55 protein-coding genes, 5 tRNA genes, 2 rRNA genes, 2 pseudogenes and 1 riboswitch (2 of these 65 cut by a window edge) are annotated in these 57,671 nt (G+C 32.1%); of the genes and pseudogenes, 49 read left to right on the forward strand and 15 right to left on the reverse strand.

All coding sequences use genetic code 11. The features are described 5' to 3' along the window. Both FBF06_RS02120 and rrf read left to right on the forward strand, forming a co-directional pair. A 23S ribosomal RNA gene (locus FBF06_RS02120) occupies positions 1-1,005 on the forward strand; it begins 1,902 nt to the left of the window's first position. Between the two features lie 235 nt (positions 1,006-1,240). Beyond that, positions 1,241-1,357: ribosomal RNA gene (rrf, locus tag FBF06_RS02125) — 5S ribosomal RNA — on the forward strand. A gap of 181 nt (positions 1,358-1,538) precedes the next feature. Here the strand turns inward: rrf and murD are convergent. Together murD and mraY are read right to left on the reverse strand one after the other, a co-directional pair. Beyond that, positions 1,539-2,747, reverse strand: a complete 1,209-nt coding sequence (gene murD, locus FBF06_RS02130) for a UDP-N-acetylmuramoyl-L-alanine--D-glutamate ligase (RefSeq protein WP_052795892.1) — start codon at positions 2,745-2,747, stop codon at positions 1,539-1,541. Then, positions 2,747-3,808: a phospho-N-acetylmuramoyl-pentapeptide-transferase gene (gene mraY / locus FBF06_RS02135; RefSeq protein ID WP_032581231.1), complete on the reverse strand. Its 1,062-nt coding sequence runs from the start codon at positions 3,806-3,808 to the stop codon at positions 2,747-2,749. The genes murD and mraY overlap by 1 nt, the downstream gene beginning before the upstream one ends. Before the next feature lie 79 nt (positions 3,809-3,887). Between mraY and gpmI the strand changes: the two genes are divergently transcribed. The 7 genes from gpmI to sdhE all read left to right on the forward strand — a co-directional run bounded on the left by gpmI (position 3,888) and on the right by sdhE (position 10,594). Further along, complete coding sequence (gene gpmI / locus FBF06_RS02140) at positions 3,888-5,366, forward strand: 2,3-bisphosphoglycerate-independent phosphoglycerate mutase (RefSeq protein WP_032581229.1); 1,479 nt, start codon at positions 3,888-3,890, stop codon at positions 5,364-5,366. Further along, the gene (locus FBF06_RS10085; RefSeq protein ID WP_002869268.1) at positions 5,350-5,448 is read left to right on the forward strand and encodes a hypothetical protein; all 99 of its coding nucleotides are present in this window, start codon (positions 5,350-5,352) and stop codon (positions 5,446-5,448) included. Before gpmI ends, FBF06_RS10085 begins: the two co-directional genes overlap by 17 nt. Further along, entirely contained in the window at positions 5,438-6,181 is a 744-nt protein-coding gene (fabG, locus tag FBF06_RS02145) for a 3-oxoacyl-ACP reductase FabG (protein ID WP_168977511.1), read from the forward strand. The genes FBF06_RS10085 and fabG overlap by 11 nt, the downstream gene beginning before the upstream one ends. Positions 6,182-6,187: 6 nt before the next feature. Then, a complete protein-coding gene (locus FBF06_RS02150; RefSeq protein WP_168977512.1) occupies positions 6,188-6,598 on the forward strand; it encodes a pyridoxamine 5'-phosphate oxidase family protein in 411 nt (136 codons plus the stop codon). A gap of 337 nt (positions 6,599-6,935) precedes the next feature. Then, complete coding sequence (gene sdhA, locus FBF06_RS02155) at positions 6,936-8,771, forward strand: 8-methylmenaquinol:fumarate reductase flavoprotein subunit (protein ID WP_168977513.1); 1,836 nt, start codon at positions 6,936-6,938, stop codon at positions 8,769-8,771. Further along, entirely contained in the window at positions 8,768-9,733 is a 966-nt protein-coding gene (gene sdhB, locus FBF06_RS02160; protein WP_002854950.1) for an 8-methylmenaquinol:fumarate reductase iron-sulfur subunit, read from the forward strand. Before sdhA ends, sdhB begins: the two co-directional genes overlap by 4 nt. 3 nt (positions 9,734-9,736) lie before the next feature. Further along, entirely contained in the window at positions 9,737-10,594 is an 858-nt protein-coding gene (gene sdhE / locus FBF06_RS02165) for an 8-methylmenaquinol:fumarate reductase membrane anchor subunit (RefSeq protein ID WP_002855106.1), read from the forward strand. Between the two features lie 23 nt (positions 10,595-10,617). Here the strand turns inward: sdhE and tenA are convergent, their stop codons facing one another. Then, the gene (gene tenA / locus FBF06_RS02170; RefSeq protein WP_002864183.1) at positions 10,618-11,286 is read right to left on the reverse strand and encodes a thiaminase II; all 669 of its coding nucleotides are present in this window, start codon (positions 11,284-11,286) and stop codon (positions 10,618-10,620) included. Between the two features lie 109 nt (positions 11,287-11,395). On the opposite strand from tenA, the gene acpP reads away from it, so the two are divergent. The 5 genes and pseudogenes from acpP to FBF06_RS02195 all read left to right on the forward strand — a co-directional run bounded on the left by acpP (position 11,396) and on the right by FBF06_RS02195 (position 16,694). Next, positions 11,396-11,629 (forward strand): acyl carrier protein, encoded by a 234-nt coding sequence (gene acpP, locus FBF06_RS02175; RefSeq protein WP_002854831.1) that lies wholly within the window; start codon positions 11,396-11,398, stop codon positions 11,627-11,629. A gap of 26 nt (positions 11,630-11,655) precedes the next feature. Then, positions 11,656-12,870, forward strand: coding sequence for a beta-ketoacyl-ACP synthase II (locus tag FBF06_RS02180; RefSeq protein WP_038816771.1), 1,215 nt, complete (start codon positions 11,656-11,658; stop codon positions 12,868-12,870). 1 nt (position 12,871) lies between these two features. After that, the gene (locus FBF06_RS02185; RefSeq protein ID WP_002859886.1) at positions 12,872-13,810 is read left to right on the forward strand and encodes an acetyl-CoA carboxylase carboxyltransferase subunit alpha; all 939 of its coding nucleotides are present in this window, start codon (positions 12,872-12,874) and stop codon (positions 13,808-13,810) included. 133 nt (positions 13,811-13,943) lie between these two features. Then, positions 13,944-16,015, forward strand: a pseudogene (locus FBF06_RS02190) (TonB-dependent receptor). An 82-nt stretch (positions 16,016-16,097) separates the two neighbouring features. Then, positions 16,098-16,694 (forward strand): NUDIX domain-containing protein, encoded by a 597-nt coding sequence (locus FBF06_RS02195; RefSeq protein ID WP_002855131.1) that lies wholly within the window; start codon positions 16,098-16,100, stop codon positions 16,692-16,694. Positions 16,695-16,725: 31 nt separating this feature from the next. Here FBF06_RS02195 and FBF06_RS02200 read toward each other — a convergent pair whose 3' ends face one another. The 3 genes from FBF06_RS02200 to rpmB all read right to left on the reverse strand — a co-directional run bounded on the left by FBF06_RS02200 (position 16,726) and on the right by rpmB (position 18,427). Next, entirely contained in the window at positions 16,726-17,823 is a 1,098-nt protein-coding gene (locus FBF06_RS02200; protein ID WP_002858516.1) for a methyl-accepting chemotaxis protein, read from the reverse strand. A gap of 9 nt (positions 17,824-17,832) precedes the next feature. Next, a complete protein-coding gene (locus FBF06_RS02205) occupies positions 17,833-18,048 on the reverse strand; it encodes a YdcH family protein (protein ID WP_002855201.1) in 216 nt (71 codons plus the stop codon). Between the two features lie 184 nt (positions 18,049-18,232). Then, the gene (gene rpmB / locus FBF06_RS02210) at positions 18,233-18,427 is read right to left on the reverse strand and encodes a 50S ribosomal protein L28 (RefSeq protein ID WP_002854974.1); all 195 of its coding nucleotides are present in this window, start codon (positions 18,425-18,427) and stop codon (positions 18,233-18,235) included. Positions 18,428-18,566: 139 nt separating this feature from the next. On the opposite strand from rpmB, the gene rpe reads away from it, so the two are divergent. The 3 genes from rpe to thiC all read left to right on the forward strand — a co-directional run bounded on the left by rpe (position 18,567) and on the right by thiC (position 21,448). Further along, on the forward strand, positions 18,567-19,214 hold the full coding sequence (gene rpe, locus FBF06_RS02215; RefSeq protein WP_002859889.1) for a ribulose-phosphate 3-epimerase: 648 nt from the start codon (positions 18,567-18,569) through the stop codon (positions 19,212-19,214). Further along, positions 19,211-19,981: a 3'-5' exonuclease gene (locus FBF06_RS02220; protein ID WP_002867619.1), complete on the forward strand. Its 771-nt coding sequence runs from the start codon at positions 19,211-19,213 to the stop codon at positions 19,979-19,981. Before rpe ends, FBF06_RS02220 begins: the two co-directional genes overlap by 4 nt. 13 nt (positions 19,982-19,994) lie before the next feature. Beyond that, positions 19,995-20,099, forward strand: a riboswitch (TPP riboswitch). 56 nt (positions 20,100-20,155) lie between these two features. Further along, positions 20,156-21,448 (forward strand): phosphomethylpyrimidine synthase ThiC, encoded by a 1,293-nt coding sequence (thiC, locus tag FBF06_RS02225; RefSeq protein ID WP_002867618.1) that lies wholly within the window; start codon positions 20,156-20,158, stop codon positions 21,446-21,448. Here thiC and FBF06_RS02230 read toward each other — a convergent pair. The 6 genes from FBF06_RS02230 to FBF06_RS02255 are packed head-to-tail and all read right to left on the reverse strand — an operon-like array spanning position 21,440 to position 25,586. Next, on the reverse strand, positions 21,440-21,958 hold the full coding sequence (locus FBF06_RS02230; protein WP_002868197.1) for a hypothetical protein: 519 nt from the start codon (positions 21,956-21,958) through the stop codon (positions 21,440-21,442). The two genes, thiC and FBF06_RS02230, sit on opposite strands and share 9 nt — an antisense overlap. Next, a complete protein-coding gene (locus FBF06_RS02235) occupies positions 21,948-22,475 on the reverse strand; it encodes a hypothetical protein (RefSeq protein ID WP_002858498.1) in 528 nt (175 codons plus the stop codon). Before FBF06_RS02235 ends, FBF06_RS02230 begins: the two co-directional genes overlap by 11 nt. After that, a complete protein-coding gene (locus FBF06_RS02240; protein WP_002868795.1) occupies positions 22,472-23,431 on the reverse strand; it encodes a hypothetical protein in 960 nt (319 codons plus the stop codon). Before FBF06_RS02240 ends, FBF06_RS02235 begins: the two co-directional genes overlap by 4 nt. Position 23,432: 1 nt before the next feature. After that, a complete protein-coding gene (locus FBF06_RS02245) occupies positions 23,433-24,062 on the reverse strand; it encodes a lysophospholipid acyltransferase family protein (protein WP_032582525.1) in 630 nt (209 codons plus the stop codon). After that, a complete protein-coding gene (gene miaB, locus FBF06_RS02250) occupies positions 24,046-25,347 on the reverse strand; it encodes a tRNA (N6-isopentenyl adenosine(37)-C2)-methylthiotransferase MiaB (protein WP_052795889.1) in 1,302 nt (433 codons plus the stop codon). Before miaB ends, FBF06_RS02245 begins: the two co-directional genes overlap by 17 nt. After that, positions 25,344-25,586 carry an HP0268 family nuclease gene (locus FBF06_RS02255; protein ID WP_002851103.1) on the reverse strand — a complete coding sequence of 81 codons (243 nt, stop codon included), beginning with the start codon at positions 25,584-25,586 and terminating at the stop codon, positions 25,344-25,346. The genes miaB and FBF06_RS02255 overlap by 4 nt, the downstream gene beginning before the upstream one ends. Positions 25,587-25,712: 126 nt before the next feature. On the opposite strand from FBF06_RS02255, the gene nusA reads away from it, so the two are divergent. After that, positions 25,713-26,801 carry a transcription termination factor NusA gene (gene nusA / locus FBF06_RS02260; protein ID WP_002859895.1) on the forward strand — a complete coding sequence of 363 codons (1,089 nt, stop codon included), beginning with the start codon at positions 25,713-25,715 and terminating at the stop codon, positions 26,799-26,801. A gap of 15 nt (positions 26,802-26,816) precedes the next feature. On the opposite strand, the gene FBF06_RS02265 is transcribed toward nusA, so the two are convergent. Further along, positions 26,817-28,004, reverse strand: a complete 1,188-nt coding sequence (locus FBF06_RS02265; protein ID WP_168977514.1) for an MFS transporter — start codon at positions 28,002-28,004, stop codon at positions 26,817-26,819. Between the two features lie 73 nt (positions 28,005-28,077). On the opposite strand from FBF06_RS02265, the gene FBF06_RS02270 reads away from it, so the two are divergent. The 3 genes from FBF06_RS02270 to recG are packed head-to-tail and all read left to right on the forward strand — an operon-like array spanning position 28,078 to position 32,157. Further along, positions 28,078-29,124 carry a dehypoxanthine futalosine cyclase gene (locus tag FBF06_RS02270; protein ID WP_002857333.1) on the forward strand — a complete coding sequence of 349 codons (1,047 nt, stop codon included), beginning with the start codon at positions 28,078-28,080 and terminating at the stop codon, positions 29,122-29,124. Beyond that, a complete protein-coding gene (locus FBF06_RS02275; protein ID WP_168977515.1) occupies positions 29,124-30,344 on the forward strand; it encodes a pitrilysin family protein in 1,221 nt (406 codons plus the stop codon). The genes FBF06_RS02270 and FBF06_RS02275 overlap by 1 nt, the downstream gene beginning before the upstream one ends. Next, positions 30,334-32,157: an ATP-dependent DNA helicase RecG gene (gene recG, locus FBF06_RS02280; RefSeq protein ID WP_002857483.1), complete on the forward strand. Its 1,824-nt coding sequence runs from the start codon at positions 30,334-30,336 to the stop codon at positions 32,155-32,157. The genes FBF06_RS02275 and recG overlap by 11 nt, the downstream gene beginning before the upstream one ends. On the opposite strand, the gene ctb is transcribed toward recG, so the two are convergent. After that, entirely contained in the window at positions 32,154-32,537 is a 384-nt protein-coding gene (ctb, locus tag FBF06_RS02285) for a truncated hemoglobin Ctb (protein ID WP_002857624.1), read from the reverse strand. The genes recG and ctb overlap by 4 nt on opposite strands. A gap of 95 nt (positions 32,538-32,632) precedes the next feature. Between ctb and nssR the strand changes: the two genes are divergently transcribed. From nssR to rpoC, 19 genes and pseudogenes are all read left to right on the forward strand, one after another. After that, positions 32,633-33,229: a nitrosative stress-sensitive transcriptional regulator NssR gene (gene nssR, locus FBF06_RS02290; RefSeq protein WP_052783272.1), complete on the forward strand. Its 597-nt coding sequence runs from the start codon at positions 32,633-32,635 to the stop codon at positions 33,227-33,229. Between the two features lie 14 nt (positions 33,230-33,243). After that, positions 33,244-33,945, forward strand: coding sequence for an amino acid ABC transporter permease (locus FBF06_RS02295; protein WP_002859900.1), 702 nt, complete (start codon positions 33,244-33,246; stop codon positions 33,943-33,945). Beyond that, positions 33,938-34,594, forward strand: coding sequence for an amino acid ABC transporter permease (locus tag FBF06_RS02300; protein WP_002857607.1), 657 nt, complete (start codon positions 33,938-33,940; stop codon positions 34,592-34,594). Before FBF06_RS02295 ends, FBF06_RS02300 begins: the two co-directional genes overlap by 8 nt. A 1-nt stretch (position 34,595) precedes the next feature. Continuing rightward, positions 34,596-35,356 (forward strand): annotated as a pseudogene (locus FBF06_RS02305) (amino acid ABC transporter ATP-binding protein). Between the two features lie 91 nt (positions 35,357-35,447). Then, positions 35,448-35,523: transfer RNA gene (locus FBF06_RS02310), tRNA-Thr, on the forward strand. 49 nt (positions 35,524-35,572) lie between these two features. Further along, positions 35,573-35,658, forward strand: a tRNA-Tyr gene (locus FBF06_RS02315). A gap of 6 nt (positions 35,659-35,664) precedes the next feature. Next, positions 35,665-35,741: transfer RNA gene (locus tag FBF06_RS02320), tRNA-Gly, on the forward strand. A gap of 104 nt (positions 35,742-35,845) precedes the next feature. After that, a tRNA-Thr gene (locus FBF06_RS02325) sits at positions 35,846-35,920 on the forward strand. A gap of 68 nt (positions 35,921-35,988) precedes the next feature. After that, on the forward strand, positions 35,989-37,188 hold the full coding sequence (tuf, locus tag FBF06_RS02330) for an elongation factor Tu (protein WP_002857603.1): 1,200 nt from the start codon (positions 35,989-35,991) through the stop codon (positions 37,186-37,188). A 52-nt stretch (positions 37,189-37,240) separates the two neighbouring features. Then, on the forward strand, positions 37,241-37,399 hold the full coding sequence (rpmG, locus tag FBF06_RS02335; protein WP_002793551.1) for a 50S ribosomal protein L33: 159 nt from the start codon (positions 37,241-37,243) through the stop codon (positions 37,397-37,399). 12 nt (positions 37,400-37,411) lie between these two features. After that, positions 37,412-37,487 (forward strand) — tRNA-Trp (locus tag FBF06_RS02340). An 18-nt stretch (positions 37,488-37,505) separates the two neighbouring features. Continuing rightward, entirely contained in the window at positions 37,506-37,685 is a 180-nt protein-coding gene (secE, locus tag FBF06_RS02345; protein WP_002869529.1) for a preprotein translocase subunit SecE, read from the forward strand. 9 nt (positions 37,686-37,694) lie between these two features. Then, entirely contained in the window at positions 37,695-38,228 is a 534-nt protein-coding gene (gene nusG, locus FBF06_RS02350; RefSeq protein ID WP_002851098.1) for a transcription termination/antitermination protein NusG, read from the forward strand. A 25-nt stretch (positions 38,229-38,253) separates the two neighbouring features. Further along, complete coding sequence (rplK, locus tag FBF06_RS02355; protein WP_002779452.1) at positions 38,254-38,679, forward strand: 50S ribosomal protein L11; 426 nt, start codon at positions 38,254-38,256, stop codon at positions 38,677-38,679. A gap of 54 nt (positions 38,680-38,733) precedes the next feature. Then, positions 38,734-39,435: a 50S ribosomal protein L1 gene (rplA, locus tag FBF06_RS02360; protein WP_002854928.1), complete on the forward strand. Its 702-nt coding sequence runs from the start codon at positions 38,734-38,736 to the stop codon at positions 39,433-39,435. A 151-nt stretch (positions 39,436-39,586) separates the two neighbouring features. Then, positions 39,587-40,066: a 50S ribosomal protein L10 gene (gene rplJ, locus FBF06_RS02365; RefSeq protein WP_002857585.1), complete on the forward strand. Its 480-nt coding sequence runs from the start codon at positions 39,587-39,589 to the stop codon at positions 40,064-40,066. 20 nt (positions 40,067-40,086) lie between these two features. Then, positions 40,087-40,464 carry a 50S ribosomal protein L7/L12 gene (rplL, locus tag FBF06_RS02370; protein WP_002859903.1) on the forward strand — a complete coding sequence of 126 codons (378 nt, stop codon included), beginning with the start codon at positions 40,087-40,089 and terminating at the stop codon, positions 40,462-40,464. Positions 40,465-40,572: 108 nt separating this feature from the next. After that, entirely contained in the window at positions 40,573-44,709 is a 4,137-nt protein-coding gene (gene rpoB, locus FBF06_RS02375) for a DNA-directed RNA polymerase subunit beta (RefSeq protein ID WP_002859036.1), read from the forward strand. Next, positions 44,702-49,255, forward strand: coding sequence for a DNA-directed RNA polymerase subunit beta' (rpoC, locus tag FBF06_RS02380; protein WP_052796999.1), 4,554 nt, complete (start codon positions 44,702-44,704; stop codon positions 49,253-49,255). The genes rpoB and rpoC overlap by 8 nt, the downstream gene beginning before the upstream one ends. A 30-nt stretch (positions 49,256-49,285) precedes the next feature. Here the strand turns inward: rpoC and FBF06_RS02385 are convergent, their stop codons facing one another. Continuing rightward, positions 49,286-50,047, reverse strand: a complete 762-nt coding sequence (locus FBF06_RS02385) for an IclR family transcriptional regulator (RefSeq protein ID WP_002793545.1) — start codon at positions 50,045-50,047, stop codon at positions 49,286-49,288. 229 nt (positions 50,048-50,276) lie between these two features. Here FBF06_RS02385 and FBF06_RS02390 point away from each other — a divergent pair, with 229 nt between their 5' ends. The 9 genes in view from FBF06_RS02390 to aldA are tightly spaced (at most 13 nt apart) and all read left to right on the forward strand, a layout consistent with a single transcriptional unit that may run on beyond the window. After that, a complete protein-coding gene (locus FBF06_RS02390) occupies positions 50,277-51,185 on the forward strand; it encodes a dihydrodipicolinate synthase family protein (protein WP_002793543.1) in 909 nt (302 codons plus the stop codon). Beyond that, a complete protein-coding gene (locus FBF06_RS02395) occupies positions 51,182-51,445 on the forward strand; it encodes a UxaA family hydrolase (protein ID WP_002779462.1) in 264 nt (87 codons plus the stop codon). The genes FBF06_RS02390 and FBF06_RS02395 overlap by 4 nt, the downstream gene beginning before the upstream one ends. 2 nt (positions 51,446-51,447) lie before the next feature. Beyond that, positions 51,448-52,614, forward strand: a complete 1,167-nt coding sequence (locus FBF06_RS02400; protein ID WP_002837600.1) for a UxaA family hydrolase — start codon at positions 51,448-51,450, stop codon at positions 52,612-52,614. Positions 52,615-52,625: 11 nt separating this feature from the next. Continuing rightward, on the forward strand, positions 52,626-53,912 hold the full coding sequence (locus tag FBF06_RS02405; protein WP_020836998.1) for an MFS transporter: 1,287 nt from the start codon (positions 52,626-52,628) through the stop codon (positions 53,910-53,912). Further along, positions 53,913-54,701, forward strand: a complete 789-nt coding sequence (locus FBF06_RS02410) for an SDR family oxidoreductase (protein WP_002825115.1) — start codon at positions 53,913-53,915, stop codon at positions 54,699-54,701. 10 nt (positions 54,702-54,711) lie between these two features. Further along, entirely contained in the window at positions 54,712-55,968 is a 1,257-nt protein-coding gene (fucP, locus tag FBF06_RS02415) for an L-fucose:H+ symporter permease (protein WP_002868189.1), read from the forward strand. After that, positions 55,952-56,722: an amidohydrolase gene (locus tag FBF06_RS02420; protein WP_079460367.1), complete on the forward strand. Its 771-nt coding sequence runs from the start codon at positions 55,952-55,954 to the stop codon at positions 56,720-56,722. The genes fucP and FBF06_RS02420 overlap by 17 nt, the downstream gene beginning before the upstream one ends. Next, positions 56,723-57,040 (forward strand): L-rhamnose mutarotase, encoded by a 318-nt coding sequence (locus FBF06_RS02425; RefSeq protein ID WP_002837607.1) that lies wholly within the window; start codon positions 56,723-56,725, stop codon positions 57,038-57,040. It begins immediately after the preceding gene. Between the two features lie 13 nt (positions 57,041-57,053). Further along, positions 57,054-57,671, forward strand: the beginning of a protein-coding gene (gene aldA / locus FBF06_RS02430) for an aldehyde dehydrogenase (protein ID WP_052795886.1). The gene runs 822 nt beyond the window's last position; only the first 618 of its 1,440 coding nucleotides appear in the window; its start codon is at positions 57,054-57,056; its stop codon lies off the right edge, out of view.

The raw sequence follows: 57,671 nt of genomic DNA on the forward strand, positions 1-57,671 counted from the left end.
TTGATCGAAGCCCGAGTAAACGGCGGCCGTAACTATAACGGTCCTAAGGTAGCGAAATTCCTTGTCGGTTAAATACCGACCTGCATGAATGGCGTAACGAGATGGGAGCTGTCTCAAAGAGGGATCCAGTGAAATTGTAGTGGAGGTGAAAATTCCTCCTACCCGCGGCAAGACGGAAAGACCCCGTGGACCTTTACTACAGCTTGACACTGCTACTTGGATAAGAATGTGCAGGATAGGTGGGAGGCTTTGAGTATATGACGCCAGTTGTATATGAGCCATTGTTGAGATACCACTCTTTCTTATTTGGGTAGCTAACCAGCTTGAGTTATCCTCAAGTGGGACAATGTCTGGTGGGTAGTTTGACTGGGGCGGTCGCCTCCCAAATAATAACGGAGGCTTACAAAGGTTGGCTCAGAACGGTTGGAAATCGTTCGTAGAGTATAAAGGTATAAGCCAGCTTAACTGCAAGACATACAAGTCAAGCAGAGACGAAAGTCGGTCTTAGTGATCCGGTGGTTCTGTGTGGAAGGGCCATCGCTCAAAGGATAAAAGGTACCCCGGGGATAACAGGCTGATCTCCCCCAAGAGCTCACATCGACGGGGAGGTTTGGCACCTCGATGTCGGCTCATCGCATCCTGGGGCTGGAGCAGGTCCCAAGGGTATGGCTGTTCGCCATTTAAAGCGGTACGCGAGCTGGGTTCAGAACGTCGTGAGACAGTTCGGTCCCTATCTGCCGTGGGCGTAAGAAGATTGAAGAGATTTGACCCTAGTACGAGAGGACCGGGTTGAACAAACCACTGGTGTAGCTGTTGTTCTGCCAAGAGCATCGCAGCGTAGCTAAGTTTGGAAAGGATAAACGCTGAAAGCATCTAAGCGTGAAGCCAACTCTAAGATGAATCTTCTCTAAGCTCTCTAGAAGACTACTAGTTTGATAGGCTGGGTGTGTAATGGATGAAAGTCCTTTAGCTGACCAGTACTAATAGAGCGTTTGGCTTATCTTTAATAAAGCATCACTTCCTTGTTAAGGTTTTTAAGAAGACTTTGAATATAGATAATATTTAGAGTTTAATAGAAATCTTTCAAGTAGAGTTTGTATTAGAACTTGCTCTTAACATTGTTTTTTAAGTATTCTATATAAAAACTTATCAAAGATAAAAGATAAGAAAAGAAGAAAGAGAATAAAAGATTAAGTTTTATTCTTAAATTCAATTTTTCAAAGAATATTTAAATAACAATGTCCGTGATTATACAGATGTGGAAACGCCTTGCTCCATCCCGAACCAAGAAGCTAAGCACATCGTGGGTGATGATACTACGCCTTACTGGCAGGGGGAAAGTAGCTCATTGCGGACTTGTTAAATGTCTTCATTACTTACTTTATATATAAATCCTATGTTTATTTTTATTGTTGTTTTAGATGGTGCTTAGAATCGTGTTTAAAAAAGAGTTTGTTGCTGATTAGGGTTTTTAGAGAGAATAGGGTGTTTTTAGGGGTTTGGAAAGTTTAATATATTTGTATGGATTGTAAAATAAATTAAATTTTATTCACACATTCTTTAAAGACTTTTCCACGCTCTGCGTAAGAGTTGAACTGATCTAAACTTGCACAAGCAGGACTTAAAAGAGCCACTTCATTGACTCTTAAGTGATTTGAAATTTCATTTACAGCCTTAGATAAAACTTCACATTTATAGGCTTTCAAATTCGCTTTTTTTGCATAATCAAGCATTTTTTCAGTACTAATACCTATAGCATAGAGTTCTATATCAAATCCTTTCATAAAATCAAATAAATTGCTAAGATCTACACCCTTATCATCTCCCCCTATGATAAGATGGATTTTTTTATCTTTATAGCGACTAAGTGCAGCCATTACAGCACTTTCATTTGTAGCTTTAGTGTCATTTACCCAAAGCCTATTTTGACTGTCTTTAAGCTCTTCGAGTTTATTTTTTTCCATTACAAAGCTATTTAAAAGCTCATAGCTTAAAGTATCAAGTAGAATTTTTTCTATAGCTAAAGCCATGATAGCATCGAGTAAAAAAGGACTTTTAAAGGAAATTTTTTCCGTATCAATGCCAAATTTAACAGCTAGATCTTTTTCATCTTCATAGCTTATTTTATGAGCTTTTGTTGGAGTATTTGCATAAATTTTAGGCAGTATTGTTACATCACATTCATTCATTCTTTTTAAAACGCTTAGCTTATCTTGAACATAATTATCAAAACTTCCATGCCAAGAAAGATGATCAGGACTTATAGGTAAAAGTGCATAAATTTCAGGTTTAGCTTTATGAGTGTAGTGTAGGGTAAAAGATGAAGTTTCAAGTATCCAAAGTTTTGCATAAGGATTAAGCTCTGCTAAAGGAGTTCCAACATTTCCACCCATAACAGCACCAATGTGTGATAATAAATGTGTAGCCATTTGTGTGGTGGTGGTTTTGCCATTGGTTCCGCTTATCCAAACGGATTTTGGCATGACATCGTAAAAAAAGTCATATTCGCTTTGTAAATTTTTTGCTTTTTGAATGAGTTTGTGCTTTGGTGGAAAACCTGGACTAGGAATTTCAATATCGCTTAAATTATCATCAAAATCATTAGGATTTAAAAGTAAATTTCCTAGTGTATCTTTTTTTGTTTCTGTAAAATGATCATCATAGATATCAAAAGGCCCAAATTTATCTACCAAATTTTCAGCAATAGCGCGTGTGGTTTTTCCGTATCCAAAAAGTGAAATTTTCATTATCTTAGCTTTATTGATGCAAGTGCAAGTAAATTTGAAAGTAAGGCTATCATCCAAAAACGCACTATAATTTTATTTTCTACCCAGCCAACTTTTTCAAAATGATGATGAATAGGTGCCATTTTAAATACTCTTTTATTAAAAATTTTAAAACTTCCAACTTGTAAAATTACAGAAACAGTTTCAAGAACAAAAACAAAACCTATGAGTAAAAGTAAAATTTCATTTTTGCTAATGATAGCTAAAAATCCTATGAATCCACCTAAAGCTAAACTCCCGCTATCCCCCATAAAAACCTGCGCAGGATAACAGTTGTACCATAAAAATCCCATTAAAGCACCGATTAATGCAGCACAAATAATCACTACTTCACCAAGTCCTTGAATTTTTGGCAAAAGTAGATATTCACTATAATTTAAATTTCCACTCAAATATAAGAATATCCCTAAAGTAGATAAAGAAAAAATGCTTGGAACTGTAGCTAAGCCATCAAGTCCATCGGTTAAATTTACAGCATTAGAGCTAGAAATTAAAACCAAAATCCAAAAAGCAATGGCAAAAATTTCCATATCAAAAAGAGGGTGTTTATAAAAAGGTATAAAAAGTTCCGTGCTAAGCTCTGAACTAAAATATAAAGGTAAGATGCAGATAAGTCCAGCGATGATTTGTGCTAAAAGCTTCATTCTTGGACTAAGTCCTGAATGATTATTTTTTTTTAGAACTTTGCCTAAATCATCTATGAGTCCTATCAAACAAAAAAGTATCAAACAAAGTAAAGCACTTATAGCAAAAATATTATCAAATTTGATACAAAATAAACTTGCGATTACTGCAGAACTAATGAAAATAAGCCCACCCATGGTTGGAGTATGGCATTTGGTTTTATGAGTTTCTGGGGCGTATTCGTAAATAGGTTGACTAGCATTTTTAGCTTTTGCCCAAGTAATAAATTTAGGCATTAAAAATAAAGACAAACATAAAGCGATAAAAAATGCAAATCCTGCACGCACACTAATATAAGTAAAAAAAGCATAATGACTTAAATCTGAAAGATAATACAAAACCTAGCCTTCTTTTTGGTTTTTAAAAGTTTAATTTTAGTAAAATCTAACCAAAAAAATTCTTATAAAAGAGAGAAAAATGAAGCAAAAATGCGTTTTAATTATTACAGATGGAATAGGGTATAATAAGAATAGTAAGTTTAATGCTTTTGAAGCAGCTAAAAAACCAAGTTATGAAAAGCTTTTTAAGGAAGTCCCAAATTCTTTACTAAAAACGAGTGGTTTAGCTGTAGGTTTGCCAGAAGGGCAGATGGGAAATAGTGAAGTAGGGCATATGTGTATAGGAGGTGGGCGTATTATTTATCAAAATTTAGTGCGTACTAATAAAGCCATTGAAAACAAAGAACTTGAAAAAAATGAGAATTTGCAAAAACTTTTAGCAAAATGTAAAAGAGTGCATATTATAGGGCTTTATAGTGATGGCGGGGTGCATTCTATGGATACGCATTTTAAAGCCATGCTTGAAATTTGTGCGAAAAATGGCAATGAAGTTTTTGCTCACGCAATCACTGATGGGCGTGATGCAAGTCCAAAAAGTGGCTTAAATTTCATAAAAGATTTAAAAGAATTTTGTGAAAACTTAGGCGTGCATTTTGCTACGCTTTGTGGGCGTTTTTATGCTATGGATAGAGATAAGCGTTGGGATAGGGTAAAAGAGTATTATGAGTGCTTGTTAGGTAAGGCTTATAAAGTGCCAAATTTATTAGAATACCTACAAAAATCTTACGATGAAAATGTTACTGATGAGTTTATTAAAGCAGCTCAAAATGAGAATTACAAGGGCATGAGAGAAGAAGATGGCATTATCTTTATCAATTTTAGAAATGATAGAATGAAACAACTTGTTGAAGTGTTAAATTCTAAGGATTTTAAAGAGTTTGAACGCGAAAAAATCTTTGAAAATTTACTTACTATGAGTGTTTATGATGATAAATTTAAACTCCCTGTGCTTTTTGAAAAAGAAAAAATTGAAAATACTTTAGCGCAAGTGATTTCTAAAGCAGGGCTTAGTCAGCTTCATACCGCAGAAACCGAAAAATACGCCCATGTAACTTTCTTTTTTAATGGCGGAAAAGAAGAGCTTTTAGAAAATGAAACAAGGGTTTTAATCCCAAGCCCCAAGGTAAAAACTTATGATGAAAAACCCCAAATGAGTGCTTTTGAAGTGTGTGATGCAGTGAAAAAAGGCATAGAAAAGGGTGAGGATTTTATAGTGGTAAATTTTGCAAATGGAGATATGGTTGGACATACAGGTAATTTTAATGCTGCTATAAAGGCTGTCGAAGCGGTGGATACTTGTTTAGGCGAGATTATAGAATGTGCAAAAAAGCATGATTATGCTTTTATCATTACAAGTGATCATGGAAATTGCGAGGCTATGCAAGATGAAAAAGGAAATTTGCTTACCAATCACACCACTTTTGATGTTTTTGTTTTTGTGCAAGCAAAGGGAGTTTCAAAGATTAAAGATAATATGGGGCTTAGTAATATCGCTGCAAGCGTGCTTAAAATTTTAGACTTAGAAATTCCAAAAGAAATGAATGAGGCTTTATTTTAGTTTGTTTGCCTTTTTTATAAGAAATTTGTTAAGATTGCAATTTTTAAAATTAAACTTATTAAGGATAGATAATGAAATTTAGTGGAAAAAATGCTTTAATTACTGGAGCAAGTAAGGGAATAGGTGCTTCTATCGCAAAAACTTTGGCGGGTTTTGGACTTAAAGTTTGGATTAATTATCGTTCAAAACCTGAACTTGCAGATGCTTTAAAAGATGCAATTATTGCAAGTGGTGGCGTTGCTGCTGTGATTAAATTTGATGCAAGCAAAGAAGATGAGTTTGAAAATGGTGTAAAAACCATAGTGGAGAGCGATGGAGAGTTAAGTTATCTTGTAAATAACGCAGGCGTTACAAATGATAAACTTGCTTTAAGAATGAAATTAGAGGACTTTAGTGGCGTTGTGGATACAAATTTAAGCTCAGCTTTTTTAGGTTGTAGAGAAGCTTTAAAAACCATGAGTAAAAAACGCTTTGGTGCTGTTGTGAATATCGCTTCTATTGTCGGAGAAATGGGTAATGCTGGACAAGTAAATTATTCTGCTAGTAAAGGTGGAATGATAGCTATGACTAAATCTTTTGCTAAAGAAGGAGCAAGTAGAAATTTACGCTTTAACTGCGTAACTCCAGGTTTCATAAAAAGCGATATGACTGAAGTTTTAAGCGATGAAATCAAACAAACCTATCAAGATAATATCCCTTTAAAACGCTTTGCAGAACCTGAAGAAGTGGCTAATTGTGTAGCATTTTTACTTAGTGATTATGCCTCTTATGTGACAGGCGATGTGCTTAAGATCAATGGTGGTTTATATATGTAAGGAAAAATGATGGATTTAAAAGAAATAGCACAATTTTTAGATGATAATGCACCGGCATTTTTAGCCACTTTAGGAACTTGTGGAAATCCTAGAGTGCGTCCTATACAAAGTCCATTGCTTATGGGAGATAAAATTTATTTTTGCACAGCAAATACAAAAGGACTTTTTAAGCATATAAAAAATTATAATGGTATTGAATTTTGTTCTTGTGCAAAAGATGGGACTTTTTTAAGACTTAGGGCTAATGCGGTTTTTGAACCAAATTTAGAAGTTAAAAAAATGATGTTTGAAAAATATCCTTATCTTGTAAATCTTTATGAAACTCCGCAAAATCCAAAATTTGAAGTTTTCTATCTTGATCATTTAAGTGCTAGAATGCAATTTATAAATGGAGAATTTAAGCTTTTTAAGGCTTAATGATTTGATAATTTTATTAACTATATATTAATTAAGATAAATATTATCTTAATTAATATTAACTTTTTGTTATTTTTTTAAGGTATAATCATTCCGTTTAATTTGCAAGGAATAGATTATGATATATTGCAAAATTTTTTTAATATTTATTTTATTATATTCATCTATCTTCTTTGATTACTTATCTTATGCTTTTTTATATTTACTAAATTATAAATTTGTTTTTAATCCATTTTATATTGAAAGGAGAGTTTGTTTTTGGATTTTTGGCATGCGGTTATGTAAGATTGACTTACATTAAAAATTATTATTAATTTTTTTAAATAAGGAGAATGATATGGGTGAATTTTCTAGAAGAGATTTTATAAAAACAGCCTGTATTAGTGTAGGAGCTTTAGTTGCAAGTTCAAGTGGAGTTTATGCTTTAGATGATTCATCTAAGATGGATAAAGATACAAATTTACCTTCTTGCGATGTTTTGGTAATTGGATCAGGTGGAGCAGGTTTGCGTGCTGCAGCCGCAGTGAGAAAAGAAAATCCAAAATTAAGCGTTGTAGTAGCTACAAAGATGATGCCATCGCGTAACGCAACTTGTATGGCAGAGGGTGGAATTAATGGAGTTACTGATTTTTCTAATGGAGATTCCTATAAATTACATGCTTATGATACTATTAAAGGCGGAGCTTATTTGGTAGATCAAGAGGCGGCTTTAAAATTTTGCGAATTAGCTGGAAAGGCTATTTTTAATATGGATTTTATAGGAACCTTGTTTTCAAGAAATGAGCAAGGTGGAGTAGCTCAGCGTTTAATGGGAGGAGCTTCCAAGAAACGCTGTAACTATTCTGCAGATAAAACAGGTCATATTTTAATGCATTCTTGTTTAGATGATGCTATTAGTAGTGGTGTGAAATTTTTAATGGATCATGAACTTTTGGATATAGGTGTTGTGGATGGAAAATGCGAGGGTGTCGTTTTAAGAGATATACAAAGCGGTGGAATTTATCCTGTGTTATGCAAAGCTTTGGTGATTGCTACAGGGGGATACACAAGGATATTTTATAATAGAACTTCAACTCCTTTTATTGCCACAGGAGATGGTGTGGCAGCTGCTCTTAGAGCAGGACTTGGTTTTGAAGATCCTGAGATGATACAATTTCACCCAACAGGAGTTGCAAATGGTGGAACTCTTATTACAGAAGCGGCGCGCGGTGAAGGGGGATATCTTTTAAATAATCGTGGTGAGCGTTTTATGAAAAATTACCATGAAAAAATGGAGCTTGCACCGCGAGATGTGGTTGCGCGTGCTATAGAAACAGAAATTCGTGAAGGTAGAGGTTATGGCGAGGGACTTGGAGCTTATGTTTTGTGCGATGTACGCCACTTAGGAAAAGAAAAAATTTTAAAAGATTTACCAAAAATTCGTCACACTGCAATGCTTTTTGAAAATATTGATTTAGTAGATACTCCTGTACCTATCCGTCCAACGGCACATTATTCTATGGGTGGAATTGAAGTGGCTAAATTTGAAGATATGAGTACTAAAATTGCTGGAATTTATGTAGGTGGAGAAGCTTCTTGCATTTCTATACATGGAGCTAATAGACTAGGGGGAAATTCTTTAGCCGATGCAGTTGTAACAGGGCATTTAGCAGGCATTGGTGCGACAAATTATGCTAAAGATGCAAGTTTTGAAAAAGGGGCAAAAACTCATGAACTTGCTCAAAAATGGCAGGTTAGATTTAAAGAAATTACAAATAATGGCGGAAATGGTCAAGAAATGTATGAATTGCGAGAAGAGCTAGGAAGTCAAAATTGGGATAATATGGGGATTTTTAGAACTCAAGAAAAACTCGATCTTCTAGCAAAAAAATTAGAAGATATACAAGCAAGATATGAAAAAATTCGTATTCCAAATCCTAATGAAGTGATGAATACTGCTTTTACAGATTATGTAGAGCTTGGTAATTTGATTTTACTTTCTCGCTGTGCTTGTTTAGCAGCTAGAAATAGACTTGAAAGCCGTGGGGCTCATACTAGAGAAGATTATCCAAAGCGAGATGATAAAAATTTCTTAAAACATAGCATTGTAAATTTAGAAAATGATGAATTAAAACTTAGTTATAAAGATGTCGTGGTAACTGAGTTTTCACTTGATGGAAGGAGAGTACAATGAAAATTATCATAGATCGTTTTAATGGCAAGGAAAAATATGAACAAAGTTATGATATTGATGATAAGGATATACAAGGAAAAACTCTGCTCTCTCTTTTGCTTTTTATCAAAAAAACAAAAGATATTACTTTAAATTTTACCGCCTCTTGTCAATCTGCAATTTGTGGGGCTTGTGCAGTTCGTGTGAATGGGCATTCTTATCTTGCTTGTGATACTAAAATGCAAGATTTATTAAAAGAATATGATAATCCTTCAAGTATACGCATTTCTCCGCTTGGAAATTTTAGAGTAATTTCTGATTTAATTGTGGATTGGGAGCCTTCTATAGAAAATTTAAGAAAAATTCGTCCTGCCATGGTGGCAAAAAATGAATTTTCAGCGGAAAAGGGCTGTAAACAAAGTCAAGAAGAATTTGATCGTATTAGCAAGCAATGGGATTGTATTTTATGTGGTAGCTGTGCCTCAGAGTGTAATAAATTAGAAGCAGATAGTAGCGATTATATGCAACCTTTTGTTTTTACTCATGCTTGGCGTGCAGCGGCAGACTCTCGAGGTAAGGATCCTATGTTGCATGTAAAACCCAGCGTAATGAATGGACTTTGGCTTTGTGTTCATTGTCAAGAGTGCGCTGATCGTTGTCCAAAGGGTATAAGTTCAGTAAGTGATATAGCAAATTTAAGAGTGATGGCGATTAAAAAAGGTTTAAATGAAGGCTTAGGGCCTGATCATGCTGAAGCTTTTTATAAAGATTTAGTTGAAGGTTCAGGACGCTTGAATGAAATTTATCTTGCTTTGCGTTCTGAGGGTGTTATAGGTTCTATGGGTAAAACAGATATAGCTTTTAAACTTATGCGTGCAGGAAAAATGAATCCTATGCATGTTTTTGGCGAGGATGAAATAGAAGGTCATAAAGATTTGGTTAAAATGATAAAGGCGGCACAAGAAGCTGCTGTTAAGGAGTAAAATATGCAAAAAGAATACGCTTTTTTTCCAGGTTGTGTTTTATCTCAAGCTGCAAAAGAATCTAAAATTTCACTTGAAGCTATTGCACCTATTTTGGGTTGGAAGTTGAATGAAATTAAGGGGTGGAGTTGTTGTGGGGCTTCTCAAGCGCAGTGTGTTGATCCTATTGCGACTTTGGTAGCTAATGCAAGAAATATTGCTTTAGCAGAAGAGATGAAAATGCCAATGCTTACAACTTGTAGTACTTGTATGCTAACTTTAACTAAAGCAAAAAATACTCTTGATAAGGGTGCAAAAGAACGCATCAATATTTTTTTAGCACAAGGTGGAATGAAATATCAAGGTTCAACGCCTATTACAAGTCTTTTGTGGGAGCTTTATGAGGATTTGGATAATTTAAAAAGCAAGGTGAAAAAGCCGCTTTCAAATTTAAAAGTAGCTTTATTTTATGGTTGCCATAGTTTAAGACCTGAAGATGCTTTCGGTAAAAAAGAAAGTTCAACCAATCCAAAAAGTTTTGAAAGTGTAGTAGAAGTTTTAGGGGCTAAAATAGTTCCTTTTGAAAAACGCCTTGATTGTTGTGGTTTTCATGCTTCTTATCCTGCAGAAAAATCTGTGAAAAAAATGTCTAGTCAAATTGTCAATAATGCAAGTGAAAATCAAGCTGATTGTGTTGTAACACCTTGTCCACTTTGTCAAATGCAGCTTGATATCTATCAAGAAAGATTTCAAGATTATACTAATTCTAAAGCAAGATTGCCTATTATTCATTTATCACAATTAGTAGGACTTGCATTAGGACTTTCTAAAGAAATGGTTGGTTTAGATTATAATATTATTGATGCAAGTAAAATTGCATAAAAACATGGGCAAAAAGCCCATGTTTAAAGATTTAATTCCATTCTTAAAGAATGCTCCCAAAAAGCCACTTCTAAGCGTGTTACAGTATGAAAAATTTCGCTGAGTTTTTGGAATTTTTGTGCACCAACACTTGAAGTATAAGAATTAACAAAATCTTCAAATTCTTTAGCTTCATTTTGAAAATTTTCACTTCCATAGGTCAAAATCCATTCCTTGTAAGGATGATCTTTTAAATTTTCATTTTTTAAACGATTTATAATTTCAGCACCTATTTTTGCATAGCCTATAGCGCAAGCACTAAGAGCAACTAACATATCTAAAAAATCTCCATTTTCACCTACGCTTAACATATAACGCGAATAGGCTATATTGACTAAACTTTCATCTTTTATATCGAGTTCATCTGCATTAATGCCAAGAGATAAAATTGCACGATGAAGTTCCATTTCTCCTTCAACTATATAATTTTGAAATTTCATAGCAAAACGAAGTTCTTTTGCAGTATTTGAGTTAAGTGCTAATCTTGCATAACATTTTGCGTAATTAAGCAAATAAATATAATCTTGCTTGAGATAAAAAAGAAAATTTTCTTGCTTTAGGCTTTTATCTTCCAATTTTTTAACAAAATCATGATGTAGATAAGCATTCCAAATTTTTTGATTTTCTTTGATTAAATTAGAGAAAAGCATCATTTTTCCTTTATGTTTTAATATTTTATTTTCAAGTATAATGAAAAACTATAAATATTTTAAGCTTTTTATAGTAAAATACGCTTTATTTTAATTTTTTGAAGGAGAACAAATGGCAACATTTGATGATGTAAAAGCAGTAGTAGTAGAGCAATTAAGTATTGATGCAGATGCAGTTAAAATGGAATCAAAAATTATTGAAGATTTAGGTGCTGATTCTTTAGATGTTGTAGAGCTTATTATGGCTTTAGAAGAAAAATTTGAAGTAGAAATTCCAGATAGTGATGCTGAAAAATTAATTAAAATTGAAGATGTTGTAAATTATATTGACAATCTAAAAAAATAATTTTTTTTCTTGCAAGGAGCTTATTCTTGAAAAGAGTTGTAGTTACAGGTATTGGTATGATCAATGCCCTTGGTTTAGATAAAGAAAGTTCATTTAAAGCAATTTGCAATGGAGAAAGCGGAGTAAATAAAATTACTCTTTTTGATGCTACGGACTTTCCTGTTCAAATTGCAGCTGAAGTTAAAAATTTTGATCCATTAGAGGTTGTTGATGGCAAAGAAGTAAAAAAAATTGACCGTTTCATACAACTTGGAATTAAAGCAGCAAGAGAAGCAATACAGGATGCTGGATTTAGTGAAGAATTAGATAAAGAAGAATTTGGCATTGTTTCGGCTTCTGGTATTGGAGGTTTGCCTAACATAGAAAAAAATTCCATTATTTGTTCCGAGCGAGGTCCGCGTAAAATTTCCCCTTTTTTCATACCTTCGGCACTTGTAAATATGTTAGGAGGTTTGATTTCTATAGAGCATGGACTTAAAGGGCCAAATATTTCTTGTGTTACAGCTTGTGCAGCAGGAACTCATGCTATAGGAGAAGCTTATAAAAGTATAGCTTTGGGAAATGCTAAAAAGATGTTAGTCGTAGGTGCAGAAGCTGCGATTTGTCCTGTGGGTATAGGTGGTTTTGCTTCAATGAAAGCTTTATCAACTAGAAATGAAGATCCACAGCATGCTTCAAGACCATTTGACAAAGAAAGAGATGGTTTTGTCATGGGAGAAGGTGCTGGAGCTTTAGTTTTTGAGGAATATGAAGAGGCTAAAAAACGCGGTGCTACGATTTATGCTGAATTAATTGGATTTGGAGAAAGTGCAGATGCGCATCATATTACTTCACCAACTTTAGATGGGCCTTTAAGAGCTATGAAAAAAGCTTTAAATATGGCAGGGAATCCAAAGGTAGATTATATCAATGCACATGGAACTTCAACCCCTGTAAATGACAAAAATGAAACAGCAGCAATTAAAGAGCTTTTTGGCAATAATATCCCGCTTATAAGTTCCACCAAAGGACAAACAGGTCATTGCTTGGGTGCTGCAGGTGCAATTGAAGCAGTTGTTAGTGTTATGGCTTTAAGAGATGGGGTAGTTCCACCTACAATCAATCAGCTTGTAAAAGATGATGAATGTGATCTTGATTATATTCCAAATATATCAAGAAAAGTAGATTTAAAAGTGGTGATGAGTAATTCTTTTGGTTTTGGTGGCACAAATGGCTGTGTTGTATTTAAAAAAGTAGATTAATATGGCTTCTTATTTAGATTTTGAAAAAAATATTCAGCAAATTGACGAGGACATTATCAATGCTCAGATTAAAGGAGATACTGAAGCTGTATCAATTTTAAAGAAAAATCTTGAGAAAGAAATTTCTAAAACTTATAAGAATTTAAGTGATTTTCAGCGTTTGCAATTAGCGCGTCATCCAGATCGCCCTTATGCTCTTGACTATATTGAACTTATTTTAAATGACGCTCACGAAATACATGGTGATCGTGCCTTTAGAGATGATCCTGCTATTGTTTGTTTTATGGGTTATTTAGGAGAGAAAAAAATAATTGTAATTGGTGAGCAAAAAGGACGTGGAACAAAAGATAAAATCGCTAGAAATTTTGGGATGCCACATCCTGAAGGATATCGCAAAGCCTTAAGAGTAGCAAGACTTGCAGAGAAATTTCAAATTCCTATTTTATTTTTGATAGATACTCCAGGTGCTTATCCTGGAATAGGTGCTGAAGAAAGAGGACAAAGTGAAGCTATCGCTAGAAATTTATATGAATTAAGTGATTTGAAAATACCGACCATTGCTATAGTTATCGGAGAAGGCGGTAGTGGCGGGGCGTTAGCTATAGGGGTTGCAGATAAACTTGCAATGATGAAAAATTCTGTTTTTTCAGTAATTTCTCCTGAAGGTTGTGCTGCAATACTTTGGAATGATCCTGCAAAAAGTGAAGCTGCAACCAAGGCTATGAAGGTAACGGCTGATGATTTAAAATCTCAAGGTTTAATTGATGATGTTATAGATGAGCCTACAAATGGTGCACATCGCAATAAAGAGGCTACAGCAGTAGCTATTGCTGATTATGTAAAAAAATCTCTAAATGAACTTGAAAATATTGATGTACGAGAACTTTCTGCAAATCGTATGCAGAAAATTTTAAAGCTTGGAGCCTATCAAGAGGCTTAGGCTTTTACTTCGCTTTTTTAAATAATTTTATTATTTATAATTGTTATCAAAATTAAGTTAATTAAAAGTATTCTTTTTTTATACTTCAAAAATGATTTTAAATATCAAAATAATTATTTTTAAAGGAATTAATTTGACTCAAATCAAAAATATAAAATTTAAAAAAAGTTTACTGTGTTTTTTAATTTTATCTGGAGCTTTGTTAAAAGCAGAAGAAAAATATCAACTTAATGATGTTGTGGTTAGTGCTAGTGGTTTTGAACAAGATTTGGTTGATGCGCCTGCTAGTATTTCTATCATTACAAAAGAAGAGCTTGAAAAAAAGCCAATTAAGGATATAGGAGAGGCTATAGGAGATATTCCAGGTGTAGATGTGACTATGAATAAAACAGGCACTTATGATTTTAGCATACGAGGTTTTGGTAGTTCTTATACTCTAGTTTTAATTGACGGAAAACGTCAAAGTGTTGCAAATGGGTTTTATGATAATGGTTTTAGCGGCAGTGAGTCAGGATATCTGCCACCTTTGTCTATGATAGAGCGTATTGAGGTTATACGTGGTCCAGCTTCTACACTTTATGGCAGTGATGCTGTAGGCGGTGTGGATAAATATTATCACTAAGAAAAATCCTGATAAAATCGAAGCAAATATAGAATTTAATACTCTTTTACAACAGCACTCTAATCACTATGGTAATGCTGAGGGATTTAATGCTTATGTAGCAACTCTTTTGATTGAAGATATATTATCAATTTCTGCAAGGTTGAAGTATTATGATAAGGCAGCTTCTGATTTAAAATGGCCTACACCGGTTTGGAATAATAACAATCAAAGACCTGATAATTATCAAATTGCTAGTCATAGTCCAGGTGCTTTTACTAGTTTAGGTTTTGGTTCTAGGCTTAATTGGACAGTAGATGATAAAAATAATATATATTTGATATAGAGCGATATATTAATGAAATTTCAGTGAATTCTACAAGTAGTAGGGCTATTAAAAGTGAAAGACAACTTTTTAAGGATAATATTGTTTTAAATCATGATGGTAACTATGATTTTGGTTCAACTAACTCATATTTACAATATGGTAGCACTAAGGATAAGGAGCTGCATAGCCAAATTTGGGTAGGAGAAGGTAAGGTTGTTTTACCTTGGAATTTAGGTCAATACGGTAATTTAGTAAATACCTTTGGTGCAAGGATTGATTATGAGATATTAAAAATGATCAAGCAAGCGCAGGTAGTCAAATAAGAGGTAAAAATCTTGATCAAACCGCGGTTGCGCTTTATGGGGAAAATGAGTATTTTATAACCGATGATTTGATTTTTACTACAGGTTTGCGTTATATTTATAGCGATTTGTTTGATTCTGAATTTACGCCTAGGGTTTATTTGGTTTATCACTTAAATGATAATATAGCCTTGAAAGGAGGTGTTTCAAAAGGCTATAAAACTCCTGCTGCCAAGCAGTTGACAAATGGATATTATAATTATGCTAATAATAATGCTTATTTTGGAAACCCTGACTTAAAACCAGAAGAAAGTATAAATTATGAATTGGGTGTTGATTTTATGGTATTTGATTTTGCACATTATTCTATTACAGGGTTTATTACTGATTTTACAAATCAAATCAGTAGTGAAGATTTAACAGGTATGCAAAATGATATTAATTGTAGCAATGGCATTGTTTGTAAGCGTCCTATTAATCTTGGAAAAACGCAGACTAAAGGTATAGAATTTGCATTTAATACCAAAACTTACAATGGCTTTAGCTTAAATTCAAGTTATACTTTTATGGATAATCGCTACAAAGATGGTCAAAAAAATTGGTTTGGTGGTGATAGAATAGAAAATTTACCAAGACATATAGCAATGTTAAAATTAAACTATGAGCGAGGTAAATTTAGTTCCTATATAAAAACACGAGCAAGACTTGATACTATAGCTAAAGCAAAAGGTGGCGGTAATGGTAGTCTGCCATGGCAAAAATATAAGCCTTTTTATATAGTAGATTTAGGGATAAATTATAAAATCAATAAGCAATCTAGCTTAAGTTTTGCAGTGCAAAATCTTTTTGATAAAAATTTCTTTGATCCGCAAGTTACAAGATGAGATGGGGCTAATCCTGCTGGATATGCAAATCGCTATCAAGATTATACAGAAGGAAGAAGTTTTTGGTTAAGTTATAAATATGATTTTTAATTTTTTAAGGCTTTAATCACCTTTATATTTTCAAAAAAGCAAAAATAAAGTACAATGTGAAAAATAAATAAAAGGTTTTATTATGGCGTTTAAAAATTTAAAAGAACTTTCTTTTGAAAAATCAAATTATATTAAGCCTAAGAGATTTGCTTATGAAAGTAATGGTAGGCTTTGCACTTGGGATTTTATAGAATCTAAAGATAGTGTTTCAGTGCTTTTGTATCATAAAGAATTAGAAAGTTTTATTTTTGTACGCCAATTTCGTATACCACTTTGGTATCATCAAATGCATGATAAAGATTATGTAAAAGATGATGATATGGGCTATACTATAGAGCTTTGTTCTGGGCTTGTGGATAAAAAATTATCTTTAGAGGAAATAGCAAAAGAAGAATGTATAGAAGAACTAGGATATGCTCCTAAAAATTTAGAAAAAATAGGAGATTTTTATACAGGGTTTGGTTCAGGTGTAAGCAAGCAAAGCTTTTATTTCGTAGAAGTTGATGAAAAAGATAAAATTTCTTCTGGAGGTGGAGTTGATGATGAAGAGATTGAAGCTGTTTATGTTAAGGTGCAGGATTTTGAAAAAAAATGTAAAAATATGATAAGAACGCCTTTGCTTGATTTTGCTTATATGTGGTTTTTAAAGGAAAAGTGGGGAAAATTAAAGATTATTTAGGTTAAACCTTAAAAAGGTTCAACCTAGGATTTTAATGATCTGACTCATCAAGCATTTCTTTAAATACATTGAAAAGATCAAGCGATGCATTTTCAGCAACTTCGCATTTATTAATTATGCTGTGTTGAGTAATATCTTTGCTAATATCTTCTGTATTTGCTATTGTTATAGCATTATTCATATTTTCATGAACTTTTTCATGTGGCTCGTTAATTTTTAAGAAGCTTTTATTTTGCCCAAATCTTTCTTTTCCTGTGCTAGCAAGCCATTTTCCTAAGCGACAAGATGTATGATCGGCTAATTGCTTTCCTGATTTGGAAAAAATTTCTTTATAACCATTTAATTTAAAAGCTATATGATCTAGTTTTGCTAAAGATACGAAAGCTTCTGAAGCGATACCAACTGCATTTGAATTAGTAGAATGCGCTTCATTTACTAAGTGAGTAAATTTTTCGGAAAAACTCATAATATGAGCATTAGAATCTATAGAAATTTTTTCAACTTGCTCACTTTGAGTATACATTTCATTTGCATTTTGCTTTAGAAGGTTGATATTCATTTCAACTTCTGTGGTTGCTTTTTGTGTTTTTTCAGCTAGTTTTCTTACTTCATCGGCAACAACAGCAAAACCACGCCCATGTTCACCTGCGCGTGCAGCTTCTATGGCAGCGTTAAGAGCTAAAAGATTGGTTTGATCGGAAACATCTTTAATTAGATTAATTACATTAGTAATTTCATCTACACTTCTATGCAATGTTCCTGCAACATCTCTTGTTTTATTGGCTGATTCTGTAATATTTCCCAAAGAGGCATTGATAGAATTAGCAATATGGTTAAGTTCATCCATTTCAGCAAGAGAAGTTTTAGAATAGCTAGAGATAACTTCTGCCTTATTTACATTTTCTAACATATCGCCTTGAATAATAGTAATATTTTTTAAAACCCCAGTTAATAAAACATTTAAAAGATCTGTTTTAAGTTTAGACTCTAAAGCCGCTTGTTCTAATGATGTAATTTTATTTTTTAATTCTAAATTTTCCGATTGAAATTTTTCAATTTTATGTGTAAGATTTTTATTTTCTTCTTCAAGTTTTTGAAGATCAGAATGGTTTATTTTACTTCCAAACATTGTTTTGCCTTATTTTTTATAATTTGCTAGATATTGGCTAAGTTCATCTTTTACATGAAGCTTTTCTTTTTTTAAAGTTGAAATTTCCATGCTGCTAAGAGAAGTTCTACCTTCTTCTGCATCTTTAATCATGTCATCAAGTTCATTATGACGATCAAATAGTTTATCAAAATGAGCATCTTTACCTTTTAGCTCTGACATTAATTCTCTATATTCATGTAGCATAAACTCTCCTTGTATTAGTGAAATTTAAAATTCATTTAACAAGGTATTTTACACTATTAAAAGATATTTTTAGCTTAAAAAATAATAAAATTAATAATAATTTTTAAATGTGTGTTATATAAGTGATTTATTAAAGTTTATTTTTAAATTGGAAATTTTAAAATTGAGGAATAAATCCTCAAAATTATTTAGAATTTTGTTTTTTTAGAGTTCTCAGAGTAGAAGCTGCGATTCTCATTTTTCTCGTGGTGCCATCTTCTAAAGTTACACGAACTGTTCTGAGATTAGGTAAAAAGCGTCTTTTTGTTTTATTGTTAGCATGGCTGACATTATTACCCACCATTGGACCCTTGCCTGTGATTTGACATACTCTTGCCATTTTCTTGTCCTTATGAAAATTTTTAAATGAAGATTCTATCAAAATTAAGCTTAAAATATTCCATAATTTATAGTTTTTTTAATATATAAGTCGATAAAATATTATTTATCACATTTATATATAGTTTAAGGTTTTGATCATGTATGTAGCTCCAAGTTTATTGTCTGCAAATTTTTTGAAATTAGAAGAAGAAGTTAAAGCTATTGAAGCTGCAGGTGCAGATCTTTTACATATTGATGTAATGGATGGACACTTTGTTCCAAATTTGACTTTCGGACCTTGCGTGATCGAAAAAATTTCAACTATTAGTAAGTTGCCATTAGATGTGCATTTGATGGTTAAAGATGTAAGTAAATTTATAGATCTTTTTATCCCTTTGAAACCAAAATTTATTTCTTTTCATATGGAAAGCGAAGTTCATCCTATAAGGCTTTGTGAATATATAAGAAGTCAAGGAATCCATCCTGCTATTGTTTTAAATCCACACACTCCTATTGATTCTATTAAACACATGCTAGAATTTGTAGATATGGTGCTTTTAATGAGTGTTAATCCTGGATTTGGTGGACAAAAATTTTTACCTTTGGTACATGAAAAAATCAAAGAATTACGCCAAATGATTGATAAAAAAAATGCTAAAGTTTTTATAGAGGTTGATGGTGGTGTTAATGGTTTAAATGCTAGCGATTTAGAGGAATCCGGAGCTGATATTTTGGTGGCTGGAAGTTATATTTTTTCTTCTAATGATTATAAAACTGCAATTTCATCTTTAAAGCTTGAATTTTGAGTTTACAGCAAATTGATCAGATTATTTCTATATTAAACAAGCAAAGCAAGCCTTATGATTGGGTGATGCAAGAGTTTGCCAAAGTTGAAGAATTAAAAAATTTTGATTTAGATTTGGAAACTTTTGAGCTTTTGGGTTTGGGCTTAACTTTGAATAAAGATAATATTTTTATCCTTAAAACACGCACAACAAAAATTAAAGATGAAATTTTTTGTATAGTAGATATAGAAAGTACTGGTGGTGTAAGTAAGGGGGAAATTTTAGAAATTGGAGCAGTAAAAATTCAAAATTCTAAAGAAATTGGACGCTTTCAAAGTTTTGTTAAAGTAAAAGAAATTCCAGAAAATATAACCGAACTTACGGGTATTACTTATGAGATGGTGGAAAATGCTCCAAGTTTAACAAAGGTTTTAAGTGATTTTAGGCTTTTTTTAAAAGACAGTATTTTTGTAGCACATAATGTGCGTTTTGATTATAGTTTTATTTCTAAGGCTTTAAATGAGTGTGGTTTTGGCATTTTACTTAATCGTCGTATTTGTACTATAGAATTTGCACAATGTTGTATAGAAAGTCCAAAATATAAACTAGAGGTTTTGAAAGAATTTCTGGGCGTGGAAAATACGCATCATAGGGCTTTAGATGATGCTTTGGCAGCTGCTGAAATTTTTAAATATTGCCTTGGAAAACTTCCCTATCATATAAAAACTACAGAAGAACTTATAAATTTTACAAAGACTGCCACGCATAAAGCAAAAATAAATATTTAAAGTGTATAATTAAGACATAAATGACGGGAGCTTGTGTAACAGGCTGAGAGTAAGCTAAAAGCTTAGACCGAACCGGATCTGGATAATGCCAGCGTCGGGAAGATTTATAAATTTCAATACTTTAAAAATTTATACTCACCCTTCATTTATCCAAATTTTTTAAAGGATAAATTTATGAAAACTCAAATGAATTATGCGAAAGAAGGTATTTTTACTAAAGAAATGCAGATTGTTGCACAAAAAGAAAATTTAAGTAAAGATTTTTTGCTTGAAAATATTGCTTGCGGTAAAATTATTATCCCTGCAAATATTAATCATAAAAGTCTTGATCCAAATGGTATAGGTTTTGGACTGCGTACTAAGGTTAATGTAAATTTAGGAGTTTCAAATGATTGCGTTGATTATAGCGAGGAAATGAAAAAAGTAGAGCTTGCTCATAAATTTGACATAGAAGCGATTATGGACTTAAGCAATTATGGCAAAACAAGTCGTTTTAGAGACGAGCTTGTTAATGTTTCAAAAGCTATGATAGGAACAGTTCCTGTATATGATGCGGTAGGATTTTTAGAAAAAGATTTAAAACAAATTGGTGCTAAAGACTTTTTAGATGTTGTATATCATCATGCTAAAAGTGGGGTTGATTTTATGACAATTCATGCAGGTATTAATTCTCGCGCAGCGCATATTTTTAAACAAAGTAAAAGACTTACAAATATAGTTTCAAGAGGAGGCTCTGTGCTTTATGCTTGGATGATGATGAAAGATGCTGAAAATCCTTTTTTTGAGTATTATGATGATTTGCTTGATATTTGTTTAAAATACGATGTAACTTTATCTTTGGGCGATGCTTTGCGTCCTGGCTCTACTCACGATGCAAGTGATGGGGCGCAAATTTCAGAGCTTATAGAATTGTCACTCCTTACTCAAAGAGCTTGGGATGTTGGGGTTCAAGTAATGATAGAAGGTCCAGGGCATATGGCTATTAATGAAATAGAGGCAAATATGCAATTAGAAAAGCGTTTATGCAAAGGAGCGCCTTTTTATGTCTTAGGACCTTTGGTAACAGATATTGGCGCAGGGTATGATCATATTAGTGGTGCTATTGGAGGAGCTGTGGCTGCAGCTAGCGGTGCTGATATGCTGTGTTATGTAACACCTGCTGAACACTTAAGACTTCCAAATTTAGAAGATGTTAGAGAGGGTATAGTTGCGACTAAAATTGCAGCTCATGCGGGAGATATAGCTAAACTTCCAAAAGAAAGAGCAAGAGATGATGAGATGAGTAAGGCTAGACAAGAGATAGATTGGGAGAAAATGTTTAAACTTGCTATTGATGGAGAAAAGGCTAAAAAAATGTTTAATGAGCGTCGCCCTGATGATTTAAACTCATGTTCCATGTGTGGAAAAATGTGTGCAATGAATACTATGAATCAAATTTTAAAAGGCGAAGATGTGAGTTTAGCTTGAATAAACTTTGAGAGTAAGATCTATAGAGATACCTTGCTCTCCTGCTTTAAGATTAAGTGGATAATCAAGCTTGATTAAGTTATTATAGTTTTTTAGAGCATCAATAAAATCATAAAGTCTTCTAGGATTGTTCATTGTCGCTTTAATAGCTAAGCGGTTTTTTAGATATTTTTCTTGTTTTTCGGGCTTAGTTTCTTGAATTTTTACATTTTGAAAATATTTTTGTAAAAAAATATCAAAATTTCCTATATTAAAATTTTGCTCAAATTGCTCTAAACTTTTGTTGTTTTCGCTTCTTAGAGTTGATATTTTATCTTCACTAAAGTCAAATTTTGATTTAGCGGCTTTTAAGATAGCAAGTTGTGAATTTTCTCTAAGATTTGCTTGTTTGTAATTTTTTAATGTCGGTAAAAGTAAAAATAAGATCAAGGCTGTGCAAACGCTTATAAAACTTAACGCGCAAATGATAAGCTTTAATAAATCAATTTCTTCTAGACTTTTATCTTTCATCTGCAACTCCTGGAATTTGTTTACTAATACTAACAAAACGATACCACCCATTATCTAAGCGATAATAGGTTGTATAGCTTTGATCAAAGATGCTTTTTAAAGGGGTTTCTAAAAGTAGAGTAAACATTTCTCTTGTAGGAGTGACTCCGATAAGTTTTAAGGAATATTCGTCTTGTTCAACACTTTCAAGAGTAATATTATCAGTTTTTACAATAATATCAAATAGATTTCTTAAGCTTTCTTTAACAATTTGATTTTGAGTGTTAAAATTTTTCGCTATTTGGCTTTGATCAAATAAAATTTCATAAAGCATTTCATTTTGCTTAGTTTGATTTTGAAGCACTATAACTTGTTGTTTTTCATCATCGATAGAGCTATTGATTAATGCAATTTTTATTGTATATGTAAAATATACTAGCAAGATAAATAATATACTAAAACCAAAAAGTCCTAGCCAAATTTTATCAAAGAGTGTGAAAATAGGTTTTTTTCTTGGCTGTATGAAGCTATAAGTCATTTAAGCTCCTTTTGCATCAATTCTATCATAAGATCTAAGGTGTTGATTTGTTTCGTTTTTATCTCTAAAAAAGTTTCACTTTCTAAAAAATCAATAGCACTTATGTTAATATCTGATTCGCTATATAATAAAATACCATTGATAAATACCCCAGCATATTTATCATCATTATAAAATTTTTCAATGCTCGTAATAATATAACGGCAAAGTTCCATATCATTGCTAAATTGATTTAATTCATCAAGATTAAAATTATCATTATTATCCAAAGTTTCAAGATTATTTTCTTGATCAAGTAGATCAAATTTATTATTTAAGGCTTCATTGAAGTTATCTAAGGTAACTTCGGTATCATCGTTGTTGTTTTCAATTTCTTGATTATCTTCTGATGGAAGTTCAAGCTCTAAACCTAATTCTTGCTCAAATATTTTAAAATCACCGTATAAGATAGTATTGCCTTTAGCAACAATAATTGCCAAAAGATGTCCTTGCTTAAATCCATAAAGTAAAATTTGATCATCAGGCTGTTTTTCTTTTTGCATATTGTAGTAAAGAAGAGCAAAAGGGGAATATAAAAAATCTAAACCTCTATATTCTTCAAAAAGCTCGCTATAATATTCTACATGTTCGGTAGCCGTATAAACAAGGGCATTATTAAACAAAATATGCTGTAAGCTGATTTTTCCTATATTAAAGTGCTCACAATCTTGAATATTTGTACTAGGTATTAATCCTTGTTCTTTGGCATCTAAAAATAAAGCAGTGTGGTAAAATAAGAAATGCTTGCTTAAATTTTTTACGTATTCTAATAAATTTTCGCTTTTATCAAAAGTTTTTTCATTGCTACTGATTAGTTTATTTCCTCTATAAATAGAAGCTTTTACAATATTTTTTTTATCTTCTAAAATAATACTAATAAAAAGTTGTGGAAATATTTTTTTAAGTAAAAATAACATTTCATTCCTTAAATTGATCAGCTAAGCTAATTTTATCAAATTGTTCCATTAGAAATTCTTTAGCTTTTTCTTTATCTAAAGATAAAATATCCAAAGGTTCACTTAGACTATAAGTAATCCTACTAAAAGGTTTTGGCAAGATCATCTTATCCCAACTTTTAAATTTCCAAAAACGATTTGCTTCATAGTTTAAAATTCTTATCTTTAGTTCTTTTTTTTGAGCCAAAATGATAGAACCATCTGAAATACTATGATAAGGCCCTCGTGGACCATCGGGCGTGATAATTATATCGTCATTTTGTTCTAAAACTTTAAATGCAGCTCTAAGTGCACTGCTAGCACCCCTTGAAGTGCTTCCTCTTACAGTATCAAGACCGAAAAGCTTGATGATTTTTGCAATTTGTTCTCCATCTTTATGGTGGGAGATCATGACATAGGCTTTTTTATTTTTTTGTCTATAATGTCTAAACGCAAAAGGCATGAGTGCTAATTTTCCATGCCAAAAAAGTATCACACCAGCTTTACGGTCAACTTTTTCACCTTTATAGTGCTTTTTACAGCTTAAAAAAATAAGCCATTGCAAGATGAAAATTATATATGTTAAGCAATGGATTTTAAACGATTTCCCCATATAAAACCATACGCTTTGCATTAGTTATTTTTACTTCTTTAAATTGCCCTAAAAGTTCTTCGCTACCTTCAACTTGAACTAAAAAATTATTATCTGTTCTTCCAGCAATGCTATTGCCTGCTCTTAATTCTTCAAATAAAACTTTAAAAGTTTTATTTTCTTGTTTTTTTACAATTTCATCTAAAATTTCACTATGACGATTTTGTAAGGTGCCAAGTCTTCTTGAAGCTGTTTCTTCATCGATTTGATTAGGCATGGTTGCGGCTTTTGTTAAAGGGCGTTTGGAGTATTTAAAAGAAAAAATTTGTTCAAAACGCACTTTTTCCAAAACATCCATAGTTTCTTCAAAATCTTTTTCACTTTCCCCTGGAAAAGCTACAATAATGTCTGTAGAAATGCTAACATTTGGACAAAGTTCTCTAAGTTTTAAAGCTCTATTTAAATACCATTCTTTAGTATAGCCACGCTTCATAGCTTTTAAAATTTCACTTGAGCCGCTTTGTAAAGGCATGTGCATGGATTTGCAAACTTTTGGATTATTGGCAAAAACTTCTAAAAATTTATCATCCATGTGCAAAGGATGTGGACTTGTAAAGCGAATGCGTTCCAAACCTTCTATAGTGCTAAGTTCTTCTAAAAGATCTGAAAAGTCCATTTTTTTATGTTCGTTTCTAAATCTTTTGCCATAGTTATTGACATTTTGTCCTAGCAAGAAAATCTCTTTAGCGCCTTTTTCAATAGCTTTTTGAGCTTCTTTGTAGATGATGTTAAAAGGTATGGAAATTTCATCTCCTCTAGTATGTGGCACTATACAATAAGTGCAGTGTTTGTCACAACCTATGGAGATATTAATATAGGATTTATAAATACTATTTCTAAAATCTGCAAAAGCAAATTCACTTTCATCATAGTCTATGTCCACGCCCATAAATTTTGGAGTTTTTATAGCTTGAGTGATTTTGGAAATATTTCTTGCTCCTAGAACAAAATCCACATAAGGAGCACGTTTGAAAATTTCATTTCCCAAATGCGATGCAGTACATCCACAAACTCCTATTTTAGCACCTTCTTTTTTAACTTTTTCAAAACCACCTACTTCTGAGAAAAGTTTATGCACAGGTTTTTCACGCACTGAACAGGTATTGATAAGAATAAGATCTGCTTCTTTGATATCTTCTGTTAGTGCGTAATTTTCTTTTTGTGTTAATTCTGCGATCATATGCTCAGAATCTCTAACATTCATCGCACAACCTAAAGTTTGGATAAAAAGTTTTTTAGCACTCAAAGAATATGTACCTCATACATAAAATCATTATCATCAAGTCCGTATTTTACGGTTCTATGATAAATGCTTACTCCTTTTTTTTCAAAATGATTTACAAGGGCAATGAGTTGTTTGTGTGTATTATCTTTATCAAAATAAAAAAACTTTTGTCCTTCTTTTTCTATAGCCTCTTCGATTTTTTCTAGGCTAATATTTTTAGGTTTTTCATTAATCAAAGTTCTTGCCAATTTTAATTCCATAGCTAAATCCTTAAGAATTTTCATTTTAATCTATAATTTTAGCAAATTTTACTTTTAATTAAACTTATTAAGGATATAATTTTTATCTACATTTTTAAATTTCCCACAAAAAAGGTTTTATAAAATATGGAAAAGATAGCAGATATTATCGAATCTATTGCTAATGAAAAAAATTTAAACTTAGAGAATGTAAGAGAAAAGGTAGCTACCGCTTTAATCAATACTGCAAAAAGAATTTATGGACAAGAATATGAGTTTTTTGTGGATCCTAAAAATTTAAATCTTTATCAAAAAATTACCATAGTAGCAGATAATGACGAGAGATTGCAAAATAAAAGTGAGAGTTTTATCGCGTTAAGTAAGGCAAAATCAGAAGCTCCAGATGTTGAAATAGGAGATGAATTAACCTATGAATGTTCTTTGGAAAATTTAGGAAGAACTGCGGTAAATACCTTGCATAAAGAACTTGAATATCATATACAAAAATTATTAGAACAAACTATTTTTGAAAAATATAAAAACAAAGTAGGGCAAATGGTTTTTGGTACAGTTGTTAGAGTGGATAATGAAGAAAATACTTTTATTGAAATAGATGAATTAAGAGCTTTTTTACCGAGAAAAAATCGCATTAAAGGGGAAAAATTTAAAATAGGTGATGTGGTAAAAGCTGTGATACGCCGTGTTTATACAGATAAAGGTATTAAAATCGAGCTTAGTCGTACAAGTCCTAAATTTTTAGAATGTTTACTTGAAGCTGAGGTTCCAGAAATCAAAGATGGTTATGTCAATATTATAGGATGTGCTAGAATTCCAGGTGAAAGAGCAAAAATCATTCTTCAGGCCAATGGAGCAAATATCGATCCTGTAGGAGCTACAGTAGGTGTTAAAGGTGTAAGAATTAATGCGGTAAGCAAAGAGCTTCATAATGAAAATATTGATTGTATAGAATTTACAAATGAGAGTGAAATTTTAATTTCTCGTGCCTTGGCTCCTGCTATTGTAAATTCTGTAAAAATTGAAGATAAAAAAGCTATTGTAAGTTTAAATAGCGAACAAAAAAGCAAAGCTATAGGAAAAAATGGTATTAATATTCGCCTTGCTTCTATGTTAAGTGGTTATGAAATAGAGCTCAATGAATTAAGCTCATCGCAGCTAAATAATGCCATCAGCAATGAAGAAGCAATGAAAAATCTTCAAGATTTGTTTAAAATTTAAAATATTTGTGAATTTTCACAAATATTTTTTATAAAACCACTTCCAATAAAATGCCGCAAAGATAAAAATCATACCCAATAAACCTGTAATCAGTTTTAAACTCAAGCCTATTTCAAATAAAAAGCCCATAAGCATTGAAATAATAGCGCTAAAACTAAGATAAATCATATCTGTATAAGCGATCACTCTACCATGATATTCTTTGTCAGCATTTTTTTGTATCATGGTGTAGGTATAAGCCCAAAGCGCTGAGGTAAAAAAACCTGCACCAATTAAACCTAAAAAAGAAATATAAAAATTAAATTGAGTTAAAGCCCAAAGTATAATACCCAAGCCTTGACCAAGATACATATAAAATAAATTTTTATTATTAATAAATTTGCTTAAAACCATAGGCCCTATAGCTAAAGAACAAGCACGTACCGCATTTAAAAACCCTATTACTAAAGCAGCAGATAAAACTTCTTTGTATTGATGTTGTGCTAAAAGCGTAACCAAGGTTTCATAAGCAGTTAAACCTATAAAAGCGTGAAGCAAGATAAGATGAAAAATTATTTTATTATTTAAAACATAGAAAAATCCTTCTTTTATCATAGTAAAAAAGCGACTTTGTGTTTTGTGATGAAAATCAGGAATGCTTAATCTTACTAAAAAAGAAATGCCTATGAGTATAAGCATACAGTCAAATAAAAAAGCGGTTTTAACTCCTAGAAAATAAATAAAAATTCCCGCACTTGCCATACCTGCTGTATAAGAAATCGCCCAAATGACACTGTGCATTTCATTAGCGAGTTTAAGTTCTTGAGGGGTTAAAATTTTGGCCAATAAACTCATTTCAGCTTGAAAATAAATCGAAGCAACACAAAGTCTTATGAAAATTAAAATAAACAAAAGCCAAAGCATACTAAGATTTGTGACAAAAATAAGACAAAAAATAGAAATTAATTCTATGCTAATCATGCTGAGTAAAAGTTTTTTAGGTTTATTTTTCTCTACTATGACGCCATTAATAGGAGCAAGTAAAACTCCAGGTAAAAAAGCAAGCATAGCACTTGTAGCTGTTGCCCAAGTAGGAGCATTAAGCTCAACCAAAAGGGTAAAAACTCCTGTTTGAGAAAACCATGCTCCAAAATATACTATAAACTGAACCGAAGCTAATATTCTGATATTTTTATTATTTTTTAATAGTTCAATGTAATTCATAAGCGAAACTATAGCATAATTTATATTTTAAATGCTATAATTATTTTAATTATGTAAAAAACAAGGAAAAATTTTGAAAAGACTGGATAAAAAAGAAGCTTTAGATTTATTACACCATGCAAGTTTAACAGAACTTGGAGAAATGGCTTATAAAAGAAAATTAGAACTTCATCCTGAAAAAATCACCACTTTTGTTGTAGATAGAAATATTAATTATACCAATGTTTGTTGTATTGATTGTTCTTTTTGCGCTTTTTATCGCCATCATAAAGAAGATGATGCTTATATTTTAAGCTTTGAAGAGATAGGCAAAAAGATAGAAGAGCTTGAAGCTATCGGGGGTACGCAAATTCTTTTTCAAGGCGGGGTGCACCCAAAATTAAAAATAGAATGGTATGAAGAATTAGTTTCTTGGATAAAAGAACATTATCCAAATATCACTGTACATGGTTTTTCAGCGGTTGAGATCGCTTATATCGCAAAGGCATCTAAAATTTCAATTACTGAAGTACTTCAAAGACTACAAGCTAAAGGTTTATTTTCTATACCAGGAGCAGGTGCTGAGGTACTAAGCGATAGGGTGCGTGATATTATCGCACCAAATAAATGTGATACAGCTACTTGGTTAGAAGTACATCGCCAAGCTCATAAAATCGGCATGAAAAGTACAGCTACTATGATGTTTGGAACGGTTGAAAATGATGAAGAAATCATCGATCATTTTGAGCATTTGAGAAAATTGCAAGATGAAACAGGGGGATTTAGAGCTTTTATTTTATGGAGCTTTCAAAGTGATAATACTGCTTTAATCCAAAAACATCCAGAGATTATGAAACAAAGTTCTAACAAGTATTTAAGACTTTTAGCTTTAGCAAGACTTTATTTAGATAATTTTAAAAATTTGCAAAGTTCTTGGGTAACTCAAGGCTCGCTTATAGGTCAACTTGCTTTAAAATTTGGGGCCAATGATTTAGGCTCAACCATGATGGAAGAAAATGTAGTAAGTGCTGCAGGAGCAAGTTATAGAATGAATCAAGATGAGATGATAAGGCTGATTAGAAGTTTAGGCGAAAATCCAGCTAAACGCAATACCGCTTATGAAATTTTAGAAAGGTTTTAATGCAGTATTTAGACAGTAGGGGTGTTAAAATCCCTTTTATTTTTGAAAAAAATTCTGATTTTCCTATTGTTGTTTTAAAGCTTGTTTTTAGAAATTGCGCTAGAAGTTATGATGAAATAGCAGGCTTAGCTAAGATGTTTTCACGTATTTTAAATGAAGGTGTGGATGATAAATTTTTTAAAGATTTAGAATTTAGAGCGATAAATTTAGAGGCAAGTAGTGGTTTTGAAAGTTTGGAAATCAATCTTTCTTGTTTAAAAGAAAATTTTGATTTTGCTTTAAAGAGCTTGGAAAAATTGCTTTTAAAACCAAGAATAGAAGAAAAAATTTTGCAAAAATTAAAAATCAATGCTTTAGGTGAGCTCGCGAGTAAAAATAGTGATTTTGATTATTTAGCAAAAAATTTACTTAATGCTCAAATTTTTAAATGCAAAGAATTTCAAAGCTCAAACGATGGAGATGAAAAAAGTATAGAAATCTTATCTTTAAAAGATTTACAAAATTTTTATAAAAATTTTATCCATCTTAGTGATTTGGTTGTGATTTTAGGAGGAGATTTAGAAGAAAAACAAGCCAAGGAAGATCTTTTAAAACTATTATCAAAACTTCAAATAGGCAAAAAAAATACTCCAAAAAAATATGAATTAAGCAAAAACATTAAAGATGAAATTTTGATACGCCCAGAAAGCGAACAAGCTTATATTTATTTTGCCACGCCTTTTTTTGGTGATTTTAAAGATAAGGATTTATATCTTGCAAAAATTGCTTTATTTGTTCTAGGGCAAGGGGGGTTTGGTTCAAGGATTATGGAAGAAATTCGTGTTAAAAGAGGTCTTGCATACTCAGCTTATGCTATGCTTGATATGAATATGTCTTTTTCTAGAGTTTTTGGATATTTACAAACTAAAAATGAAAGCGCTAAAGAAGCTAAAAAAATCGTAAAAGAGCTTTTTGAAGATTTTATAAAAAATGGCATGACTCAAAATGAACTTGATCAAGCTAAAAATTTTCTCATAGGATCAACTCCTTTGCGTTATGAAAGCTTAAGCAAGCGTTTATCTATGTCTTTTAACGAATTTTATCAAGGTTTAAATTTGGGATATTATAAAGAAGAGTTAAAACTTATGGAAAAGGTTAAACTTGAAACCATCAATGCTTATATTAACAAACATCAAGAGCTTTTAAATATAAGTTTTGCAAGCATACAAAATGAAAATTAAAGAAAGTGATTTTGAATTTTTTAAAAAATTAAAAATTAAAAGTGCTATTGATTTAGCGCTTCTTTTACCTAAAAAAATTGAAAATTTAAATCCAAGTAAAAATCCTAAAGAAAATGAAATTTGCACCCAAAAAATCACTATAAAAAGCGTTAGTTCAAGAAAAAATCAACTTTTTGGTTTAGGTTTTTGTGAAGAATGGCAAGAAAATATTTCTTTTGTGTTTTTTCATCCTAGAGCTTGGCATTTTGGGATTTGTAAGGTAGGAAAAGGGCTTATTTTTAATGCTAAACTCTCGCGTTTTAATCATACTTGGCAATTTAACAATCCTAAAATTTTAACTTCTTTTGAGGGTTTTAGTCCAAAGTACCAAATTTTAGGTTTAAAAGATGCAAAAATTGCTGCTTTTATACATAAATATCTTAATTATGAAAATTTACAAGAAAGTGGCATAGGGGATAAATATATACATTTTCTTTTAAATTTGCATGCTTATGATGAAAAAAGTTTTTTTATGTTTGAAAATTTGCAAAATTTTAGCAAAGATTTAAAATATATAGAAATATATAATTTTTTAAAGCGTTTAAAAGCTAAAAAAACACATTTTAAAGCTCATCAAATCAATGTTTTTAACATAGCTAATTGGCTTAAAGATTTGCCTTTTTCTCTTACTAAAGATCAGCTTAATGCCTTAAAAGATATAGAAAAAGATTTGCATTCAAAAGAAGCTAGAAGGCGTGTAATTATGGGTGATGTAGGGTGTGGTAAAACCTTGGTTTTGCTTGGTGCGGCTTTGATGGTTTATCCTAAACAAGCTATTTTGATGGCACCTACTAGTATTTTAGCGCATCAGCTTTATGAAGAGGCTAAGAAATTTTTGCCTGATTTTATGAATATTTTGTTTATTAAAGGGGGTAAAAAAGAAAAAGATTTAGAACAAAATATTCAAAAAGCAAATCTTATTATAGGTACTCATGCTTTAATTCATTTAGAAAGCCATAATGCCGTACTTGTAATGATAGATGAACAACATCGTTTTGGCTCGGCTCAGCGTGAGAAAATTTATTCTTTAAGTAAACAAGAATTTGCCCCTCATTTTATACAGTTTTCGGCTACGCCTATTCCAAGAACTTTAAGCATGATACAATCTGAACTTTTAAATTTTAGTTTCATTAAACAAATGCCTTTTAAAAAAGATATCACAACTTATTGTATACAAAATGAAGGCTTTTCTAAGCTTAGCGAGAAGATCAAAGAAGAAATCGCTAAAAATCATCAAATTATCATTATTTATCCCTTAGTGAGTGCTAGTGATAATATTCCTTATCTTTCTTTAGAGCAGGCTAAAGAATATTGGCAGAGTCACTATGAAAAAGTTTTTGTAACTCATGGGAAAGATAAACAAAAAGATGAAATTTTAGAGCGTTTTAGAGATGAGGGAAATATTTTACTAAGCACTACAGTGGTGGAAGTGGGCATTTCTTTGCCAAGATTGAGTATGATAGTGATTGTAGGAGCGGAACGTTTAGGACTTGCTACCTTGCATCAACTTCGTGGTCGTGTAGGTCGTGTAGGGCTTAAAAGCACTTGTTATCTTTATACTAAACTTAAAGAAATTCCAAGTCGTTTAAAAGAATTTGCTAGCACTTTAGATGGGTTTAAAATAGCAGAGCTTGATCTTAAAAACCGTTTGAGTGGAGATTTGCTCGATGGTTTTATGCAACATGGAAATGAGTTTAAATTTTTTGATTTTTCTAAGGATGAGGAGATTTTAGAAAAGGTAAAAAAAGATTTGGCAAAAAAAATGCCAAATTAATGTCCACCATACTTATAAAGCATATTTTGAAAATGTGAAGCTATCATTTGTGCACGCTGTAAAATAACTGTTTTCATTTCTTCATTATAAACTATATTTAAACTTTCTTCAAAAAGTCCTAGCCAAATTTCAAAAAACTCTTGAGGAAAAGGAGGTAGATCTAGATGCTTTTTTAAGGGTTGCCCATTATAATCACCTTCGCCTAAAAGCATGCCTGCCCAAAAATTTCCTATTTTTGCTTTATGTTCTTTCCACTCTTCATCACTTGTTCCAATAGCATTGTTAAAAATAGGACCTAAATCCTTATCTTTTCTAACTTTTTCATAAAATATTTCCATGAGTTTTGCTATGCTTTCTTGATTAATTGTTTCAAATTTCATATAAGCCTTTCTTGAATGTTAATTTTATGGCGTTAATATAGCAAAAATAAGATAAATTAAATTTAACATAAGTTAAGAATGGAAAATATTATATAATGAAAGATTATTTAGAACTTTTATCTAGTGTAGGAAAATTAAAAAAATTTCAAAAAAATAGTATTTTATTTTATGAAGGCGAAGAGGCTAAAAATTTTTTTATTTTACTCAAGGGAAAAATACGCATTTATAAAAGTACATCAAGTGATAAAGAAATTACTTTGCATTATTTTAATCCTCCAAATTTTATAGCAGAAATGCCTGCTTTTAAAAAATTAAATTATCCTGCTAATGCCATCTTTGAAGAAGATGGAGAAATTTTGGAAATTGATTTTATTAATTTTCAAAATTTATGCAGTGAAAATAAAGAATTCAATTTTTTACTTATCAGCTCACTTTTTGATAAAATCAAAATTTTAGAAAAGAAATTATCTCAAAATGCATTAGATTTAAGAACGAGATTGTTAAAGTATCTTTTGGAAAATGAAAAAAAATTAGATACAATTTCGCAAAAACAAATCGCAATTGATTTAAATGTTAGAGCGCAATCTTTATCTCGAGTGTTAAAAGAGCTTAAAATTTCAGAACTTATTGATACAAAAAAAGGTAAAATTGAAATTTTAAATAAAGATATGATTATAAAAGAACTTTGGTAAAATTAAGGTAGAGAATGGATTTTGATTTTATATTAGCTCAAGCTCCCGCTTTTTTAACAGCTGCTTGGCTTACGATAAAACTAAGCTTTTTTGGAATTATTTTTTCTTTAATAATAGGCTTGTTTTGCATTTTAATGAGTTATTTTAAAATAAAAATTTTAGAAAATATTTGCAAGCTTTATATAGAGTTTTCAAGAAATACGCCTTTATTAATTCAACTTTTTTTCTTATATTATGCTTTGCCTAAATTTAATATACATTTAGAGCAAATTCCACCGCTCAATTTAATTTGTTTAAGCGTAGAAGAAACTTTAAGACCTTCTTTTGCTTGTGCTATAGTAGGACTTAGTTTTTTAGGGGGTTCTTATATGGCTGAGAGTTTAAGGGCGGGATTTGAAGCCATAAGAAAACAGCAGTTTGAAGCAGGACTTTCTTTGGGTTTTTCAAAATTTGGAAATTTGCGTTATGTGATTTTGCCGCAAGCTTTGGCTATTTCTATGCCAAGTATTAGTGCTAATATTATATTTTTAATCAAAGAAACTTCAGTTGTTAGCATTATTGCCTTGCCAGATTTGGTGAATTTAATGAAGAGTTTAAATTCCTTAACCTATAAGACAGATGAGCTATTGTTTTTGTTGTTTATGGGATATTTGTGCATTATTTTGCCTTTGTCTTTTATTTTGCTAAAGTTTGAAAAAAGGTTGCTTTATGCTTGAACTTTTAAATACCGATACGCTTTTAAGACTCTGGCAAGGGCTTTTTGTCACTCTTGAAATTTCATTTATCAGCACTATTATTACTTCGATAGGCGGGTTGTTTTTGGGAATTTTAATGAGTTTTAAAAATACCTATATCTATGCTTTTTGTCGTTTAGGTTTAGAATTTGTACGTGTTATGCCACTTTTAGTATGGTTTTTTGTGGTGTATTTTGGTTTTCCTAGATGGTTTGGGTGGGATTTGAGTTCTGTAAGTGTAGCTATTATTGTTTTTAGCATTTGGGGTTGTTTTGAGATGATGGATTTGGTGCGTGTTTCCTTACAGAGTATTCCAAAACATCAGTATGAAAGTGCATCATCTTTAGGTTTAAATACGGTGCAAAGTTTTGCTTATGTTATTATTCCACAAGCTATGCGTCGTTTAACTCCTATGAGCATGAATTTACTTACTCGCATGATCAAAAGTACAACCTTTGCTTATTTAATCGGCGCGGTAGAGCTTGTAAAAGTAGGGCAACAAATTATAGAATTTCATAATAGAAATGATTTTGCACCTTTTATTATTTATGGTTTGATTTTTTTTATCTTTTTTATACTTTGTTATCCTATCACTTTATATTCAAGAAAATTAGAGAAAAAATGGAGCTAAAATGAGTATACTAAAAATAGAAAATTTACAAAAGTATTATGGTTCGCATCATGCTTTAAAAGATATTAATTTAGAAGTTAAGGATAAGGAAGTTGTGGTGATTTTGGGTCCTAGTGGGTGCGGAAAATCTACGCTTTTGCGTTGTATTAATGGGCTTGAAGAGATTGCAAGTGGTAATATTTATATTGACAATGAAAAAATAGATAAAGATTTCAAAGAATGGCCAAGAATGCGTCAAAAAGTTGGTATGGTTTTTCAATCTTATGAGCTTTTTGAGCATTTAAGTGTTGAAGAAAATATACTTTTAGGGCCTATGAAAGTGCAAAAAAGAAAGAAAGATGAGGTTTTGCAAGAGGCTAAAATTTGGCTTGAAAAGGTGGGGCTTTTGCATAAAATTCATGCTTATCCAAGAGAACTTAGCGGAGGACAAAAACAAAGAATTGCTATAGTAAGAAGTTTATGCATGAATCCTGAGTTAATGCTTTTTGATGAGGTTACAGCAGCGCTGGATCCTGAGATTGTCAGAGAAGTTTTAGAAGTGATGTTAAATCTTGCAAAAGAGGGTATGACTATGCTTATTGTTACTCATGAAATGGGTTTTGCTAAAGCTGTAGCAGATAAAATTATTTTTATGGATGAAGGAAAAATCATCGAAGAAAATGATCCTAAAAGTTTTTTTAAAAATCCAAAAAGCGAAAGAGCAAAGAAATTTTTAAATTTATTTGATTATCACAAATAGATAAAAATAATATTGGTTTATGATAATAAAATTTACAAGACTAAAATTTTATAGAAAAACTAAAAAAGTCTTGACAAAATTTTTTTTTTGAGTTATAATCTTACTTTTATTTTTGCTGGTTTAGCTCAGTTGGTAGAGCAGCTGCCTTGTAAGCAGCAGGTCGGGGGTTCAAGTCCCTTAACCAGCTCCATTTATTTTAGCAGTGTTTGACCAGAATATTGAAAAAGCAATATTTTTATGGTGAGTTACTCAAGTGGCCAACGAGGGCAGACTGTAAATCTGCTGGCTTTCGCCTTCCGTGGTTCGAATCCACGACTCACCACCATGCTTTGCGGGAGTAGCTCAGTTGGCTAGAGCATCAGCCTTCCAAGCTGAGGGTCGCGGGTTCGAGTCCCGTTTCCCGCTCCAATAATTTAAAAGAACTGGGAGCTGTATTTTAAAACCTTTAACTTACAGTATATATCCCATTTAAGAGTTTTTGTTGTCTGTTATTGTGTATAATTTTTCTGAGCGCTCGTATAGCTCAGAGGTAGAGCACTCCCTTGGTAAGGGAGAGGTCGCGGGTTCAATTCCCGCTATGAGCTCCATGAATTGAAAAAATTATATAGATATAAGACTTGCTTTGCTCAATTTATTTTTTATACGGAGGAAAAAAATGGCTAAAGAAAAATTTTCACGTAATAAGCCACACGTAAATATTGGTACTATTGGTCACGTTGACCATGGTAAAACTACTTTAACAGCTGCTATTTCTGCTGTTCTTTCTAGAAGAGGTTTGGCAGAGCTTAAAGATTATGATAATATCGATAATGCTCCAGAAGAAAAAGAGCGTGGTATTACTATTGCTACTTCTCATATTGAATATGAAACAGACAATCGTCACTATGCACACGTTGACTGCCCAGGTCACGCAGATTATGTTAAAAACATGATTACAGGTGCTGCACAAATGGATGGAGCGATCTTGGTTGTTTCTGCTGCAGATGGCCCTATGCCACAAACTAGAGAGCACATTCTTCTTTCTCGTCAAGTAGGTGTTCCATATATTGTTGTTTTTATGAATAAAGCAGATATGGTTGATGATACTGAACTTCTAGAGTTAGTTGAAATGGAAATTAGAGAATTATTAAGCTCTTATGATTTCCCAGGCGATGATACACCTATTATTTCTGGTTCTGCTTTAAAAGCTCTTGAAGAAGCTAAAGCTGGACAAGATGGTGAATGGTCAGCAAAAATTATGGATCTTATGGCTGCAGTTGATAGCTATATTCCAACTCCAACTCGTGATACTGAAAAAGACTTCTTGATGCCAATTGAAGACGTTTTCTCAATTTCAGGTCGTGGTACTGTTGTTACAGGTAGAATTGAAAAAGGTGTTGTAAAAGTAGGTGATACTATCGAAATCGTTGGTATTAAAGATACTCAAACAACAACTGTAACAGGTGTTGAAATGTTCAGAAAAGAAATGGATCAAGGCGAAGCAGGAGATAACGTAGGTGTTCTTCTTCGTGGTACTAAAAAAGAAGAAGTTATCCGTGGTATGGTTCTTGCTAAACCAAAATCAATTACTCCACACACTGACTTCGAAGCTGAAGTTTATATCTTAAATAAAGATGAAGGTGGTAGACATACTCCATTCTTTAACAACTATAGACCACAGTTTTATGTAAGAACAACTGATGTTACAGGTTCGATTAAATTAGCTGATGGTGTTGAAATGGTTATGCCAGGTGAAAATGTGAGAATTACTGTAAGCTTGATCGCTCCAGTAGCACTTGAAGAAGGAACTCGTTTTGCTATTCGTGAAGGTGGTAAAACTGTTGGTTCAGGTGTTGTTTCTAAAATTATTAAATAATTTAATAAAGCCAAGTTAAAAGCTTGGCTTTAATTTTTTAAGGAAAATTGAAATGAGAATTAAAGTTGGTTTAAAGTGTGAAGAATGTGGTGATATTAATTATAGCACCTATAAAAATAGTAAAAATACTACTGAAAAATTAGAATTAAAAAAATATTGCCCAAGATTAAAAAAACATACACTTCACAAAGAAGTTAAGCTAAAAAGTTAAGCTTGCGCCCTTAGGGCAATAGCTCCAACGGTAGAGCGCCGGATTCCAAATCCGATGGTTGGGGGTTCGAATCCCTCTTGCCCTGCCATAATTAAGGTTTAAATAAATGGAAAAATTAATAACTTATTTTAAATTATCAAAAGCCGAATTAAGGAAAGTAATTTTTCCTTTAAAAGAACAGGTAAGAAATGCCTATATTACAGTTTTTGTGGTTGTTGTGGTGATTTCTTTGTTTTTGGCGTTAGTGGATTGGCTTATGTCCTCTATTGTTTCTGCGATCGTATAAGGAGAGTAAATGAGTACTCATAAATGGTATGCAATTCAAACTTATGCTGGCAGTGAAATGGCAGTTAAAAGAGCCATTGAAAATTTAGTAAAAGATAACGGAATTGAAGAACAACTTAAAGAAATTGTTGTTCCAACTGAAGATGTTATTGAATTTAAGAATGGAAAGGAGAAGATTAGCGAAAGAAGTTTGTATTCAGGATACGTTTTTGCACTTCTTGATTTAAATACAGAGCTTTGGCATCGCATTCAATCTCTTCCAAAGGTTGGTCGTTTTATTGGAGAATCCAAAAAGCCAACCCCTTTAACAGAAAAAGATATTAATTTGATTTTGGAAAAAGTTCACAATCGTGCAGCGCCTAAACCAAAGATTTCTTTTGAAGAAGGGGAAAATGTGAGAATCACAGAAGGGCCATTTGCAAACTTTACTGCAATTGTAGAAGAGTATGATATGGTTCGTGGTTTATTAAAATTAAATGTTTCTATTTTTGGACGTTCAACTCCAGTGGAGATCTTATATTCTCAAGTTGAGAAAATAATTTAATTTATATCAAGTAAGGAGATTTGTTATGGCTAAAAAAGTCGTAGGCGAAATTAAATTGCAAATTGCTGCCACAAAAGCAAACCCATCACCACCTGTTGGTCCTGCTTTGGGTCAGCAAGGTGTTAATATTATGGAGTTTTGTAAGGCTTTTAATGAAAGAACAAAAGATATGGCAGGTTTTAATATCCCTGTTGTTATCACTGTTTATGCAGATAAAAGTTTTACTTTTATTACAAAACAACCGCCAGCTACGGATTTGATCAAAAAAGCAGCTGGAATTTCTAAAGGTACGGATAATCCACTTAAAAATAAGGTGGGTAAGTTAACTCGTGCTCAAGTTTTAGAAATAGTAGATAAGAAAATTGCAGATTTAAATACTAAAGATAGAGATCAAGCTGCTAAAATTATTGCAGGTTCAGCTCGTTCTATGGGTGTTGAAATCGTAGATTAATCCTTTCACCGCCAAGGTAAAAGGCGGTAGCACTTTAAAATGCGGAGAAAATAAATGGCTAAGATAGCAAAAAGATTAAAAGAATTATCACAAAAAATTGATTCAAATAAAGAGTATGCTTTAAGCGATGCAATTGATACAATAAAGACTTTAAAGTCTGCTAAATTTGATGAGACTGTAGAAATTGCTTTAAAACTTAATGTTGATCCAAGACATGCAGATCAAATGGTAAGAGGATCTGTTGTTTTACCTGCTGGAACGGGTAAAAAAGTTCGTGTTGCTGTAATTGCAAAAGACGCAAAAGCTGATGAAGCGAAAAATGCTGGTGCAGATATTGTGGGTAGCGATGATTTAGTAGAAGAAATTCAAAAAGGTAATATGAATTTTGATGTTTTGATTGCTACTCCAAATTTAATGGGACTTGTTGGTAAAGTTGGTAGAATTTTAGGGCCAAAAGGTTTAATGCCAAATCCTAAAACTGGAACAGTGACTATGGATGTTGCTCAAGCAGTTAATAATGCAAAAAGTGGTCAGGTAAATTTCCGTGTTGATAAGCAAGGAAATATCCATGCAGGTCTTGGTAAAGTAAGTTTTTCCAAAGAACAATTATGGGACAATGTTAGCACTTTTGTAAAGGCAATTAACAAACATAAACCTGCTGCAGCTAAAGGTAGATATATTAAAAATGCGGCTTTATCTTTGACAATGAGCCCTTCTGTAAAGCTTGAAACACAAGAATTGCTTGATATGAAATAAGAGTTGCTTTTTTGCAACTCTTTTGTTTTAAAATAAACATTTGAAAAAATTTTTGATTTTTTGAGATGTTTATTTTAGATTGAAGATAGTCGAGGCGTAAGCTTAATTGGATTTCCACTCTACTTGAAATCTCAATCGGAAAGGAGAAAATGTGACTAGAAGCGAAAAAGTTGAGATTATTGCTAAACTTGAAGAAGGTTTTAAAGCTAGTGAAGCTATTGTAGTTTGTAATTACAGAGGTCTTAGCACAAAAAAACTAGAAGAGCTTAGAAATAATGCAAGAGAAAACAATGTAAAAGTTCAAATTGTTAAAAATACTTTGGCTAACATTGCTCTTAACAATTCCGGTAAAACAGGTCTAGTTCTTAAAGATACAAATATTTATCTTTGGGGCGAAGATCAGCTAGGTGTTTCAAAAGTAGCTGCTAAATTTGAAGAAAATAACGATAAATTTGAAATCAAAACAGCTCATATTGAAGGTGAAGTTGCAGATGTTGCTAAGGTTAAAGCTCTTGCTAAAATGCCTTCACGCAATGAGTTGCTTGCTATGCTTTTGCAAGTTTGGAATGCGCCAATTACCAATTTCACAATAGGTTTAAATGCGCTTAAAAATAAAAAAGAATCTGAATAAATTAAATAAAAGGATAAAAAATGGCAATCTCTAAAGAAGATGTATTAGAATATATTTCAAATTTAAGTGTTCTTGAGTTATCAGAACTTGTAAAAGAGTTTGAAGAAAAATTTGGTGTGTCTGCTGCTCCTGTAATGATAGCTGGTGGTGCTGCAGCTGGTGGTGCTGCAGCTGCTGCTGAAGAAAAAACTGAATTTGATATCGTTTTAACTGATGGCGGTGCTAAAAAGATTGAAGTTATTAAAATCGTTCGTGCTCTTACAGGCCTTGGTCTTAAAGAAGCAAAAGATGCAGTTGAGCAAACTCCTTCAACTCTAAAAGAGGGTGTGGCTAAAGCTGAAGCTGAGGAAGCTAAAAAACAACTTGAAGAAGCTGGTGCTAAAGTAGAACTTAAGTAATTTTAAGCTTTAAAGTTAGAAGAAGATTTGCCAAGGCAAGTCTTCTTTTTTTATTTTTACCTAATTTTTAGGTCTTCTTTTTTAAATTTACAAAATTTACCATGAGGTATGTGCGATATGTTAGATAATAAATTAGGAAATCGTTTAAGAGTAGACTTCTCAAACATTTCAAAACAAATAGAAATCCCAAATCTTCTACAATTACAAAAAAAGAGTTTTGATTATTTTTTAAATCTTGATAATGGTGAAAGTGGCATAGAAAAAGTTTTTAAATCAATTTTTCCTATTCATGATCCGCAAAATAGATTGAGTCTTGAATATGTTAGTAGTGAAATAGGCAAGCCAAAATATACCATTCGCGAATGCATGGAAAGAGGTTTGACTTATTCTGTAAATTTAAAAATGAAAATCCGTCTTACTCTGCATGAAAAAGATGAAAAAACAGGGGAAAAAGTTGGCGTAAAAGATATTAAAGAACAAGAAATTTATATCCGCGAAATTCCTTTAATGACAGATCGTGTATCTTTTATCATTAATGGGGTTGAGAGGGTGGTTGTAAATCAATTACATAGAAGCCCTGGTGTTATTTTTAAAGAAGAAGAAAGTTCAACGGTTGCAAATAAGCTTGTTTATACAGCACAAATTATTCCTGATCGTGGTTCGTGGCTTTATTTTGAATACGATGCCAAAGATGTTTTGTATGTAAGAATCAATAAGCGTAGAAAAGTTCCTGTAACTATGCTTTTTAGAGCTTTAGGGTATAAAAAACAAGATATTATTAAGTTGTTTTATCCTATTCAGACTATACATGTGAAAAAAGATAAATTTTTAACAGAATTTAATCCAAATGATTTTATGGATAGAATAGAATATGATATTAAAGATGAAAAAGGAAAAATCGTTCATCAAGCTGGAAAAAGACTTACAAAGAAAAAAGCAGAACAGCTTATTAAAGACGGTTTAAAATGGATAGAATATCCTGTAGAAATTTTACTTAATCGTTATTTAGCAAATCCTATTATTGATAAAGAAAGTGGAGAGGTTTTATTTGATTCTTTAACTTTGTTAGATGAGAGTAAGCTTGCTAAGATTAAAGAGCAAAAAAGTTTTGATATAGCAAATGACTTGGCTAATGGCGTTGATGCAGCGATTATTAACTCCTTTGCTCAAGATGGAGAAACTCTAAAACTTCTTAAACAAAGTGAAAATATCGATGATGAAAATGATTTAGCTGCGATTAGAATTTACAAAGTTATGCGCCCAGGTGAACCTGTGGTAAAAGATGCAGCGAAGGCTTTTGTAAATGATTTATTCTTCAATCCTGAAAGATACGATCTTACCAAGGTAGGTCGTATGAAAATGAACCATAAATTAGGTCTTGAAGTACCTGAGTATGTTACTGTTTTGACTAATGAAGATATTATTAAAACTGCAAAATATTTAATTAAAGTAAAAAATGGTAAAGGACATATTGATGATAGAGATCATTTAGGAAATCGTCGTATCCGTTCTATAGGTGAACTTTTAGCCAATGAACTTCATTTAGGTCTTGCAAAAATGCAAAAGGCGATCAGAGATAAATTTACTTCTTTAAATGCGGATCTTGATAAAGTAATGCCTTATGATTTAATCAATCCTAAAATGATTACTACAACTATCATTGAATTTTTTACAGGAGGTCAGCTTTCGCAATTTATGGATCAAACCAACCCTTTAAGCGAGGTTACTCATAAGCGTCGTTTATCAGCGCTTGGTGAAGGTGGACTTGTAAAAGAAAGAGCAGGTTTTGAAGTGCGTGATGTTCACGCGACACATTATGGTAGAATTTGTCCAGTTGAAACACCTGAAGGTCAAAATATTGGTTTGATTAACACTCTTTCTACTTATGCAAAAGTAAACGAACTTGGCTTTGTTGAAGCACCATATAGAAAAGTTGTAAATGGTAAAGTGACTAATGAAGTTGTTTATCTTACAGCAACACAAGAAGAAGGCTTATTTATCGCACCAGCTTCAACTAAGGTTGATGCTAAAGGCAATATAGTAGAAGAATTTGTTGAGGCTAGACAAGATGGTGAAACTATACTTGCAAGACGCGAAGAAGTGCAATTAATCGATCTTTGCTCAGGTATGGTTGTTGGGGTTGCGGCTTCTTTGATTCCGTTTTTAGAGCACGATGATGCAAACAGAGCACTAATGGGTTCAAACATGCAACGTCAAGCTGTGCCACTTCTTACTGCTTCAGCTCCGATAGTAGGAACAGGTATGGAACAAATTATTGCGCGTGATGCTTGGGAAGCTGTTAAAGCAAAGCGTGGCGGTGTGGTTGAGAAAGTGGATAATAAAAGCATTTTCATTTTAGGTGAAGATGATAAAGGTCCATTTATTGACCATTACACTATGGAGAAAAATTTAAGAACCAATCAAAATACAAATTATATTCAACACCCTATTGTTAAAAAAGGTGATATAGTAAAAGCAGGACAAATTATCGCAGATGGTCCTTCTATGGATCAAGGCGAACTTGCTATAGGTAAAAATGCTTTAATCGCTTTTATGCCTTGGAATGGTTATAACTATGAGGATGCTATAGTTGTAAGTGAGAGAATTATTCGTGAAGATACTTTTACAAGCGTGCACATTTATGAAAAAGAAATTGAAGCAAGAGAACTAAAAGACGGTATAGAAGAAATTACCAAAGATATTCCAAATGTAAAAGAAGAAGATGTTGCGCATCTTGATGAGAGCGGTATTGCAAAAATTGGTACCCATATCAAACCAGGTATGATTTTGGTGGGTAAGGTTTCTCCAAAAGGTGAGGTTAAACCAACTCCTGAAGAAAGACTTTTAAGAGCGATTTTTGGAGAAAAAGCAGGACATGTTGTGAATAAATCCCTTTATGCAACCGCTTCTTTAGAGGGTGTTGTTGTGGATGTTAAAATTTTCACTAAAAAAGGCTATGAAAAAGATGATCGCGCAATAAAATCTTATGATAAAGAAAAAATGGCTTTAGAAAAAGAGCATCATGATAGACTTTTGATGATGGATAGAGAAGAAATGCTTCGTGTTTGTGCTCTTCTTTCCAAAGCCTCTTTAAATAGCGATCAAAAAATTGGAGATAAAAATTATAAAAAAGGACAAACTGCAGATATTAGCGAACTTGAAAAAATCAATCGTTTTACTTTAACAACTTTGATTAAAGCTTATTCTAAAGAGATTCAAAAAGAATACGATGATTTAAAAAATCATTTCCAAAATGAGAAGAAAAAATTAAAAGCAGAACACGATGAAAAGCTTGAAATTTTAGAAAAAGATGATATTTTACCAAGTGGGGTAATTAAGCTTGTTAAAGTTTATATTGCTACAAAAAGAAAGCTTAAAGTCGGTGATAAAATGGCAGGACGTCATGGAAATAAAGGTATAGTTTCAACTATAGTTCCTGAAGTAGATATGCCTTATTTGCCAAATGGTAAGAGCGTGGATATTGCGCTTAATCCACTTGGCGTTCCAAGTCGTATGAATATAGGTCAAATTTTAGAAAGTCATTTAGGTTTAGTTGGACTTAGACTTGGGGATCAAATTCAAGAAATTTTTGATAGAAAGCAAAAAGATTTTCTTAAAGAATTAAGAGCGAAAATGCTTGAAATTTGTTCTATTCCAAGACTTGCAAACGAAAAAGAATTTATTAAAAGCTTAAGCGATGAAGAGCTTTTAAACTATGCTAGAGACTGGAGTAAAGGAGTTAAATTTTCTACTCCTGTTTTTGAAGGTGTAAATATAGAAGAATTTAGCAAGCTTTTTAAAATGGCCAAGATAGATATGGACGGCAAAACAGAACTTTATGATGGACGCACAGGTGAAAAAATTGCAGAGCGTGTTCATGTAGGATGTATGTATATGCTAAAACTCCATCACTTGGTTGATGAAAAAGTTCATGCAAGAAGTACAGGACCTTATAGCTTGGTTACCCAACAACCTGTGGGTGGTAAAGCACTCTTTGGGGGACAAAGATTTGGAGAAATGGAAGTTTGGGCACTTGAAGCTTATGGAGCGGCTCACACTTTAAGAGAAATGTTAACCATAAAATCAGATGATGTAGAAGGTAGATTTAGTGCTTATAAAGCATTGACAAAAGGTGAAAATGTTCCAGCAACAGGAATTCCTGAAACATTTTTTGTATTAACCAATGAGCTTAAATCTCTTGCTTTAGATGTTGAGATTTTTGATAAGGATGAAGATAATGAGTAAATTTAAAGTAATAGAAATTAAAGAAGATGCAAGACCTAGAGATTTTGAAGCATTTCAACTAAGACTTGCAAGTCCTGAAAAAATCAAATCATGGTCTTATGGAGAAGTAAAAAAACCAGAAACTATTAATTATAGAACCTTAAAGCCTGAAAGAGATGGGCTTTTTTGTGCAAAGATTTTTGGACCTATAAGAGATTATGAGTGTCTTTGTGGTAAATACAAAAAAATGCGTTTTAAAGGCGTTAAGTGTGAAAAATGTGGTGTTGAAGTAGCAAATTCAAAAGTGCGTCGTTCTAGAATGGGGCATATCGAGCTTGTAACTCCTGTGGCTCATATTTGGTATGTTAATTCTCTTCCAAGCCGTATAGGAACGCTTTTGGGTGTTAAGATGAAAGATCTTGAGCGTGTGCTTTATTATGAAGCTTATATCGTTGAAAATCCAGGCGATGCTTTCTATGATAATGAAAGCACCAAAAAAGTAGAATATTGTGATGTTTTAAACGAAGAGCAATATCAAAATTTAATGCAACGCTATGAAAATAGTGGCTTTAAAGCAAGAATGGGTGGAGAAGTTGTTCGTGATTTACTTGCAAATTTAGATCTTGTGGCACTTTTAAATCAGCTTAAAGAAGAAATGGCGGCTACAAATTCAGAGGCTAAGAAAAAAACCATCATTAAACGCTTAAAAGTAGTAGAAAATTTCTTAAATTCAAATTTAAACGCCAATACCGATAGTGATGAAGCCGTACCAAATCGTCCTGAATGGATGATGATTACAAATCTTCCAGTTTTACCGCCAGATTTGCGTCCTTTAGTGGCTTTAGATGGTGGAAAATTTGCAGTTTCTGATGTGAATGACTTATATCGTCGTGTTATCAATAGAAATACACGTCTTAAAAAACTTATGGAACTTGATGCACCTGAAATCATTATCAGAAATGAAAAAAGAATGCTTCAAGAGGCTGTTGATGCACTTTTTGACAACGGTCGTCGTGCTAATGCTGTAAAAGGAGCAAATAAACGCCCATTAAAATCTTTAAGTGAAATCATCAAAGGGAAACAAGGACGTTTTAGGCAAAATCTACTAGGTAAAAGGGTGGATTTCTCAGGTCGTAGCGTTATTGTTGTAGGTCCAAAACTTAGAATGGATCAATGTGGTTTACCTAAAAAAATGGCTTTAGAGCTCTTTAAGCCACATCTTTTAGCTAAGCTTGAAGAAAAAGGTTATGCAACCACAGTAAAACAAGCTAAAAAAATGATAGAAAATAAAACCAATGAAGTTTGGGAATGTTTAGAAGAGGTAGTAAAAGGGCATCCTGTTATGCTAAACCGTGCGCCTACTTTACATAAACTTTCTATTCAAGCTTTTCATCCTGTTTTAGTGGAAGGTAAGGCTATACAACTTCATCCTTTGGTTTGTGCAGCATTTAACGCAGACTTTGATGGGGATCAAATGGCGGTGCATGTGCCACTTTCTCAAGAGGCCATTGCGGAATGTAAGGTGCTTATGCTTTCATCAATGAATATTCTTTTGCCAGCAAGCGGTAAGTCTGTAACCGTTCCATCGCAAGATATGGTTTTAGGAATTTATTATCTTTCATTGGAAAAAGCCGGTGCTAAAGGTTCGCATAAAATTTGTACAGGCATTGATGAAGTGATGATGGCGCTTGAAAGCAAGTGTTTGGATATTCATGCGAGTATACAAACTATGGTAGATGGTAGAAAGATTACCACTACAGCAGGAAGATTGATTATTAAATCCATTTTACCTGATTTTGTGCCTGAAAATAGCTGGAATAAAGTCTTAAAGAAAAAAGACATTGCTGCGCTTGTGGATTATGTTTATAAACAAGGTGGTTTAGAGATTACAGCAAGTTTCTTGGATAGACTTAAAAATTTAGGTTTTGAATATGCAACTAAAGCAGGTATTTCAATTTCGATTGCAGATATTATTGTTCCTAATGATAAACAAAAAGCTATCGATGAAGCAAAAAAACAAGTAAGAGAAATTCAAAATTCTTATAATCTCGGTTTGATTACTTCAGGGGAAAGATACAATAAAATCATTGATATTTGGAAAAGTACAAACAATGTTCTTTCAAAAGAAATGATGAAGCTTGTAGAAAAAGATAAAGAAGGTTTTAACTCTATTTATATGATGGCAGATTCTGGTGCTAGGGGTAGTGCAGCTCAAATTTCTCAGCTTGCTGCGATGAGAGGACTTATGACCAAACCTGATGGTTCTATTATTGAAACGCCTATTATTTCAAATTTCCGTGAAGGGCTAAATGTTCTTGAATACTTTATTTCAACTCACGGTGCTAGAAAAGGTCTTGCAGATACCGCTCTTAAAACAGCAAATGCGGGTTATTTGACAAGAAAACTCATCGATGTTGCACAAAATGTAAAAATTACCATTGAAGATTGTGGAACACATGAGGGTGTTGAAATCAATGAAATTACCGCAGATAGTTCTATTATAGAAACTTTAGAAGAAAGAATTTTAGGCAGGGTTTTAGCTGAGGATGTGATTGATCCTATTACAAATTCTGTGCTTTTTGCAGAAGGTACTTTAATGGATGAGGAAAAAGCAAAAATTCTTGGCGAAAGCGGTATAAAAAGTGTCAATATCCGCACTCCTATTACCTGCAAAGCTAAAAAAGGAATTTGTGCAAAATGTTATGGTATCAATCTTGGTGAAGGTAAATTAGTAAAACCAGGCGAAGCAGTGGGAATTATTTCCGCTCAATCTATCGGTGAACCAGGAACGCAGCTAACTCTAAGAACTTTCCATAGCGGGGGAACTGCAAGTACGGATTTACAAGATAGACAAGTAAGCGCACAAAAAGAAGGTTTTATAAGATTTTATAATCTTAAAACTTATAAAAACAAAGAAGGTAAAAATATCGTAGCAAATCGTAGAAATGCGGCGGTTTTACTTGTGGAGCCAAAAATCAAAACTCCATTTAAAGGTGTGATTAATGTAGAAAATATTCATGAAGATGTGATTGTTTCTATTAAAGATAAAAAACAAGAAGTAAAATACATATTAAGAAAATACGATCTTGCTAAACCAAATGAATTAGCAGGTGTAAGTGGCAGTATAGATGGAAAACTTTATTTGCCATATCAAAGCGGCATGCAAGTAGAAGAAAATGAAAGTATCGTAGAAGTGATTAAAGAGGGTTGGAATGTACCAAATCGTATTCCTTTTGCGAGTGAAATTTTAGTAGAAGATGGCGAGCCTGTAGTTCAAAATATCAAAGCAGGCGAAAAAGGAACACTCAAATTTTACATCCTTAAAGGCGATGGTTTAGATAGAGTAAAAAATGTTAAAAAAGGTGATATTGTTAAAGAAAAAGGATTCTTTGTAGTGATTGCTGATGAAAATGATAGAGAAGCAAAAAGACACTATATCCCAAGAGAATCTAAGATAGAATTTAACGATAGTGAAAAAATCGATGACGCAAATACTATCATTGCAAGTGCTCCTAAAAAAGAAAGAAAAGTGATTGCAGAATGGGATGCTTATAATAATACTATCATTGCAGAAATTGATGGTGTTGTAAGCTTTGAGGATATTGAAGCAGGTTATAGTGCTGATGAGCAAATTGATGAAGCTACAGGTAAGCGTTCTTTAGTAATTAATGAGTATTTACCTAGCGGAGTTAGACCAACTTTGGTAATTGCAGGAAAAGGTGATAAAGCTGTGCGTTATCACCTTGAACCAAAAACCGTTATTTTTGTTCATGATGGCGATAAAATTGCTCAAGCAGATATTTTAGCAAAAACTCCAAAAGCAGCAGCTAAATCAAAGGATATTACAGGAGGTCTTCCAAGAGTTTCTGAACTTTTTGAAGCAAGAAAACCAAAAAATGCGGCTGTGATTGCAGAAATTGATGGTGTTGTTCGTTTTGATAAGCCTTTGCGTTCTAAAGAAAGAATTATTATCCAAGCAGAAGATGGAACAAGTGCTGAGTATTTAATCGACAAATCAAAACATATTCAAGTAAGAGATGGAGAGTTTATTCATGCAGGTGAAAAACTTACAGATGGAGTTGTTTCGAGTCATGATGTGCTTAAAATTTTAGGTGAAAAAGCCTTGCATTATTATTTGATTTCTGAAATTCAGCAAGTTTATCGCGGACAAGGTGTTGTGATTTCTGATAAACATATAGAAGTTATCGTTTCTCAAATGCTAAGACAAGTAAAAGTTGTAGATAGTGGACATACGAAATTTATTGAAGGTGATTTGGTTTCAAGACGTAAATTCCGTGAAGAAAATGAAAGAATCATTAGAATGGGTGGAGAACCAGCTATTGCCGAGCCTGTGCTTTTAGGTGTAACAAGAGCAGCGATTGGAAGTGATAGTGTGATTTCTGCGGCTTCATTCCAAGAAACTACCAAAGTTTTAACTGAAGCAAGTATAGCAGGTAAATTTGACTACTTAGAAGATTTAAAAGAAAATGTTATTCTAGGTAGAATGATTCCTGTTGGAACAGGGCTTTATGGCGAACAAAATTTAAAACTTAAAGAACAAGAATAAAACTCTATTTTATAGCCCTTCGGGGCTATATTAATACAGTGTATCTAAATCATTAAAATAAATTTTTAAAACTTTTTCTATTTTATTTTTTTCTTCTAGAAGTATTTTTTTATTTTTTTCTCTAAAAGCTTTATTAGAGCAATAAATTAGATAAGATATACTAATGGCAGCAATTATTTTATTTTTATGTTCTATGCCTATAGCCATACATTCAATTTGAGGATTCATTTCTCCAATTTCTATGGCAATTTTTTCTTTTTTAATTTGTTTGATTTGTTGATAGAGTTCATTTATATTATTTAAGGTGTTTTCTGTAATTTTATCAAAATTTTTAGGATAAAGTTTTTCTAATTCCTTTTTATTTTTATTTGATAGTAAGGCTTTGCCTAAAGATGTTGCATAAGCAGGATACGAAGTGCCTATAAAAGATTTTAATTGTACTGTATTATTGGCATCAATTTTTTCTAAATAAAGCACATTTCCATCTTTTAAAATTCCCATTTGACAAGTTTGATTGGTTAAATTTCTTATATTTTTCATATGCTTTTTGATTATTTCAAAAATATTATTTTCATTTTTTATATTACATCCTAATTCTATAATCTTAAAATCCAAATAATAACTTTTATTTTTTAAATCACATTTGATATATTTTTTTTCTTGAAGAGTTTGTAAAATAGGCCAAAGAGTTCCAGCAGGAATGTTTAATTTTTTAGCTATAGCACTTAAGGTAAGCTTTTCTTTTGCAAGTAATTCTAGAATATTTAACACTCTAAGAGTGGGCTGATGCATATTGTCTTTATCCTTGTTTTATTTTTATAAATTTTAGCATATTTTTTACTTTTAGTAACATAAAATCATAATTTTTATTATTTATTAATTTTAATATTTTTTTGTAAAAATTGGCAGTTAATAAGAATAAAATACGAATTTTTACCAAGTTAACAGCTTGATTTTTTTACAAATATTTTGTTATATTTTTTGTATATAAATATATTTTTGTATATACGAAAGGAAAAAAATGGGAATTTTAAAAGGAACTTTACCGGCTTTACTTACTCCATATAAAGATGATGGAAGTATCAATGAAAAAGAATTTATTCGCTATTGTGAATTTGGTATTTCTAAAGGCTTGAATGGATTGTTTTGTAATGGAAGTGCAGGGGATTCTCAAGCTTTGAGCGTGGAAGAGCAAGTTAAGTTAATGAAACTCACCAAAAAGGCTACAAAAAATAATATACCTATCATCACGGGTATTACCTCGACAATTTATGAAAACACTTTTATTTTGGCGCAAAAAGCTTATGAATTAGGTCTTGATGCCTTATTACTTGCTATGCCTTATTATTATAAATTGAGTGAAGATGCACTTTTTGAATATGTAAAATATTTAGCTTCTGAAGTGAAACTTCCCTTATATGTTTATAATATACCTCTTTTTGCACCAGCACTAAGCTTAAAATTTATAGAAAAGGTTTCAAAGCTTGATAATGTTGTGGGTATAAAAGATAGTAGCGGAGATGCTTTGCTTTTAAATCATATTTTAGATGTAGTACCTAGTAATTTTGATGTTTTTGTAGGAAGAGAAGAATTTTATGTAGGTGCATTATTAGCAGGTGCAAAAGGTTCTATGACTAGCATAGGTGGAGTTTTTCCAGAACTTATGAGCGAAATTTACAAATCAATCAATGAAAAAAATATAGGCAGAGCTTTGCTAATACAAAAAAGTTTATTAAAGGCCATAAGATTTGGTATGAGCATAGCTTTTCCTATGGGTTTTGCTTTGCTTTTAAAGGCCAGAGGATTTGAATTTGTAAATGCTAGTATTCATCCTTTATCACCTGCTACAAAAGAAGAATTAAACACTCGCTTTGATGAAGCAAAAGAGCTTATTAAAACTATAGAAAAAGAAACAGGTATAAAACTATGAAAGGATATATTATAGTCAATGAAAAAGACAATGTTGCCACAGCTTTGCGTGACTTTAAAAAAGGCGAAAAAGTGGCAAATATTGAGCTTTTAAATGATATTGCAAGCGGACATAAATTTGCACTAAAGGATATAAAAAAAGATGAAATTATTATCAAATACGCAGAAGCTATAGCTAGTGCAAGTTGCGATATTAGTACAGGGGAATGGGTGCATATCCATAATACTGCGGGAATTAGAGGTCGTGGAGATAAGGAATGAAAATGAAAAAGATAATGGGTTATAGAAGGGAAGATGGAAAATTTGGCTTAAGAAATAAAGTCATTATCATACCAAGTGTACATTGTGCTAATAAAGTGTGTGAAAATATAGCTAGAAAATGTAATGGAGCAGTTTATATCAACCATCAGCATGGTTGCTCCCAGCTTGAATTTGATGCTTTACAAACTAGGGATGTTTTAATAGGTCATGGGAGCAATGCCAATGTTTTTGGTGTTTTAATTATAGGGCTTGGTTGTGAGGTAATACAAGCCAAAGCAGTAGCAGAAAAAATCAAAGAAGCAACGCCTTATAAAAAGGTTGAATATTTAGTGATACAAGAATGTGGTGGTAGTAAAAATACCATTGAAAATGGTATCAAAATAGTCAATGAAATGCTTGAAAGTGCTGCAAAATTACAAAAAAGTGAAGGAGATTTCAGTGATTTGATTTTAGGCACAGAATGCGGTGGAAGTGATAGCTATAGCGGACTTAGTGCTAATCCTGCTTTAGGAAGTTTGAGTGATTTTGTAATCGATGAGGGTGGTGCGGTAATTTTAGCAGAAACTACAGAACTTATAGGTTGTGAAGCCATACTAGCTAAGAGAGCAAAAAACGATGAAATAGCTAAAAAGGTATATGATAAGATTTTAGCTTATGAGAATTTAGTCAAATCTTTTCATGCTGATATTCGAGGAGCAAATCCTAGCCCAGGAAATATGGCAGGCGGGCTTAGTACTATAGAGGAAAAATCTTTAGGCTGTGTTTATAAGGCAGGAACTAGAACCTTAATGGATGTGATTGATTATGCTAAGCCTGTAGTTTCTAAAGGTTTAACTTTTATGAATACACCAGGCAATGATATAGAACAACTTAGTGCTATGGTTGCAGGTGGAGCAAATATTTGTGTTTTTACTACAGGTCGTGGCACTCCAACGGGTTCTGCTATCGTACCTACTATCAAAATGAGTTCTAATACTTTTTGTTATGAAAATATGAATGATGCTATTGATATTAACGCAGGAAGCATTATAGATGGGGTAAAAACAAAAGAAGAAGTGCGTGATGAGCTTATAGAATTAATCGTGCGAATTTCAGATGGAGAATTGGTAAAAGCAGAGCTTAACGAGCAAAATGATTTTTCAGTTTGGAGACTTGCTACAACTTGTTAAAGGGTAAAGTGATGAAACATGCAAATTCAATAAAGTTAGAGTTAGTATGTAAAAAAATATCTTGGCGTATTTTGCCTTTGATTGTTTTGATGTTTTGTCTTTCTATGCTTGATAGGACAAATATTAGCTTTGTGAAATCTCATATAGAAATTGATGCAGGCATCGGTGAGGCTGCTTATGCTTTGGGTGCTGGAATATTTTTTATAGGTTATGCCATTTTTGAAGTGCCTTCAAATTTATTTTTGCATAAATTAGGAGCAAAAATTTGGTTGAGCCGTATAATGATCACTTGGGGTCTTGTAACTATGGCAATGATTTTTATACAAGGAGAAATAAGTTTTTATGTATTAAGATTTTTATTGGGTTTAACTGAAGCAGGTTTTAGTCCAGGCATTATTTTATACCTTAGTTATTTTTTCCCAGCTATATATCGATCTAAGGCTTATGGAATTTATCAAATGGGAGTTCCAATTGCTTTTGTTTTTGGTTCTTTAATTAGCGGTTTTATACTTGATTATACACCAAATATATATTTTAAAAATTGGCAATGGATGTTTTTAATAGAAGGAGGTATTACCGTTTTAGTAGGTATTTTTTGTTTATTTTATCTTGATTCACATCCAAAAGATGCAAAATGGTTAGATATAAAAGAAAAAGATATTTTGCTAAAACGTATTGAAATTTCCAATACTAAAGCTAAGGATTATTCTATAAAAGATATTTTTAAAAGTATTTTGGTGTGGAAATTTGTATTTGTTTATTTTTGTATTCAATTAAGTGTTTATGGAGTGCTTTTTTATTTACCAAGTAAAATTGCCCAAATATTGCAAATAAATGTAGGTTTTGAAGTTGGACTTTTAAATGCCATACCTTGGATTTTTGTTTTTATCACCTTGCCAATATTTACCTCATTGGCTGATAAAAAACATTCTTGGAATTTACATGCGATTTTATTTTTACTGCTAGCAAGTTTGAGCATGATAGCTTCAACTTTTGTTACAAATTTGGCAGCATTTTTATTTTTTATTAGCTTGGCTGCTATAGGTTTTATAGTCATTCAGCCTATATTTTGGAATTTGCCAACTCAAGTTTTAAAAGGAAAAGGAGCCGCGGCTGCTATTGCTCTTATAGGATCCTTGGGAAATTTAGGAGGTTTTGTAGCTCCTACTTTAAAAACATATATAGAAAATCATTTTGGAGTTGAGTTTGGACTTATAGTGTTAGCATTGATAGCAATTTTAGGTGTATTGGTATTAATACATTTAAAAATAACTTTAAATTTAGATAAAGGAGAATAAATGGATTTAAAAATTAAAAATAAGGTTTGTATTATTACAGGAGGGGCTAAAGGTATTGGGTATGGTATTGCTAAATTATGGGCAAGCGAAGGCGGAATTCCTGTAATTTTTTCAAGATCTATGCCTAAAGAGCACGATAAAGAATTAAAAAAATTATCTAGTGAGTATGAATTTTATGAAATTGATTTAAAAAATTATGAGCAAATTGAAAAGCTTGTAAAAAAAGTTGCTATCAAACATGGTGGAATCTATGCTCTTGTAAATAATGCAGGTACAAATGATAATTTACATATTGAAAATACAAGTACTCAAGATTTGATAAAATCTTATGAAAATAATCTTTTTCATTATTATACTATGACCAAAGAATGTTTGCCTTACATTAAAAAAGAACAAGGCAGTATTTTAAATATAGTGAGTAAAACAGGCATCACAGGACAAGGAAGAACTTCAGCTTATGCTTCGGCCAAAGCGGCTCAAATGGGTTTTACTAGAGAATGGGCTTGTGCTTTTGCTAAGGATAATGTTAGGGTAAATGCTATAGCTCCTGCTGAAGTTATGACTCCTCTTTATGAAAAATGGCTGCAAAATTTTCCTAATCCTAAAGAGCAATATGAAAAAATCGCAAAAGCTATACCTTTAGGCCATCGTTTTACTACCATAGAGGAAATTGCAAATACAGCGGTTTTTACACTTAGTCCCCTTGCTTCACATACTACAGGGCAAATTTTAATGCCAGATGGAGGTTATGTGCATTTAGATAGAGCATTAAATTGGGATGAAAACTAAGGAGTAAAAAATGACTGATTCTAAAAATATAAAAATAGCTATTGTTTTGGTAACTTCTCTTTTCTTTTTATGGGGAGTAAGCTATGGACTTATTGATGTGATGAATAAAAATTTTCAAAATCATCTTCATATTAGCCAGCATGAAAGTGGTTTTTTACAGTTTGCTTATTTTGGTGCTTATTTTATCATAGCCTTACCCGCAGGTTATATAGCCAATAGATTTTCTTATAAAATGGGAATCATTTTTGGCTTAGCTCTTTATGCCATAGGAGCTTTGCTTATTATACCTGCTACAAATTTGGCTTCTTTTCATTTGTTTTTGTTTGCGTTTTTTATTTTAGCTTGTGGTATTGGTTCTTTAGAAACTAGTGCAAATCCCTACATGACAAAGCTTGGTGATGAAAAAAATGCGAGTTTTAGAATCAATGCTGCGCAAAGTTTTAATGGTTTGGGGCAATTTGTAGGACCTATTATAGGCGGAGCTTTATTTTTATCTATTACTAAACAAGAAGAGGGTGCGAGTAAAGAGCAAATCGAGGCTGCATTGGTAGCTAATATGGGAAATGTCCAGCTTGTTTATATAGGAATTGCTGTCATTGTTATTTTGATTTTAATTGCTTTTGTTGCAAATAAGCTTCCAGAAGGAAGTGCGGTAAGTGATGATTATAAGCAAAAAGATGATTCTAAGCCCATATATGTTTTTAAACACAGACATTTTAACTTAGGGCTTTTAGCGCAGTTTTTGTATATAGCCAATCAAGTTGCAGCAGGAGCTTTTTTTATCAATTATGTTGTAGAACATAATGAAGGTTTAAAAGATGCGCAAGGTGCTTATTATTTTTCTATAGCTTTGGTTGCATTTATGCTAGGGCGCATTGTTTCTACTCCTTTGATGAAGATAATCAAAGGTGAAAAAATTTTAGGATTTTATTCTCTAATCAATGTGCTTATATGCTTTAGCTTGTATTTTGCTAGCGGGTTTTTTAGCATAGTGCTTTTAATAGCTTTATTTTTCTTTATGTCTATTTCTTTTCCTACTATTTTTGCGGTAGCAACAAAAAATTTACCTTTAAATCAAGTAAAACTAGGCGGTTCTTTGCTTGTGATGAGCATAGTAGGTGGAGCAATTATGCCTATAATTATAGGTTTTATTAATGATCATTATGGTACAGGCGCTGGGTATTTAGCAATGGCACCTTTGTTTTTATATGTGGCTTGGTATGGCTTTATAGGCTCAAAAGTGAGAAAAAATGCAAAAGATTTTTGATGCTCATCTACACCTTTGGGATTTGGAAAAAATACCTATTTCATGGATAAAAGACGATGAAAAATTAGAGCAAAATTATGATTTTTTTAGGATGAAACAAGAATATAAAGAATTTGAATTTATAGGTGCTATGTATGTTGAGGTTAATAGTGATGATTTAGAAAAGGAAGCTTTGTTTGCTTTGGAGCAAAAAAAGCTTCATAATCTTTTGTTTTGTTTAGCGGATTTTAAGCATAAAGAAGAGCTTAGTTCTTTTAGGGAAGTAATGCACACGAGCAAAAAAGGAGCTAAAAGACTATTTGAAGCAGACTTTGAAGAAAAAATAGAAATTTTAAAAACTTTCAATATACCTTTTGAAGCTTGTATGAAAAATGAAGAACTCAGTTTTTTGGAAAATTTTTTAAATAAAAATTCAAATTTAAAAGTAGTTTTAAATCATCTAGGAAGTCCAAAAATAAATCGTTTAAATGAATACAAAAAAGATTTAAATCTTTTGAAAAAATTTCCAAATTTATATATCAAGCTTTCTACTCCTGATGATTTTTCACAAGAAACTCCTAAGGAATTTATTTTTGAACTTTTTGCTTTTTTAAAAGAAAATTTTAGCGAGGATAAGTTTATATTTGGCAGTAATTATCCAGTGTCTAATTTGTCTCCAAAGCAATGGATTGAGTTGATTATGCAAAGTAAGGTTTTTAAAGATTTGGACTTGATATTTTACAAAAATGCTTTATTAATTTATAAAGGAGGATGAATGCAAAGATACGGTCAAATCATAAAAATAAAAAAAGAAAAAATAGAAGAATACAAAGAGCTTCACACAAAGCCTTATGAAGGGGTTTGTGAGATGATTAAGGAATGCAATATACAAAATTATTCCATTTATTTGTTTGGGGAATATTTATTTGCATATTTTGAATATATAGGTGCTGATTTTGAAGCAGACATGGCTAAAATGGCAAGAGATGAAAGCACACAAAAATGGTGGAAAGTAACAGATCCTTGTCAAATATCTTTAGGTTATGCAGGACAAAAATGGCTAAATATGGAAGAAGTATTTCACTTAGACTAAAAAAGGAGAAAAAATGACAACTTATTTAAATTATATTGATGGAAAGTTTATCCCACATAATGGAGAATTTATCGAAGTTTTAAATCCAGCTACCAAAGAAGTGATTTCAAGAGTAGCTAGCGCTTCTTTAGAAGATACTAAAAGAGCGATTGAAGCAGCTAAAAAAGCACAAAAAGTTTGGGAGGCTAAACCAGCGATTGAAAGAGCAAATCATTTAAAAGAAATAGCTAGTTTAATACGCAAAAATGCTAATTTCTTAACCGAAGTTTTAATGCAAGAGCAAGGAAAAACCAGAGTTTTGGCTAGCATAGAGATTAATTTTACAGCAGATTATATGGATTATACGGCCGAATGGGCTAGAAGATATGAGGGTGAAATCATACAAAGCGATAGGGCTAATGAGCATATATATTTATATAAAAGTGCTATTGGGGTAATTGGTGGAATTTTACCTTGGAATTTTCCATTTTTCTTAATCGCAAGGAAGATGACACCTGCTTTACTAACAGGAAATACTATTGTTATAAAACCAAGCAGTGAAACTCCAAACAATGCTTTTGAATTTGCAAAGCTTGTTTCGCAAAGTTCTTTACCAAAAGGTGTTTTTAACTTAGTTGCAGGTAAAGGCAGT

The organism is Campylobacter sp. CFSAN093227, assembly GCF_012897855.1.
GTDB lineage: Bacteria > Campylobacterota > Campylobacteria > Campylobacterales > Campylobacteraceae > Campylobacter_D > Campylobacter_D jejuni.

Bases quoted from the DNA above. Each gene is read 5' to 3' on its own strand.
- murD (WP_052795892.1), bottom strand. From the start codon at position 2,747: ATGAAAATTTCACTTTTTGGATACGGAAAAACCACACGCGCTATTGCT.
- FBF06_RS02240 (WP_002868795.1), bottom strand. From the start codon at position 23,431: ATGTTATTTTTACTTAAAAAAATATTTCCACAACTTTTTATTAGTATT.
- rpoB (WP_002859036.1), top strand. From the start codon at position 40,573: ATGTGCGATATGTTAGATAATAAATTAGGAAATCGTTTAAGAGTAGAC.
- tenA (WP_002864183.1), bottom strand. From the start codon at position 11,286: ATGATGCTTTTCTCTAATTTAATCAAAGAAAATCAAAAAATTTGGAAT.
- acpP (WP_002854831.1), top strand. From the start codon at position 11,396: ATGGCAACATTTGATGATGTAAAAGCAGTAGTAGTAGAGCAATTAAGT.
- rplK (WP_002779452.1), top strand. From the start codon at position 38,254: ATGGCTAAAAAAGTCGTAGGCGAAATTAAATTGCAAATTGCTGCCACA.
- nusG (WP_002851098.1), top strand. From the start codon at position 37,695: ATGAGTACTCATAAATGGTATGCAATTCAAACTTATGCTGGCAGTGAA.
- gpmI (WP_032581229.1), top strand. From the start codon at position 3,888: ATGAAGCAAAAATGCGTTTTAATTATTACAGATGGAATAGGGTATAAT.
- rpe (WP_002859889.1), top strand. From the start codon at position 18,567: ATGTATGTAGCTCCAAGTTTATTGTCTGCAAATTTTTTGAAATTAGAA.
- FBF06_RS02230 (WP_002868197.1), bottom strand. From the start codon at position 21,958: ATGAAAGATAAAAGTCTAGAAGAAATTGATTTATTAAAGCTTATCATT.
- FBF06_RS02390 (WP_002793543.1), top strand. From the start codon at position 50,277: ATGGGAATTTTAAAAGGAACTTTACCGGCTTTACTTACTCCATATAAA.
- rpoC (WP_052796999.1), top strand. From the start codon at position 44,702: ATGAGTAAATTTAAAGTAATAGAAATTAAAGAAGATGCAAGACCTAGA.
- FBF06_RS02410 (WP_002825115.1), top strand. From the start codon at position 53,913: ATGGATTTAAAAATTAAAAATAAGGTTTGTATTATTACAGGAGGGGCT.
- FBF06_RS02420 (WP_079460367.1), top strand. From the start codon at position 55,952: ATGCAAAAGATTTTTGATGCTCATCTACACCTTTGGGATTTGGAAAAA.
- FBF06_RS02425 (WP_002837607.1), top strand. From the start codon at position 56,723: ATGCAAAGATACGGTCAAATCATAAAAATAAAAAAAGAAAAAATAGAA.
- FBF06_RS02195 (WP_002855131.1), top strand. From the start codon at position 16,098: ATGGCGTTTAAAAATTTAAAAGAACTTTCTTTTGAAAAATCAAATTAT.
- sdhA (WP_168977513.1), top strand. From the start codon at position 6,936: ATGGGTGAATTTTCTAGAAGAGATTTTATAAAAACAGCCTGTATTAGT.
- rplL (WP_002859903.1), top strand. From the start codon at position 40,087: ATGGCAATCTCTAAAGAAGATGTATTAGAATATATTTCAAATTTAAGT.
- fabG (WP_168977511.1), top strand. From the start codon at position 5,438: ATGAAATTTAGTGGAAAAAATGCTTTAATTACTGGAGCAAGTAAGGGA.
- FBF06_RS02265 (WP_168977514.1), bottom strand. From the start codon at position 28,004: ATGAATTACATTGAACTATTAAAAAATAATAAAAATATCAGAATATTA.
- FBF06_RS02300 (WP_002857607.1), top strand. From the start codon at position 33,938: ATGCTTGAACTTTTAAATACCGATACGCTTTTAAGACTCTGGCAAGGG.
- nssR (WP_052783272.1), top strand. From the start codon at position 32,633: ATGAAAGATTATTTAGAACTTTTATCTAGTGTAGGAAAATTAAAAAAA.
- FBF06_RS10085 (WP_002869268.1), top strand. From the start codon at position 5,350: ATGAGGCTTTATTTTAGTTTGTTTGCCTTTTTTATAAGAAATTTGTTA.
- FBF06_RS02275 (WP_168977515.1), top strand. From the start codon at position 29,124: ATGCAGTATTTAGACAGTAGGGGTGTTAAAATCCCTTTTATTTTTGAA.
- tuf (WP_002857603.1), top strand. From the start codon at position 35,989: ATGGCTAAAGAAAAATTTTCACGTAATAAGCCACACGTAAATATTGGT.
- rplA (WP_002854928.1), top strand. From the start codon at position 38,734: ATGGCTAAGATAGCAAAAAGATTAAAAGAATTATCACAAAAAATTGAT.
- FBF06_RS02395 (WP_002779462.1), top strand. From the start codon at position 51,182: ATGAAAGGATATATTATAGTCAATGAAAAAGACAATGTTGCCACAGCT.
- FBF06_RS02235 (WP_002858498.1), bottom strand. From the start codon at position 22,475: ATGACTTATAGCTTCATACAGCCAAGAAAAAAACCTATTTTCACACTC.
- FBF06_RS02385 (WP_002793545.1), bottom strand. From the start codon at position 50,047: ATGCATCAGCCCACTCTTAGAGTGTTAAATATTCTAGAATTACTTGCA.
- rpmB (WP_002854974.1), bottom strand. From the start codon at position 18,427: ATGGCAAGAGTATGTCAAATCACAGGCAAGGGTCCAATGGTGGGTAAT.
- FBF06_RS02255 (WP_002851103.1), bottom strand. From the start codon at position 25,586: ATGGAATTAAAATTGGCAAGAACTTTGATTAATGAAAAACCTAAAAAT.
- sdhB (WP_002854950.1), top strand. From the start codon at position 8,768: ATGAAAATTATCATAGATCGTTTTAATGGCAAGGAAAAATATGAACAA.
- FBF06_RS02200 (WP_002858516.1), bottom strand. From the start codon at position 17,823: ATGTTTGGAAGTAAAATAAACCATTCTGATCTTCAAAAACTTGAAGAA.
- sdhE (WP_002855106.1), top strand. From the start codon at position 9,737: ATGCAAAAAGAATACGCTTTTTTTCCAGGTTGTGTTTTATCTCAAGCT.
- thiC (WP_002867618.1), top strand. From the start codon at position 20,156: ATGAAAACTCAAATGAATTATGCGAAAGAAGGTATTTTTACTAAAGAA.
- nusA (WP_002859895.1), top strand. From the start codon at position 25,713: ATGGAAAAGATAGCAGATATTATCGAATCTATTGCTAATGAAAAAAAT.
- FBF06_RS02245 (WP_032582525.1), bottom strand. From the start codon at position 24,062: ATGGGGAAATCGTTTAAAATCCATTGCTTAACATATATAATTTTCATC.
- FBF06_RS02295 (WP_002859900.1), top strand. From the start codon at position 33,244: ATGGATTTTGATTTTATATTAGCTCAAGCTCCCGCTTTTTTAACAGCT.
- FBF06_RS02405 (WP_020836998.1), top strand. From the start codon at position 52,626: ATGAAACATGCAAATTCAATAAAGTTAGAGTTAGTATGTAAAAAAATA.
- FBF06_RS02205 (WP_002855201.1), bottom strand. From the start codon at position 18,048: ATGCTACATGAATATAGAGAATTAATGTCAGAGCTAAAAGGTAAAGAT.
- FBF06_RS02185 (WP_002859886.1), top strand. From the start codon at position 12,872: ATGGCTTCTTATTTAGATTTTGAAAAAAATATTCAGCAAATTGACGAG.
- rpmG (WP_002793551.1), top strand. From the start codon at position 37,241: ATGAGAATTAAAGTTGGTTTAAAGTGTGAAGAATGTGGTGATATTAAT.
- secE (WP_002869529.1), top strand. From the start codon at position 37,506: ATGGAAAAATTAATAACTTATTTTAAATTATCAAAAGCCGAATTAAGG.
- recG (WP_002857483.1), top strand. From the start codon at position 30,334: ATGAAAATTAAAGAAAGTGATTTTGAATTTTTTAAAAAATTAAAAATT.
- ctb (WP_002857624.1), bottom strand. From the start codon at position 32,537: ATGAAATTTGAAACAATTAATCAAGAAAGCATAGCAAAACTCATGGAA.
- FBF06_RS02150 (WP_168977512.1), top strand. From the start codon at position 6,188: ATGATGGATTTAAAAGAAATAGCACAATTTTTAGATGATAATGCACCG.
- FBF06_RS02400 (WP_002837600.1), top strand. From the start codon at position 51,448: ATGAAAAAGATAATGGGTTATAGAAGGGAAGATGGAAAATTTGGCTTA.
- fucP (WP_002868189.1), top strand. From the start codon at position 54,712: ATGACTGATTCTAAAAATATAAAAATAGCTATTGTTTTGGTAACTTCT.